This window comes from Maricaulis parjimensis (genome assembly GCF_016817355.1).
GTDB lineage: Bacteria > Pseudomonadota > Alphaproteobacteria > Caulobacterales > Maricaulaceae > Maricaulis > Maricaulis parjimensis.
This window is the reverse complement of the sequence record NZ_JADOTT010000010.1, coordinates 55185-97399: the sequence shown is the minus strand read 5'-3', so window position 1 is coordinate 97399 and position 42215 is coordinate 55185. Positions and strand designations below refer to the sequence as shown.

Here is a 42215-nt window from a genome sequence, read left to right as displayed (position 1 = left end):
GAGCCATCATCCAGCAGCATCTCGATCCGCTCGCGCGCCGTCAGCTTGCCCTTGGCATGCTGCGCTTCAATCCGCGCCTCACCACCACCCAGACGGGCCGCAGAACGCTTGGCTTCCAGCTGATCGATCACATGGAGCGACATGGTTCAAACCGCTCCCGGTACGGACAAGGCCGCGCTGCGGCGCAGGACGAAGAAGAAAGGCTTGTCGAGCCCGCGCATGTCCATGATGCCCAGAGCCGTGTCGTCATTGACGCGCTTGAACACGTCATTGATGGGTCTTGCGTCATAGATCATCGTCGCGCACAGGGCACCGCGATACTCGGTCATGCGCAGGCGTGCCGTGAAGGCCTCGGTTTCCAGCTTGTCACGCCAAGCGCCGAGATGGGCCGATGAGTTGCCCGATCGATTGAAGTCCAACCGGGCCGGATCAACAGCGAAAACCTCTCTGCCGTCTTCTGTCGTATAGAGCAGGGGGTGAACGCTGTTTCGGTCAACAAACTGCTTGCCATACCAGCCGGCGCTTTCCAGCAGGCCATCCATCGGGTGTCCGGTTGCAAAACCTTCGCCCTTCCAGCTGCCGATCATGAAAGCTTCGTCGGCTGGCGGCAGATTGTCGAACAGGGAGAGTGCGTCGGCACCGCTCACGGCCTCGCAACTCAAGGCGTCGTCGAACGTCATCATGGTTGTCTCCATCAAGGCGGGGTTATTGTTCCGACAAGCGGCCACCTTCGGCCTGCAGTCTGACCAGCAGTGGAGAGGGGGTGAAAGCCGGGCCGCGATCCGCTGCCATCGCATTCAGCGTGTCGATGATCCGGCCCAGCCCGACCTGATCGGCCCACAGCATGGGGCCGCCCTTGTAGATCGGCCAGTTGTATCCCTTGATCAGGGCAATATCGATATCGGAGGCGCGCAGGGCCATGCCCTCTTCCAAAATGCGTGCGCCTTCATTCACGACCGGGCTGAGCAGGCGCATCAGAAGGCCGTCATCATCCAGATCAGCTTGGGAAAGCCCGGCTTCTGCCGCGATTTCCGCGATTACGGCGGCCGCCTCGGGAGAGGGTGTTGGCGCGGATGCGGCCGGATAATCGTAATAGCCGCCTTTCTGCTTCTGACCGAGCCGGCCCATGCGGACCAGTTCGCTGCGGACCGTCTTTTCATTGGCATTGCGGCCGATCACGTCCAGGCCCACCAGATCGATCATCTGGAAGGGTCCCATTGGGAAGCCGTAGTTCAGGCAAACCCGGTCGATATCGGCCGGCGAAATGCCTTCCAGGATCAACCGGTCGGCCTCGGCCATGCGCGGGGCCATGGCCCGGTTGGCGATGAAGCCATCACAAACCCCGGATACGACCGGCGTCTTGCGCAGGCGTTTTGCCAGGCCCAGAGCCGTGACCAGGGCGGCATCGGATGTCTTGTCACCCCGCACGATCTCCAGCAGGGGCATGATGTTCGCCGGCGAAAAGAAATGCAGACCGATCACGTCCTGCGGTCGTTTTGTGGCGGCTGCGATCTTGTCCAGATCGAGGAAGGACGTATTCGAGGCGAGCAGGGCACCGGGTTTCACAATCGTGTCCAGGGTCGAGAAGATCGAGGTCTTCAGATCCATGTCCTCGAAGACGGCCTCAATCACCAGGTCGCAGTCGGCGAAGGCCTTGGCGTCTGTGGCGGGTGTGATCCGGGCAATCTGCGCCTCTGCCTTTTCCGGGCTCATCCGGCCCTTGGCGACAGCGCCTTCGCAGGTCTTGCGGATTATGCCCATCGTGCGATCGAGCGCCTCGGCATTGCTGTCAACGATCGTCACGGGATAGCCCGCTGCCGAGAGGGCCAGCGTGATCCCGCGCCCCATCGTTCCAGCCCCGAGAACGCCGGTGGTTGCGACCGGCATGGGCTGGACCGACTTGTCGAGGCCCGGAATTTTCGACGTGGCGCGTTCGGCGAAGAAGACGTGGCGCTGGGCTTCCGATTCCTTGCTCTCCAGCAATTCCACGAACAGTTCCGCCTCGCGCTCGACGCCTTGGGCGTAGGGGAGGGAAATGGCGGCTTCAACGGCCTTGATGATGTTCTCCGGCGCCTTGAAACCCTTGAAGCGGCGGGCATGCCTGGCCCGGAACGCGGAGAAAATCTCCGGGTCGGCCCGGTCGGCCTCCACCTTGTCCTGGCGGGTGCGGATATCGGGCAGGGGCGCGGCCTTGGCGATGACGGTCTCGGCAAAGCGCTGCGCTGAGGCCACAAGGTCGTCCGTGGCAATGACTTCATCAACTAGGCCCAGGGAGAGCGCTTCGTCCGCCCTGACCGGAGCGCCCAGGGCCATCATGTCGAGCGCCTTCCGGGCTCCCACAATGCGGGGCAGGCGTTGCGTGCCCGCCGCGCCGGGGAGCAGGCCGAGATGGACTTCCGGCAGGCCCATGGCCGCAGTGTCGGCAGCGACGCGGTAGTGACAGTGCAGGGCTAGTTCCATGCCCCCGCCCAAAGCCGTGCCGTGCAGGGCCGCGATCACGGGTTTGGCGGAAAATTCGATCTTTGCGAGCACGCCATGCAGGTCCGGTTTCCGGACCGGCTTGCCGAACTCGCTGATGTCGGCGCCGGCAAAGAAGGTGCGGCCATCGCAGCGGATGATGATCGCCTTGACCGTGTCATCGGCCAGGAGCGCGTCCATGCCGTCATCCAGCCCTTTGCGAACCGCATATCCCAGGGCGTTCACAGGCGGCGAGTCAATGATGATATGGCCCACACCGGCCTGCTTTTCGATCTGCAATACCTCGGTCATGCCGTTTCGCTCCCGCCTCACTGGATTGATAAATTAATTGATCAATTAAGAGCAGGTTTTTTCCGTAGCTGCAACAGGACTTGTGTGGCCGGACAGCCTGGAGGCTTTAGCGGCCGGATATCCTGACCCGTTTTGCCCCCTCTTGACGTCGTCGCCGGGATCGGGGATATGAAAATTAATTGACCAATTAAATGAGGTGGAGTGAGAAATGGCTGAAGCCTATATCGTCGATGCCGTGAGAACCGCGGGTGGCCGTCGCAAGGGGCGCCTGTCCGGTGTGCACCCGGTGGACCTGGGCGCCAAGGTGCTGGACGCGCTGGTGTCGCGGAGCGGGATTGATCCGACCGTGATCGAGGATGTGGTCATGGGCTGTGTCGGACAGGTCGGGGAGCAGGGCCTGCATGTCGGCCGCAACGCCGTTCTGGCCTCCAGCCTTCCCGAGTGCGTGCCGGCGGTCAGCATTGATCGCCAGTGCGGCTCATCCCAGCAATCCATCCATTTCGCGGCTCAGGCTGTTATGTCCGGCATGCAGGATGTTGTGATCGCGGCGGGTGTCGAATCCATGACGCGGGTTCCCATGGGATCTTCCGGTGGCTGGAAGAAGCAGCCCGAGCCTGGCAGTCCGACCAGCCCGGGCATTGCCGCCAACTATCCCGGCATCGTGTTCAGCCAGTTCACGGGCGCGGAAATGATGGCCAAGAAGCACGGCTTCTCGCGCGATGACCTCGATCAGTTCGCCCTGGAGAGCCACCAAAAGGCCATTGCTGCAACCCAGGCAGGCGCCTTCAAGGATGAGATTGTCGTTGTCGACATCATGGGGCCGGATGGAGCTCCGGAACCGCACACCCAGGATGAGGGCATCCGTTTCGATGCGACCCTGGAAGGGATTGGCAGCGTCCAGACCCTGGTAGAAGGCGGCTGTATCACGGCTGCCAATGCCAGCCAGATCTGTGATGGCGCCTCGGGTGTGATGATCGTTTCCGAAGCGGCGTTGAAACAGTACGGCCTGACCCCGTTGGCCCGCATCCATACGGCGACCGTCTCGGCAGGCGACCCGGTGATCATGCTGGAAGAGCCGTTGCCGGGTACGGAAAAGGCCCTCAAGCGCGCCGGCCTGTCGATCGATGATATCGATCTCTATGAAGTCAATGAGGCCTTTGCCTCCGTGCCGATGGCCTGGCTGAAGGCTACCGGTGCTGACCCGGCCAAGCTGAACGTCAATGGTGGTGCCATTGCTTTGGGTCACCCGCTCGGCGCCTCGGGCACCAAGCTGATGGCCACCCTTGTCCACGCGCTGAAAGCCCGTGGGAAGCGTTACGGCCTGCAGACCATGTGTGAAGGCGGCGGTGTCGCCAATGTCACCATTGTTGAAGCGCTGAACTAGGAGGCGGAGATGAAAGTCGATTCTTCGATTTCCGCGGTCATCACTGGCGGGGCTTCCGGACTTGGCCTGGCGACGGCTCGTGCCCTGGCCGAGGCGGGCGCGCGTGTCGCCCTGTTCGACATGAATGCCGACGCCGGGGAAGCTGCGGCAGCGGAACTGGATGGCGTGTTCTGCCAGGTTGATGTGACCAATGAAGCGGCCGTCGATGCCGCCTTCGCCCGGGCGCGTGATGCCATTGGTCAAGAACGCGTCCTGGTCAATTGCGCCGGTATCGGCAATGCGATCAAGACGGCCAGCCGTGGCAAAGAGCCGGGTGAGGTCAAGCATTTCCCGATCGATGCTTTCAACAAGGTCATCCAGGTCAATCTGGTGGGCACTTTCACCTGCATCGCAAAATCGGCCATGGGCATGCTGAGCCTGGATCCGCTGGAGGATGGCGAGCGCGGCGTGATCGTGAATACCGCCTCTGTCGCTGCTGAAGACGGGCAGATGGGGCAGGCGGCCTATGCGGCCTCCAAGGCGGGCATTGTCGGCATGACCTTGCCGATCGCGCGGGACCTGATGTCCGAAGGCATCCGGGTGAACACGATCCTGCCGGGCATCTTCAATACGCCATTACTGGCAAGTGCGCCCGAGCATGTCCTCCAGGGCCTGTCGGCTTCCGTACCCTTCCCGAAACGTCTGGGGCAGCCGCCGGAATATGCCCGTCTCGCCATGACCATGATCGAGACCGGCTATTTCAATGGCGAGGATGTGCGTCTGGATGGCGCCATCCGGATGGCCCCCCGCTGATTTGAAGTTTCACTCGTCCGGTCCGGTTCATGGCCCGGCCAGATCATGGTCGGACCGGGCGGGTGGAGGCTTTTGCAGAAAGAAGATTCATGTCCGATAGCCCAACTGTCGCCCTGTCCATTGAGTCCGGCGTTGCCACGCTGACGCTCAACCGTCCCGAAGCCATGAACGCCTTCAATGCGCAAATGGGGCGGGATCTGATTGCGGCCTTTGATGAAACGGACCGCAATGACGCCATTCGCGCGGTCGTCGTGACCGGGGCTGGCAAGGCGTTCAGCGCCGGCGCAGACCTTTCCGAGGGCACCGCCGCCTTCGAGGCGGGGACATCGGCCGGCCTGCCGCAGACGGCGGACGGCCAGATCGATTATTCCCACGACAGCATCCGGGATCCAGGCGGCTTGATGACGCTCCGGATTTTCGAATCTCTCAAACCGGTGATCGGGGCGATCAATGGCGTTTCGGTCGGGATCGGGGCGACGGTGATCCTTCCCATGGACATCCGACTGGCCAGTACCAAGTCGCGCTTCGGCTTCGTGTTTACGCGCCGGGGCATTGTACCCGAAGGCGCCTCGAGCTTTTTTCTGCCGCGCATTTGCGGGATTTCTAAAGCGCTGGAATGGTGCTGCTCCGGCCGGATTTTCGACGCTCAGGAAGCTCTGGCGGGCGGACTTGTCAGTGAAGTGCTTGAGCCGGAGGCCCTGCTGGGCCGTGCGCAGGAATTGGGAGCCGAGATTGCCGATAATGCTGCACCGGTTTCCGTGGCCCTGACCCGTCAGATGATGTGGCGCGGGCTGGGCTTTCAGCATCCGATGGAGGCCCATCGGGTCGACAGCCGGGGTGTCGTGGCCCGCGGGCGCAGTGCGGATGCAAAGGAGGGCGTCATGTCCTTCCTGGAAAAGCGTCCGGCGCAATTTCCTGACACGGTTTCGGCGGACATGCCGGATTTCTATCCGTGGTGGACGGATCCGGAATACAGCTAGGCGCGCTTGGCCTGTAACGTACAGGCATTCCCAATATAGCCCATGCGGGTTGCGTAATGGACGGTCTGGGACCGGCCCGATGCACCGATTTTCCGCGCAGCATTGGTCAGGTGAAAGCGCACAGTCGGGACCGAAACGTCGATCGCGCGGCTGATCTCGATGTCGGAACACCCTGCCGCGGCATGCTTGAGGCATTGGATCTCGCGGGGGGTCAGACGGATGGCAGGTTTTGAATCGCCTCGTCCGGTCTGGTCCGCATAGCTCGCCACGAAACGTTGAGCGAGACAGAACATGTCAGCGGCGTGTTGATCAAAACGGGCGCTGAGATCCGGGATGTCCCGGTCACTGGCCCAGACAACGGCGCCGATCGTTCCGCCCGGCAAGTGGATCGGCGCGACGATGGCGGCATGGACGCCGAAAGTGGGGAAATCCGCCCCGTTATTGATCTCTTCAAGGGCCTGGATTGACCGCCAGCTGGCCAGTCTTTCACCATTGAAATAGAAGGGTTCCGCGCAGGTGCGCGCGGCATGCACGAAGGGCGCGCGCAGGGCAAAGGCGGGGTCTTTCCAGTATTGGATCTCCGGATCGATCCAGTGGAAGACTGTCTCTGCAAGAGGGCGCCCGTCAGCCCCCGCCATAGGAGCCGGGCTGCCGATATCTGCGCTGACGGCGATACTGGGAAGACCAACCTGTGCACCCAGCGCGTTGATCTGTTCCGCAAGCCGGTCGATTTGCGCGGGTTCCGGCGGACGGGATACGGCCAGCCGCGAAAAATCAGCGCTGCGAAGCGGGTTTTGTGATGCCAAATTTCGGGTCTTCACGGTCTGGGTCCATTCATCAAATCGAGGCGGTTCCAGCCTCCCCCTTCATGACCTATCGATCATGATAGCTTGCCGGAAAAATCGTCATACAGGATGCTCGAACTCGCCCTTACTTAATCGCCTGATTAAAAATAATACGGCAGCGAAACCGGGGCAAGGGGAGAGTATTATGACGAAGAGAAATCACGGCGCGGCAGGCCTTCTGTCCAGCGCATCCATCATGGTTGTCGCTCTTGCGGCACCGGTCTGGGCCCAGGATGAAGCCGAAACCACGGCGCCGGGGCGCACCCAAGATGTCATCACGGTGACCGCCCAGCGTCGCGAGCAGACGCTGAACGAAGTGGCCATGGATGTTCAGGCTTTCTCCGGTGACCGGCTGGAAGCCCTGCGCGTGACGGATGTGGGCGAGCTCACCTCGGTGGTCTCGTCCTTCAACGTGTCCCAGAGCTATCAGGGCGTTCCCACCTATACGATGCGCGGTGTTGGTTTCAACACGATCAACCTGTCGGCAACATCGACGGTGGGTACCTATGTCGACCAGGTCGCCTATCCCTATCCGATGATGAATAACGGCCCGACCTTCGACATTCAGCGCGTGGAAGTGCTGAAAGGGCCACAGGGTACATTGTTTGGCCGCAACACAACGGCCGGCCTGATCAATCTGGTCACCAACCGCCCGCAGGGCGAAGTCGAGGCGCGCGGTACGGTCGAGCTGGGCAATTACCAGACGCTCAATACCGAGGGCATGGTCAATCTGCCGCTGAATGACAGCCTTCAGATGCGCCTGGCCTTCCGCCAGGAAAGCTCGGACGAAGGCTGGCAGCGTTCACGCACACGGGACGAAACCCAGGGTGAAGTCGAGCGTCTCGGCGCGCGCCTGTCGATTTCTGCCCAACCGAGTGACACGGTGTCTTTCGACTTTACGGCATCGGGCTGGACCAATCGTTCCGACACATTGGCCGGGCAGGCCGTCGGCTTTACGCCGGCCACGGTCGGTCACCCCTTCAATGCGCCCGGTCTGACGGACTTCATTGCCAACAACGCGCCGACCGAATCCCATCATGCCGACTGGGCACCCTATGCGACCCGCTCGGCTGACATCGGTACGGGGCTCGGTATTTCCGATCCGCTTGCCGAGGACTCCACCTTCATGGCCTATGCGTTGCGCGCTGAGTGGGAAATCAATGACAGCATGCGGCTGGTCTCACTGACCAGCTATAATGATCTGGACCGTTCATCCGTTTCCGACTGGAGCGGTGCACCCTACGAACTTCTGATCCAGAGCATTCACGGTACGATCGAATCCTTCGCGGAAGAGATCCGCCTGGAAGGTGAGGCGGAGCGTTTCAACTGGATGATCGGTGGTTATTACGGCCGCGACGAGATCCTCGATACCAGTCGGACCCTGCTGGGCCAGAACGCCAATGTCGGTCTGATCCGCTTTTACACGCTAACCCTGTTGGGCACGCCCTTTGATCTCGGATATTCGCCACTCGAAGCCAGCCAGGCCTTCCGGACCTATGGCAATCAGGGCGATTTCGAAGTGACCACGATGAGCGTGTTTGCCAGCGCTGACTGGAATCTGTCCGACGATCTCACGCTGACGACAGGTCTTCGCTATTCGGAAGATCAGCAGGACTATCGGGGTTGTTCCCACGACTTCAATGGCAACATGCTGCCCAATGTGAACACGACCAATCGGGCGCTCTACTTCCAGGCCTATGGCGTGTTTGCAGCACCGATCAGCGAGGGCGAGTGCAACACATTTGACCCCCAGACCGGTTCCTTCGGCTATGTCACGTCTGACCTGAAGGAAGACAATATCGCCTGGCGTCTGGCGTTGAACTGGCTCGCCTCTGATGATGTGTCCTTCTATGGCTCCATTTCGCGCGGTGCCAAGGCCGGCGGTGCGCCAGTGAATGAAGCCAATATCGCGGATCAGAATGCCCCGGCCAACCAGGAGCTTCTCCTGGCCTATGAAGTCGGTACGCGGGCCTCCCTGTTCGACGGTTTCGCCCAGCTGAATGCGGCGCTCTTCTACTACGATTACGAAGACAAGCAGCTCAGCGTGAATTTCGCCGACCCGATCTACACGGCCCTGTCCCGGCTTAACAATGTGCCGGAAGGCGAGGCCTATGGTCTGGATGCGGAGGTGACGTTCAACCTGACCGACAATTTGACCGCCATCGCCAACGCCACCTGGCTGCATACGCAAGTGATCGGCTATATGGGCGTCAATGCTGCGGGCCAGCCGCATGATTTTGACGGCCAGCCCTTCCTCTACAGCCCCGAATTCACGGGGGCTGTCACGCTGCTCTACGATCGCACGGTTAGTGACAATGTCGGTTTCCGTGCCGCCCTGAATGCCCGCCATCAGACCGAGGCGAATGGCAATCTGGAAGGCGCGGCCCTGTTCCAGGTGGACGGCTACACGCTCATGAATGCCTCTGCTTCGCTGTATGATCTGGACGATAGCTGGGAGGTCTCGATCTGGGGCCGTAACCTGGCGGATGAGTATTACTGGACGGCGGTAGCCAGCGGTGCCAACTCGGTTGTTCGTTTCCCGGGCGAAGCCCGGACCTGGGGTATTAGCTTGACCCGGCGGTACTAACTCCTCCCCGGCGGGCTGAACTTGACGCTTCCTGTCCAGGTGAGGGCAGGAAGCGTCCTTCTCTTTTTGACACGGAGACATCGTGATGAGCCCGGCAGATATCCCCAACGACATGACTGATGCCGAGCTGAAAATTCCGCCCATTCCGGAATTCGACTTCACCCAGCCGGCCGGAGAGCCGGCCTTGTGCGCTCCGGACTCCGTGACCTGGCAGGTCTTCAAGAACCCGGTCTCCTTGTTCGCCGGCGGGATCACGGCGGTCCTGCTGGAGTTTGCCGATCCGCGCATCCGTTCGGGCGTGTGGGATCATTCGATCTTCCCTCAGGCACCCGTCGTTCGCATGAAGCGGACCGGGCATGCCGCCATGATGACGGTCTATGGCCCCAAATCCCGGGCGGAGCGGCTGATCGCCGGTGTGACTCGGATGCATTCAAGGGTCGAGGGAAAGACACCGTCCGGCGAAGCCTACAAGGCGCTCGATCCGGAACTGCTCAATTGGGTCCAGGCCACGGCCTCCTTCGGCTTCCTGATGGCCTATCACCATTTCGTCCGGCCGCTGTCACAAGCCGAGCGGGACAGCATGTATGCGGAATCCGAGGTTCCGGCTGCCCTGTATGGCGCCACGGCCGCGCCGCGCTGCGAGCAGGATTTCTATGACATGATGGAACGCCTCAAGCCGGGCTTCGAACCGCATGAGATCAATACGCAATTCCTTGACATTGTTTCGAAGACCTCGGACCTGCCCGTCGTCCTCCGGCCCTTGCAGGGCATGCTGGTCAAGGCCGGTGTCGACATTCTGCCGGCCAGTGTCCGCGAGGTCCTAGAACTGGGTCCGGAGTATGATCTGTCAGGCTGGGAGCGCAGCGTCATCCGCGGCATCGGTCGTCTGTTCGACCGGATCCCGATTTCCTCGACGCCGGCGGTGCAGGCCAGCAAGCGTCTGGGCTTGCCGGCCAATTATCTCTACCGCCGCAAGGCCTGATCCGGGCCAGGCCTAGAGGATCTGCCCGTCATCAATGGTGATCGCCGAGCCGGTCATTTGCCGGCCGGCATCGCCTGCGAGCATCATCAGGGCCGCATCCAGCGCATCTTCATCCATCAGGCGACGGCGCGGGAATTTGCTGATCTGCTTCTTGCCACCCTCCGTGGCGAACCAGTCCGCATTGATCTCGGTCTCGATGTAACCCGGGCAAATCGCATTGACGGCAATGAGGTGGCGGGCCCATTCGCGGGCCAGACCCTTGGTCATCGACACGACGGCCGCCTTGGACGCGCAATAGGCAGTCAGGCCCGGCAATTGGGTGAAGGCGGCGATCGAGGCGATATTGATGATCCGGGCCTGACCGGCTTCTGCCGAGCCATTGGCCAGCATGCATCGGGCCGCCTCACGGGCACCGAAATAGACGCCGCGGACATTGACGGCGAAGGTCTGGTCGAAATACTCCGGGCTCATGTCCAACGCCATGCCATCGCCACCGACGCCGGCATTGTTGATCATGATGGAAAGGGGGCCGAGTTCGGCTTCAACCCGATCCAATGCAGGGCCGATCGCGGCCGTGTCCATCACGTCCAACGGCACGGCGACAGCCTTGCCACCGGCGGACTGGATGTCAGCGACAAGACTTTCAAGGCGGTCGGTACGCCTTGCCATCAGGGCAACGGCGCAGCCGGCTTCGCTCAGCTTCAGTGCAAATCTGCGCCCCAATCCGCTGGATGCGCCCGTTATCGCGGCAACACGACCTTCAAGTGAACTCGTCATTTCCATTGGCCTTCGATGATGTGGTACGTGTCTGGAGCGTAGTGAAACTTGACTTTTTCACCATCTCACTTAGTCAGTTAACTAATGGCGTGCCCGAAGATAGGGAGCGGCGGTCTTGCCGGTCAACCGGATTCGGGCATTTAGCAGGTGGATTGACACATTGACGGACACTTCAACACCAAACCGATCGGCCGAGACTTCGTCCCGCGACGCTCTGCTGATCGCGGCCGGCGAGCTCATGACTGAGCGCGAAGTCGTCGATGTGTCCTTCTCTGACATTGCCCAACGGTCGGGCCTCAACTCTGCCCTGATCAAATACTATTTCGGTAACAAGAACGGCATGTTGCTCGAACTGGTGCGGATGGCCGTCCGGGACTCCATGGCCGGGCTGGATACGCTGGTAAACTCGAAGGTCGGGCCGGAGGAGAAACTCCGCCAGCACATCGCCGGCATCATCAACTCCTACTTCTACTATCCCTTCATCAACCGGCTGCTCCACCATCTGGTGACCACGCATGATGAAGCGACGGCAGCCGCCATTTGCGACGAGATCGTCAAACCCCTGCTGGATGCCCAACGGGCCATCCTGGCCGAGGGGCAGGCGCAGGGCATTTTCCGAAATGTCGAGCCAACGCACTTCTATTTTCATATTGTCGGTGCGTGCGATGCCTTGTTCCAGAGCCGGGCGATATTGCGCCACGGCTTCGGGGTGGAGAGCGTCACCAAGGATCACAAGCGCGAGTTTACAGACCATCTGCATTCGGTGGTTCTGAACGGTATTCGCGTCTAGCTTGCCAGTCTCTTTCCGGCCCCGGGACGGCCTCGTACCTGGCTGTTTCTCCTTGCCTCCTCATCTTGATCAATTGATTAAATAAGGGGATACTCCGGGTCAGCTGACGGACGGGAAACTCATGGATTTCAATCTCACCGAAGTTCAATCAATGCTGCGCGACACGATGGCGCGCTATCTCCGTGAGACGTGCGATTTCGAAACGCGCCGGGCCCTGATCGCCGAGGAGCGTCTGTTTCGTCCGGAAGTCTGGACGGCCTTGGCTGAAGAGATCGGTGTGCTGGGCGCCGCCATTCCGGAAGCGCAGGGCGGTTTTGACGGCGGTGCCGTGGAAACCATGGTCGTGATGGAAGAAGTCGGCCGTTCGCTGATGCCCGAACCCTATCTGGACTGTGCCGTCATGGCGCCTGCCATTCTCAAATCCGTATCCCATGAGGCTGGGGCGGAATTGCTGGAAGGTATCGCTGCCGGCCAAGCCCGCCCCGTTCTGGCCTGGCAGGAGGCCGGCGTCAGGGCGAAGCCGGATGCGACCCAGCTGACCGCCCGGCAGTCCGCCCCGGGCTGGGTGTTGGAAGGCGAGAAAATTCTGGTTTCGGCCGGGGCTTTTGCCACACACTTCCTGGTCACGGCGAAGACGGATAACGAGAGCGGATTGCTTCTGTTCCTGGTGCCGGCGGGCATTGCCGGCCTGGAGCGCTCAGACTATCGCACCATTGATGACCGGCCAGCTTCGGATCTGGTTTTCGGAGGCGTGGAACTCCCGCAAAGCGCCTGCCTGGCCGGGCCGGGTGATGCGGCCGATGCCGTCGGTCTTGCGCTTGATGAAGCCGCCGCAGCCGTGAGCGCAGAGGCCGTCGGCATTATGCGCGCCCTGGTCGCTGGCACAGTCGACTATCTCAAACAGCGCAAGCAGTTCGGGATTCCGATTTCCAATTTCCAGGTTCTTCAGCACCGTCTGGTCGACATGAATATGGAAGTCGAGCAGGCCTCGGCCGCTGTCGTTCTGGCTGCCGTGAAAATGGATGCCGAGCCAACCGAGCGCCGCCGTGCAGTATCAGCTTGCAAGGCGACGGTGGATCGGGCGGCTCGGATTGTGGGCGAGGGAGCTGTCCAGCTTCATGGCGCCATGGGCATGACTGAAGAGCTGATTGTCGGCCATTATTTCAAGCGGCTGACGGCGATCACACAGAGTTTCGGCGATCGCGCCTATCACAGCCGTCGCTATATGGCCGCGCGCGCCGAGGCGGGGGCAGAAGTCGCCCGGCCCCGGCAATCCGCTGCGGGCTAGAGGCCCAGTTCCGCCTTCGCGAGAATATTCCGCTGGATCTCATTGGAACCGGCATAGATCGAACCCGCCCTGTCGTTGAAATAGAGCAGGGGTGCGATCGCGTCATTGGGTGAGCCGGTGACATGGCCATCGGCGGGCGGCGTGAAGAACTCCACCGGCGCGCCCGGCCGGCCCGCATGCGGCTGGTAGGGCATGGAGAGCGGTCCTGAGAGGTCCATCGCGAGGGCGGACACAGCCTGGCTGAGTTCGGTCCCCAGGATTTTCATCATCGAGGCGGAACTGCCCACGCTCTGGCCCGCCGTCAGCCGGGCCATGATCTTCCATTCCAGTACTTCCAGCACGTCGGTCCGGATACGCGCATCGGCCAGGCGGGCGGAGAAGTCCGGATCGTCGAGCAGCGGGACGCCATCATCATTGGTCTTGGCTGCCGCCTGTCGCTCGATAACGTCCAACCGGCCCTGCAGGTCCGGCGCATAGGCCGCCCCGCCGCGTTCGAACTCAAGCAAGTATTTGGCGACCGTCCAGCCCTTGTTCTCCTCACCGAGAATGTTTTCGGCCGGAGCGCGGACATCATCGAAGAAGACCTGGTTCTGCACGCGCTCACCCGAACTCATCACTATCGGCCGGACATCAATGCCGGCCAGATCCATCGGGATCAGCAGGAAGGTGATCCCCTGTTGTTTCTTGCCCGAATTGTCCGTCCGCACGAGACAAAAGATCCAGTTGGCTTCGGTGGCATGGGTCGTCCAGATTTTCGAGCCGTTGAGAATGTAGTCATCGCCATCGCGGACAGCACTCATCTGCAGGCTGGCCAGGTCGGAACCGGCGCCAGGCTCGGAATAACCCTGACACCAAAAATCCTCGCCCGTCAGGATGCGCGGCAGGAAATGGGCTTTCTGTTCCGGCGTGCCGAAGGCGATGATGGCATGGGCTACCATGGAGATGCCCATCGGTGACAGGGCCGGTGCGCCGGCGGCGCTCATCTCGCGTGAGAAAATGTATTTCTGCGCGACCGACCAGCCCGTCCCGCCATACTCCTTCGGCCAGGCCGGGGCAGCCCAGCCGCGCGCATGCAGGATTTTCTGCCATTCCATACTGGCTTCATGGTCGGTGTAGACACTGGTCCGCAGCTGGCCGGCGCGGCGGATGTCATCGGTCAGATGGTCTGCGATGAACTGGCGGACCTCGGCTTGGAAGGCTTTTTCCTCGGGGGACCAATCAAGATTGAGCGGCATGGTGTCCTCAGGCGGGTTCGGGGTTGAGCATTCCGGCCAAACGGCCGGACATGATGGCATGGGCGTCTGCCACGATCCGGTCGAGCAGGACCTGACAGGTCGGAATATCATGGATCAGCCCGATCACTGTGCCGGCTGTCCAGATCCCGTGCTCCGTATCCCCTGTCTCCAGACCTTCCCGGCCGCGCAGGCCCTTCACCAGCGGCGCGACGTCTTCAAAGGGCGCGCCTTCACGTTCCAGGCGCAGGACTTCCTGACTGATCGAGTTGCGCGCGACACGGGCCGTATTGCGATAGGAGCGGAAGATCAGATCGGTTTCGGTTTCCGCGCGATCGACCATGGCTTCCTTGAAATTACGGTGCAGGGGGGCTTCCTCGGTCACACAGAAACGCGTGCCCATATTGATGCCTTCTGCACCCAGGGCCAGCGCTGCAGCCAGGCCGCGCCCGTCGGCAAAGCCGCCCGAGGCAATGATCGGAATGCCGAGCTGGTCAGCGGCGGCCGGGATCAGGACCAGGCCGGGTATGTCGTCCTCGCCCGGATGGCCAGCGCATTCGAAGCCGTCGATCGAGATCATGTCGGCGCCCATGCGTTCAGCAGCCAGGGCATGACGGACTGATGTGCATTTGTGGATCACCTTCACGCCGGCCGCATTGAAGGCGTTGACGTGATCATGGATCCGTCCGCCAACTGTCTCCACGGCCTTCACGCCGCTTTCGATGATGACATCGCGGTATTCCGCATAGGGCGGCGGATTGATCGAAGGCAGGATGGTGAGGTTCACCCCAAAAGGCTTGTCCGTCATCGTCCGCGTGCGGGCGATTTCTGCGGCCAGGGCGTCCGGGTCCGGCTGGGTGAGAGCGGTCAGCATGCCCAGACCGCCTGCATTTGAGACAGCGGAAACAAGCTCGGCGCGTCCGACCCATTGCATGCCCCCTTGGACGATGGGCTTTGCGATGCCGAACATCTCGGTCAGGCGGGTTTTCAGCATGCCGGTCTCCTCGCTATGCCGTACTCAAACGAGTTTAATTGATCAATTGATTGATGCAAGCGCGGACCGCTGATCGCTTCTTGAAATGGGTTTGAAAACGCGCTGAAACGGGGTTGATTAATTGGCTGATTAGTTTCATCGTCAGCGCATAACAATGAAAGTGGGGAGTCATGACCGAAACTCGCACACGTGGCGTCTTTTCGCGCCTGGCAGGTTTGTTTGGTGGATCCGATGGCCCAAAAGCGCCGGAAGGCCCGTTGCGGACGTCGAAGTCCGATCCCGATGAGCGCCCCTGGATGGCGATCTATCGGGAATTGGGAATCACGGTCCCGGAATTCGATGATCGGACCATGGCTGAACATGTGGCCGAGCATGCCGCCATTCGCGGTCAGAGTCCGGCCCTGCAAACGCCGGGTCGCATCCTGACCTATGCCGAATACGACAAGCTGGCATCCAAACTGGCGAATGCCCTGACGCGTCTGGGTGTCGTGAAGGGCGATGTGGTCGGCCTGCACATGCCGAATATCCTGCAATATCCGATCGCCCTCGTGGCTCTCAGCCGATTGGGGGCGACCGGTACGGGTGTCTCGCCCCTTCTGACGCCGCCGGAACTGATCGGCCAGTTGCAGGACTGCAAAGCGCGCATCCTGATCTCCTTTGCGCCGCTGGCCGCCTTGTTCAAGGCGCTGCCGGGCGACCAGCTGGAATCCCTGCGAGCCATCATCACGGTGGGGCCGACCGACCTGATCACCGGCGAAGGCATGCCGTGCGAGCCGCATCCCACCATTCCGACCCATGAATTCCTCTCCCTCATCGAGAACGAAATTGATGTGTGTGACCAGGTGCCCACGGACTTCAATGACACCTTCATGATCCAGTATACGGGCGGCACGACCGGCAAGCCGAAAGGCGCCGAATTGACCGTCCGCAATCTCATGCACAATGTCGCGCAATATTGTGCGGCGGAGACGCTGCTGATTGGCGAGGAAGTCATCGCCAGCGGCTTCCCCTATTTCCACGCAGGCGGCCTGACCCAGCTGGTCTTTGCCGCCCGGACCGGGGGCTGCACCACGGTCCTTCCGGATCCGCGCGACACCAACCAGTTCTGTGCCCTGATGACAGAGCTGCCGCCGACACGCCTGGCTTCCGTGCCGGCGCTCTGGGACATGCTGCTCCAGACCGAGGCCTTCCAGGCGATCGACTTCTCCAATCTGCAGCAGGCGACCACGGGAGCGGCCCCGATGCCAGCGGCGACAGCCGAGGCCATCACGAAGGTGATCGGTCCGCAAAAGCTGACCGATGTGTTCGGCATGACTGAAACCAGTCCCTGCTACACCTTCCATCCCGCGCGCCGGCGCAAGCCGGGCTCGGTCGGCTTTGCTGTTCCGGGGGCCGATGTTCGCATCGTCGATCTGGAGGACGGCACGAAAACCCTGCCGCCGGGCGAAGAGGGCGAGATCATCTGCTCCGGTCCGCAGGTCATGAAGGGCTATCGCAACCTGCCCGAAGAGACCGCCCATGCGCTCCGGCAGATTGATGGCCAGACCTGGATGTTCTCCGGCGATGTCGGCTACATGGATGAAGAGGGCTATATCTTCCTGTGCGACCGCGCCAAGGACATGCTGATTGTCGGCGGCTACAAGGTCTTCTCCGTTGAGGTCGAGGACAAGCTCAAGGCGCTTCCCTTTATCGCGGCCAGCGCCCTGGTTGGCCAGCCGGACCCGAACCGGGCAGGCAATGATATCGTCAATCTCTTCGTCGAGCTGATGCCTGAGGCCAAGGACCGCAATGCTGACGAGGTCCGTCAGGAAATCCTGGATTTCTGCACGGCCAATCTGGCGCCCTACAAGGTGCCCAAAAAGGTCCACATCATCGACGCAATCCCGCTCACGCCGATCGGCAAGACGGACAAGAAAAAGCTTCGGGCCGAACTGGAGGGCTGATCAGCCCTCCAGGTTCGCTTGTTTCGCCATGGCGGCCTCGGCGCATTGCCAGCCCAGCGCCGCCAAGCGCGGGAAGGCCTTGGCCCGCGCGGCCGCATCCGACCCAGCGGCATTGCCACGCATCACCCGCCCGGCAATTCCGTGGAAGATAGCGGCCAGCCGGAAGAAGTTGAACGCCAGATAGAAGTCATAGCCGGGGATGTTGTCGCGGCCGGTCCGCCGACAATAAGCGGCGACATACTCCGCTTCGCCTGGAATGTTCAGCGCTTGCAGGTCGGCGCCCGCCAGTCCTGCCACAATGTCCGGCGGCATATGATACATCATCGAATGATAGGTGAAGTCGGCGAGGGGGTGGCCCAGCGTTGACAATTCCCAGTCGATCACCGCGATCACGCGCGGCTCGGTGGGATGAAAGATCATGTTGTCACAGCGGTAGTCACCATGAACGAGCGAAGCGCTCTCATCGTTCGGGATATGCTGCGGCAACCAATCGATCAGCCGGTTCATGTTGGCATCGACACCGGCTTCGGGGTCCTCGGCATATTGTCGTGACCAGCGCCCGATCTGGCGTACGAAGAAATTACCGGGCCGACCATAATCGGACAGACCCACTGCCTCCACATCGACAGAGTGCAGGGCCGCGATCGTCGCATTCATCGCATCAAAATAAAGCGGCCGGTCCGCGTCCGGTACGTCCGGGAAGCGGGCATCCCAGAACACGCGACCCTGCATCAGTTCCATGATGTAGAAGGCCGTGCCGATGATGCTGTCATCCTCGCACAGGGCCAGTATGCCGGGCACTGGTACATCCGTCGCGGCCAGCGTTGCCATGACCCGCGCCTCCCGTTCCACGGCATGAGCGCCCTTGAGCAGTTTGCCGAGCGGTTTTCGCCTCAGGACATAGGCGTTTCTGGACGTGTCCAGCCGGAAAGTCGGATTGGATTGACCCCCGCCAAATCGGGACAGGCTCAAGGGGCCATCATAGCCGGCCACATGGGCTTTCATCCAGGCGTCCAGTGCGTCGGTGTCGAAGTCAGACGCACTCATGCCTGCGCCTCCTTCCAGCGCTTTTTCAGCTTCTTGGCGAGGGACCATTTGTGCACTTCGGTCGGGCCATCATAGATCCGGAAGCAACGGGTCTCCCGGAAAAGCTGGGCCGGAATATTGCTGTCATTCACGCCCTGGCCACCCATCACCTGGATACAACGATCGGCAATCTCGAACAGGGCTTCGGACACGGCGACCTTGGTCATCGAGGATTCCTCATTGGCGCGTCCGCCTTCGTCCAGCACCGAGGCGCACCAGTCGATCATCAGCCGGCTCTGCTGCAGGGCAATCTCGTTCTCGGCCAGCTTGAAGCCCACGCCTTCATGATCGACCAGCAATTGCCCGAAGGCCTCACGGCGACAGGCATAATCCAGCGCCTGCTCCTGCGCTCGTACAGCCAGGCCCAACCAGCGCATGCAGTGCGATAGCCGCGCCGGTGCGAGCCGGATCTGCGCCAGGCGGAACCCGTCTCCGGGTTCGCCCAACACCTGATCCGACGGTACGAAGAGATCCTTGATTGCGATCCGGGCATGGCCGCCGGGCATGGTGCCGTCCATCGTGTCCAGTACATCAACGACCTGAATGGCGGGATCGGGCAGGTCCACGAGAAAGAGGCAGGCCCCTTGAGAAGATTGCGCCATGACCAGCCCGACCTGGGCGCCAACCGCCCCGGTGATGAAGGTCTTCTCGCCGTTGACACGCCACCCGCTTTCAACGGGCTCGGCGCGGCAGGACATCATGGAGGGATCGGACCCGGCTCCGTTCAACTCGGCCGGTTCTGTCATGAAGAAGGCTGAGCGCGCATGCCCGGTCTTCAGGGCCGCCAGAAAGCGGGCCTTCTGCTCGGGCGTGGCCGCTTTGCCCAGCAAGAGCATATTGCCCTCATCCGGCGCCGCCGTATTGCAGGCCGCCGGCCCCAGCGGAGAGAGGCCGGTCTTTTCCAGAATGATCGCTGTGGCGCGTTGGGAGAGATGGGCGCCGTTCTCGCGGATATGAGGGGTCATGACCCCGGCCTTGCGAGCCAGCACGCGCAGCTCTTCGACCAGGCTCTCCTCCGGTCCGTGCGTCCCGCGCCGCGGGTCGTTTTCGTAAGGGATCACCGTTTCGCGGACAAAAGCTTCCACCCGTCCGGCCAGCTCTTTGGCGTCTTCCAGATCATCGCTCATCGGCATGCTCCCCTATTGACTTAATTGATCGATTAAATAAACCAATACAGAGCCTGGCCGCAAGGGACAGGCTGAGCCAAAGGAGGCAGGGCCGGGGATTGCCGGGCACCTGTCCGGGAAACGGGAAGGACGAGACCATGCTGAACCTCAACGGCCGTACGGCGTTCGACGAGTCGCACGACATGTTCCGGGATACGGTTCGCCGTTTTTTCGAACAGGAATCCAAACCGCACCATGACCGCTGGGAGGAAGAGGGTCTCGTCGAGCCGGAATTCTGGCTGAAATGCGGGGAGGCGGGCCTGCTCTGTCCCACCGTGCCGGAGGAATATGGCGGTCTCGGACTGGATTTCGGCTTCAATGCCGTGATCGATGAGGAACACTCCTATTGTTCCTGCCCGGCCGGTCTCACCCTGCAGAACGACATCATTGCCGACTATTTCATCGCCTATGGCAGCGAAGAGCAGAAGCAGACATACCTGCCCAAAATGGTCTCCGGCGAGATCATCGGTGCCATCGCCATGACCGAGCCGGGAGCAGGGTCCGATCTCCAGGCCGTCAAGACGACGGCCCGCCGCGAGGGCGATGACTACATCATCAATGGCAACAAGACCTACATCACCAATGGCCAGACCTGCGGCGTGGTGATCGTGGTCGCCAAGACTGATGTCAGCCAAGGCGCCCGCGGCACGTCGCTCATTCTCGTCGACACTGACACGCCTGGCTTTGCCCGCGGCCGCAACCTCGACAAGATCGGCCTGCACGGCGCGGATACCAGCGAGCTCTTTTTCCAGGATGTGCATGTCCCTGCGACCCAGCTTTTGGGCGAGGAGGGTGCCGGCTTTTTCTACCTGATGAACCAGCTTCCGCAGGAACGCCTGTCGATCGCGATTTCCGCCCAGGGCGCCGCTCAGCGTGCCTTCGATCTGGCGGTGGAATACACCAAGGACCGCCCCGCTTTTGGCGGCAAGCTCTTCGACCTCCAGAACACGCGCTTCGTGCTCGCCGGGCTCAAGGCCAAGATCCAGGCCGGCTGGGCCCAGATCGACTGGGCCATTGCCCGCCACGCCAAGGGCGAGCTCTCCGCAGCCGAAGCCTCGGCCGCCAAACTCTTCCATACCGAGCTGCAATGGGAGGTCTGCGATGCCGCCCTTCAGCTGCATGGCGGCGCCGGCTACATGAATGAATACGAAATCGCCCGCCTCTGGCGCGATGCCCGCGTCACCCGCATTTTCGGTGGGGCGTCAGAGATCATGAAGGAAGTTGTGGCGCGGTCGATTTGAGGTCCTGCAGAACATTGGACACACACATTTCGCCCTCGCCCCTCGGGCCACCCGGCCCGCAAGCGCGACCGCGCGTCGGCGCCTTTGCGCCGCCCCATCGGAGCTGCGAGCGCAGCGAGCTAGCGTGAGATCAACTCTTCTCACCCACACCCTCGCTGCCATGCAGCCTTGAGCGCATTCCATGTGAGCATCGACCCCATCACCGTCGATTGGTGACAGGCTCGGGTCGAGCGGAGCGGGAATAAATCAAAAACTGGTGCCGGCTGAGGGACTCGAACCCCCGACCCCCTGATTACAAATCAGGTGCTCTACCAGCTGAGCTAAGCCGGCACGCGGGATGACGATGCATCAGGGCCGCTTGTACAGACAGGAGGCGGGGGAGGCGAGCGGGTTTTTCAGATCGCTCGCCTCCCGCCACAGATGAGCGCCGAAATCAGGCGCCGATGACTTCCGGCAGGGCGTGGCAGAAGCGCTGCACGTCCTCGATCTTGCCCATCGAGACACGGGTCCACTCGTTGTAATCCATGTATTGCCCGCGCACGGAAATCAGGCGTTCCGCCATCGCCGCCTGCACGGCATTGGCTTCCAGACCCGACTTGAAATAGACGAAATTCGTCTGTGAGGGCAGGTGTTCCAGGCCCAGCGTGTCGAGCGTGGCGAAGACCATGTCGCGGGCCTCGGTCACCTTGGCTTTGGAGAAATCGATGAAGGCCTGGTCCTCGTAACAGCCAATGCCGGCGGCATAGGAGGTGCAGGGCGACCAGGACATCACCACCGGGCGGATGGCGGCGGCGGTCTCGGCCGAGGCGATGGCATAGCCCAGACGGATGCCGGCCATGCCGTAGATCTTGGAGAAGGTGCGCGTGACGATCACGTCATGGCCTTCATTGATCAGCGGCACGCAGGAATTGGCCTCCGGATCATCCGACAATTCGATATAGGCCTCATCGACCAGCACCGTCGTAGTAGCCGCCATGCGGCGCACGGCGGCCTGGAAGGTCGCCGGATCGGAGACCAGGCCGGTGGGATTGTTCGGATTGCACAATTGTACCAGGCCGGTGTCCGGCGTGACGGCGGCCTCGATCCCGGCGAGGTCGATCTCCATCGCGTCCGTAAGCGGCACGCGCTGGATTTCGGCCATGCCCAGATTGGCGGCATAGAGGGCGGTCGTATCCCAGAACAGGCGCGGCGCCACGATCGGACCGCGCGGTCCGTAGAGCACGGCAATCGCGCTCAGGACTTCGCCGGACCCCGTGGTCAGCACGACCTGTTCCGGGCTCACCCCATTGCGCTCCGCGATCATCTCCATGAGCATGACGGCGGCTTCCTGATTGGCGTAATAGGCACCCTTGGTGGCGGCATATTCGATCATGTCGAGCGCCGATTGCGAGGGGCCGTACGGGTTCTCATTGCGCGAGAGCAGGGCGACGCCCTCGGCCGGACCCAGAAGATAGGGGTCGATGGCGCCAGGCGGGAAGGCGGCTTCTGTCGTGCCGGTGGCGGCCTGGCTGCAACTGCTCAGACCGGCAGCGGCGAGACCGGAAACGGTGAGGCCGGCAGCGCCCGTAAAGAGCGAGCGGCGGGAAAGATCGAGTGGCATGGTCAGTCCTCCTTGATGACCGAACCCGGCCGGGCACTCTCCTCAAATGCCCAGCGAGTTGTGAATGACGATGGCGGAAGTGGCGACGAGATAGACGCCGAAGACTTTTTCCAGCGCCTTGGCATTGAGCCGGTGCGCCGCCCGCACCCCCAGGGGGGCGGTGATGAAAGACATGGCCGTGACACAGACCACGGCGATCAGATTGATATAGCCGAAACTGCCAAAGGGCAGATCCGCATGGCCCAGGCCCAGCAGGATGAAACCGGCCGTGCCGGGCAGGGCGATGATGACGCCGAAACCGGCGGCTGTGGCGATGGCCTGGTGGATGGGGCGTCCGCAGATCGTCATCACCAGAACGGCAATCGTGCCGCCACCAATGCCCAGCAGGGCGGAGAAGGCACCGAGGAAGCTGGCAATGGCAGCCAGCATCCAGCCACGCGGCATTTCCCGCGGCTTCATCTTGTCGGTCCGCACCAGCGGATAGATGAAGTGAATGCCCATGATCAGCACGCCGATCGAGAAAATCCATTTCATGGACCGGCCATCGAGCACGCGGGCCAGCATCAGGCCGACGCCGACACCCACGACCAGCCAGGGCGCCCAGTCACGGATCACCTTGAAGTCCACGGCGCCACGCTTGTTGTGCGCATGGACCGAGCGCAATGAGGTCACGATAATCGTGGCCAGGGATGTGCCGATTGCCACATGGCTCATCACCAGCGGATCGACACCGAAAAAACTGAAAACCAGCAACAGGGCCGGTACGACAACAAAACCGCCGCCAATGCCGAACAATCCGGCGGCAAAGCCGGCCGCGAGGCCGGCAAGCATCAGCACGGCGACCAATTGGCTGAACTGAAGCAGATCGAGTTCACTTCCCGACATGTATCTCCATCCCGATCAGGGACTGTGTGTGACATGAGGTGCCGGGAGAAGTGCCCAAACTTCTCCCGGACCTGTTGAGTGTGGCCGTTCCGGGTCCGGCGGATGGGGCCCTGCCATCCGCCGTCCCGAACCGTGCCGCGTCGGCCTAGAAGTCGGCGCGGAGCTTGAGGTAGTAGTAGCCCCCTTGCCAATCTACGACGCTGTCGGAGCGGTAGATGCGTCCGCAGCAGGTTTCGCCCATCTCACCCGGATCCGGGTAATTGTCGAAAATGTTCCGGGCACCGGCGGAAAGCCGCAGATCATCCGTGAACTGGTAGGACACTTCCGCGTCGAACAGGACTTCCGGATCCCATTCCTGAATGGTCGCCAGGGAGGCGTCATTCGCGTTGGAATAGGGGCCGTAAACGCTCGCCCGGCCCAGAATGGTCCAGTCGCCCATCATGTGGACGGCCGAGAACACGCCGCGCCATTCCGGAGCGCCATTGACGAAGTCATACTGGCTTTCCGCGTTGAACAATGCGTCCACATTCCCGTCGAACTCGGTCGTGTTGTAGTTGAACGAGGCCGTGAAGTCGGTGGTCAAAGACGCCCAGTCCGCCGTGTAGGTGGCGACGACATCGACACCTTCGGTGATCGTGTCGAAGGCATTGGCGAAGTAGAAGACACCGCCGATGGATTCAGCGCCGACCACACCGGCCGCCGTGAGGGCGAGGTAGTTGGTGTAGGCCACGCCCGCCGTCGGGTCACTGGAGACCGGCTGGGTGGAGATGGCATTGACGCGGTCGGCCAGGTCGATCCGGTAGAAGTCGACGGTCAGGCTGACGCCATTGTCGAACTCGCTGGTGACACCGAATGTATAGTTGACCGAGGTTTCCGGGCCGAGCGGTTCCGCACCCAGGGCCTGGGCAACCGGGCCGGAGGCCGGGAAGAGGCCGGTGGCAACCGGGAAGCCGTTCGGCAGTCGGGTGGAGACATTCGTCGTACCCTGCTGGCCCGGTGTCGGAGCCCGGAAGCCGGTGCCGATTGAGGCCCGCAGACCGACCGTGTCGGTCAGGTCGAACTGGCCGGCAATCTTGCCGACGAGCTCGCTGTCAAAGTCCGAATAGTCTTCATAACGGGCCGCGGCCTGCAGGAAGAGGCGGTCGGTGACATCGGCGGAAATGTCGACATAGGCGCCGATGGAATCCCGCTCATACGTGCCGGAGAATTCCGGCGAATAGCCCGGGAAACCGTTCGAGCCGACGCCGACGACCGTGTAGACCGGATCGGAACTGTCGGCACAGTCCAGCGTGGAACCGCCGGCGATGGCCGTCAGGCCGGCTGCTGTCGGTGCGCCGCTGGAGCACAGGCCCCACGGGTCCGGCGTGGCATAGGGACCGGCTTCATAGGAGGCCGGCTCACCGCCGACGATCTCATAGCTCTCGTCCAGATAGGACAGGCCGAAAGCCAGCAGGGCCGGGCTCGCCATTCCGGCGTCGAACTCATAGGTGAAGTCGGCCTGGAGCTGGAATTCCTCGTTGATCAGGTCACCCGGGCGGAAGCTGGTCGGCGTGTTCGGGCCGAGCGACGGGTTGATCGTATTGGCCAGCGTGTACTGGATTTCATTATGGCCGAAACGGGCGCTGAAATCATAGGCGACCGGGCCCATATCGCCGGTCAGGCCGGAGAGCAGGGAGTAGTCATAGACTTCACCGAAGAAGCGCGGCGTGAAACCACCCGGAAAGATTTCCAGCGGGTTGTAGATCGAGCCGTCCGCTTCGCGCAGATCGGTGATCGTGCCGTTCTCCGGATAACGATAGAAGAAGGAGCCGTCGGCTTCACTCTGGGAGTAATTGCCGAACGCATAGAGCTCCATCGTCCCGGCCAGCTCATAACCGGCATTGAAGAAGAGGCGGTAGGCTTCCGAATTCGGCTGACCCCAGGGCTGGACGACGCCGTCCAGCGAGTTCACCGCGGCGCGGAACTCATCCGTCAGATAGGGGATGTACCAGCCGGTCGGATTGAAATCCGGATTGTTCTGGTCGAGGCAGAACCAGCTGTCGCAATATTGTTCGGACCGGCTCGTGGCGTCGGCGGTGGAGTATTCACCGGACACGCTCAGGAAGCCGCTATCGCCGAGTGCGAAGCCGACATTGCCGGAAATCGTCACGCCGAACCCGTCGCCTTGATAATACTGGCCGGTTTCAACGGTCAGCGTGCCGCCTTCATCATTGTCTTTCAGGATGAAGTTGAGAACGCCGGCAATGGCGTCCGAGCCGTACTGGGCAGCCGCGCCGTCGCGCAGGACTTCCACCGAAGCCAGGGCGGCTGACGGAATGGTCGCGATGTCCGGACCCTGCGTGCCCGATCCCCCGATCGAGACCAGCGCGGCACGGTGGCGGCGGTGGGAGTTGACCAGGACCAGCGTCTTGTCGGTCGGCAGACCGCGCATGGAGGCCGGGCGGATGAAGGTGCCGCCATCGGAGATCGGCTGGCGCGAGACATCATAGGAGGGCACCAGGGTGCGGATGATGTCATTCGTGTCGGTATAGGGAACCGCCTCCAGCTCGTCCGCGCCGATGACATCAACCGGAACCGGCGAATCCGACACGGTGCGGGCCTGGCCGCGCACCCCGGTGACGATGATCCGGTCTTCCGTATCATCCTGGGCCTGGGCCGCGCTGGCCCCGGCGAGACACATGGCCAGGGCGGCCGTGCATCCAAGGAGTTTATCCCGATAACTCAGTTTCATGCGTAATCCCCTTACTTGGACTGACAGGTTTGCTTCTCGCTCCGTTTCCTCCGTCGTGATCCGGCTGCGCGTGGACGCAGCATCGGACCGGGTGAGCAGGGGTTCGCTCGAATCCTTCGCTCTGCTTGGCGAGTACGGATCCGTTGGGTCAGCGGCTCATGTCGTGAAAGTGTCGAAACGGCCCGGGAGGGGATCAAATGAGTCCGCGAAAAAACCGGCGGAATCTTCGCGGTCGCAACATTTTGGTGCAGCGCAGCGCGGCTCTGCTGCATGATGAAGCAGACCCATTGCTCAAATTCCCGAACAAAGCAATTTTGATGCGTTTTCAAACGCTACTATGCGCGCATTTTGAGAGAATCTTTCTCAAAATGCGTTAGCGGCAACAAAAAAGAGCCCGCCAGGTGGCGGGCTCTTTGGTCTGCAATTTTCGGTTCGCAAAACGGAATGCCGGACGTCAGTCCTTCACGGCGATCTTGTCCATGAGGGTGAGAACCACGCTCATCACCACAAAGCCGGTCAGCGTGTGAGCCCCGTCCAGAACCAGGAGCAGGACAGGCTGCAGGGCGTAGATGGCACCATAGGCCTGGGCCAGCAGGACAAAACCTGCCCAGAAAAAGACGGCCCATTTGATGGCTGATACCAGACCCTCGGCATTCACGGTCTTCAGCGCCTTGCCCAGAAAACCTGCTAAGAGCAGGCACTGAAACAGTCCGGCGAGCATGGCCGGTGCCATGACGGCCTCCATCCGGGCTTCGTCGGCATCGGTGAAACCCCACAAGCCGAACCAGAGATCGGCAAAGAGCGCGCCGTACCACATGGCACCCACCATCCAGAAGGCGATCCCCGCCACCAGTACGGCGAGCGGGTTCAATCCCAGTATCCGCGGCATTTCCTGTTTCCTCCCCCATGCCGGGCCTGTATGTCTCGCCCGGTCAGGCAGACTCGCTCATGAGCCGCCTTTCAGACCGTCGAGTTTATCCCGTTTTTCGCGCGAGAGAAGAAAATCGATATGGCCCGCATACTGATCACCAGCGCTCTGCCCTATATCAATGGCGTCAAGCATTTGGGGAATCTGGCCGGTTCGATGCTGCCGGCGGATGTCTATGCCCGTTTCCAGCGCCTGATGGGGAATGATGTCCTCTTCATCTGCGCCACGGATGAACATGGCACGCCGGCCGAGCTGGCCGCGGCTGATGCCGGCATGGATGTGCGCGCCTATTGCGATGAGCAGCACGATATCCAGAAGCGTGCCGGTGACGGCTTCTCGCTCAGCTATGATTATTTCGGCCGCACCTCGAACGAGCCGAATATCCGCCTGACCCAGCATTTCGCCGAAGTGCTCGAAGAGAAGGGTCTGATCGAGGAACGCGTCGAGCACCAGGTCTTCTCCATCGATGATGGCCGTTTCCTGCCGGACCGCTATGTCGAGGGCACCTGTCCGCATTGCGGCTTCGAGCGCGCGCGTGGCGACCAGTGCGACAGCTGCGGCCGCCTGCTCGAACCGACCGATCTGAAAGAGCCTTATTCCAAGATTTCCGGCTCCAAGAACCTGGAAGTGCGCGAGACCAAGCATCTCCACCTGCTCCAGACCAAGATGGAAGGCCAGATCCGCGACTGGGTCGACGCCTCCGATGGCTGGCCCTCGCTCGCCAAGTCCATCGCCTATAAATGGCTCGATGAAGGCCTGCGTGACCGCTCCATCACCCGCGATCTGAAATGGGGCGTGCCGGTGACCAAGGACGGTGCCCCGCGCCCGGGCTTTGAAACCAAGGTCTTCTATGTCTGGTTCGATGCGCCGATCGGCTATATCGGGGCCAGCGAGGAATGGGCCCAGGCCAATGGGGGCGATTGGGAAAGCTGGTGGCGCACCGACAAGGGCGCTGACGACGTCACCTATGTCCAGTTCATGGGCAAGGATAATGTCGCCTTCCATACCGTCTCCTTCCCGGCGACCATTCTGGGCTCGCAGGAGCCGTGGAAGACCGTCGACAAGCTGAAAGCCTTCAACTGGCTAACCTGGTATGGCGGCAAATTCTCCACCTCCGAAAAGCGCGGCGTCTTCATGGACCAGGCGCTGGATCTTCTGCCGGGCGATTACTGGCGCTGGTATCTCACCGCCAATGCCCCGGAAGGCTCGGATAGTGCTTTCACCTGGGAGCATTTCCAGTCGCTGATCAATTCCGACCTGGCCAATGTGCTGGGCAATTTCGTCAACCGGATCACCAAATACACGGCCTCCAAGTTTGACGGCCAGGTGCCGGCCACCGGCGAATGGGGCGAGGCGGAAGACTGGATCGCCGCCGAGCTGGAGCAGCGCCTGCCGGCCATCATTGCCAATATGGAAGCCATGGAGTTCCGCAAGGCGGCCTCCGAGGTCCGCGCGGTCTGGGCGGCCGGCAATGAATATCTCACCAAGGCGGAGCCCTGGGTGAAGTACAAGTCCGATGTCGACGCCGCCGCCATCGGCGTACGCACGGGTCTCAACCTGGTCGTCCTCTTTGCCATCCTGGCCCAGCCCTTCATCCCCAATGCCGCGGCCACTGTGCTCGATGCGCTGGGGGTTTCCGAAGACAAGCGCTCCTGGCAATTCGGTGATGACATGAAAACCCTGCTGGATGCCTTGCCGCATGGCCATGCCATCGAGCCGCCGGCTGTTCTCTTCGCCAAGATCGAGGATGCCCAGCTGGCCGAATGGTCCGAGCGCTTCGGCGGTTCACAAGATTAGGGACGCGGCCATGAAAGCCTTCGCTCTTGCTCTCGCGCTCGGCCTCACCGCCAGCCTGCCCGCCGCCGCCCAGACCGATCCGGACTGGCGCCTGGCCGATCCGGAAGACCTGCTCCTCATCGAGGTGGAGGACGGCACCATTGTCGTGGAACTGGCCGACTGGATCGCGCCGGAGCATGCCGGACGCATGCGCCAGGCCGCCCGCGACGGTTTCTTCGACGGCCGCAGCTTTTATCGCGTGATCGACGGTTTCGTGGCCCAGGGCGGTCGCGGCGAGGAAGAGGACAGTATCGACCTGCCGCAATATCCCGTGCTTGAGGGCGAGTTCACGGTCCCGGCCGGCAGCGTCACCTTCACACCGATGATCGACCCGGATCTTTACGCACCGACCGTGGGTCATGTCCGCGGCATGCCGGCGGCGATGAATGATGAGGGCTCGGAAGTCTGGCCGATCCATTGTCCGGGCACAGTCGCCATGGCGCGCGGCAATGATCCCGATAGCGGCGATGTCGAATTCTACATCGTGATCGGCCATGGTCCCCGCCATCTGGATCGCATCATGTCGGTCTTCGGCCGGGTGATTGACGGGATGGAGCATGTCCAGGCCCTGCGCCGCGGCAATCCGGCGGTGAATTCCGGCGTCATCGCCGACCCGGACGCCCGCGACACCATCCTCTCCATGCGCGTTGCCGCCGATCTGCCCGAGGCCGATCAGCCGCATTATGAAATCCTGCGCACGGACAGTGAGACTTTCGCCGAGGCCAAGGCCGCCCGCCGCAATCGCACGCATGAATTCTTCTTCCAGACCCCGCCGCCGGTGATCGAGGCCTGTCACATGCCCGCCGCTGTGCGATTGTTGGAGGATGGCGAGTGAACGCGAAGCTGGAACCTCTCGCGATCGTCAGCCTCGCCATGGAGTGCGAGAGCCTGGAGGATCTGGCCCCGGTGCTGGAAAAGGCTGCCGCCTCCAATGATCCCTGGGTGATCAATGCCGGCATTCTGGCGATCGGTCACGCGGCCCGCCGTTTCAAGAGCTTTCCGCTCGACATGAAGCAGACGCTCTGGTCCCGCGTTCACGACTTCCCAGACCACGCCTCCAATCTGCGCGGCACCTGCCTGACCGCCGATGACGACATCGCGCATTTCAAGGCCAAGGGCGTCTGACGCCCATCTCCTGACAGCACGCCGTCAGTACGGCATGGCTAGCATACGGTGTTGAAGCGCCTTCCGGCTTGCCGCCGCGGCAGGACGCGGCACTCTGTCCGCGACACAGGAGAAGGGAAGTCCCATGACGGTTGAGACGAAAACCCGCTACGGCGTGACGCCGGGCGAGGGCCTGGCACAGATGAGCGGTCTGGAAACCATGCAGGCCATGATCGAGGGCCGTCTGCCTGCGCCGCCCATGTCTCAGACGCTCGGCTTTCTTCTGGTTGAGGTGGAAGAGGGGCGGGCTGTGTTCGAAGGCCATCCCACACCCAGCCTGCTCAATCCGGCCGGAACCGTGCATGGCGGCTGGGCGCTGACCCTTGTCGACAGCGCCACGGCTTGCGCCGCCCATTCCCTGCTACCGGCCGGCCAGGCCCAAACCACAATCGAGACCAAGGCCAATTTCACGCGACCCATCCTGCCCGATGGCCGTCCCATCCTGTGCGAGGCCCGTGTGGTCGGACGTGGCCGCCAGATCATCACGGCGGAAGCCCACATCACCAATGCCGACGGCAAGATCGTCGCGCACGGCACGTCGACACTGATGGTGATCGACATGCTTCGCCCCAAAGGCTGACGAGCATCCGCTAGCGCCAGTCCTTGCGGCTCAGCCAGACAATGGCGGCCGCAAACACCAGAACACCGCCGATCAACCCGGTGCGGATGACGAACTCCGCCCGCTCCGGGTCGGAGGCCAGGACATTCACCGGCATCAGCCAGGGGAAGTAGATCCCCTTGTCCGCGCTGGTCGCCGCCACCGCGACGAAGGTTCCGCCAATCCCGGCCGAGACCGGCACGGCAAAACTGCGGAACCGCATCGCCAGCGTCCACTGGATGGCAATCACCAGCAGGCCTGACATCAGGATGCGGGAATACAGATTCCAGGCCCGCTCAATGTCGAACTGGCCCTGGATCTCGACCGAGCCGGACAGGAGCATGCCGGTCATCGGCGCGGCCCAGCTGGCAAAGGCCACGGCCAGGCTGACCAGCGCCATCAGCAGGAGCGCCACGACCGCCTTGGCCAAAAAGATCTGCCAGCGGGGGACTGGCAGGCCCAGCGTATGCGTCCAGGTGCTCGGTCCGTGTTCCAGCTGTGCCATCAGCGCGGTCAGACCGATGGCTGACATGGGCATCAGGAAGAAGGCCCACACGGCCGCCCCGCTCATGGTCAGCATGAGCCATTCATCGGGACCTTCCCCGCTGGCAACGACCAGCACGCCGAGCAGATAGACCATGACGGGCGGCGTCGCCGCGACCAGCAGGACCAGGGAGCGGCGCAATTTCAGCGCTTCGGCGGTCAGGATCCGGATCATGCGGCGTCCTCCTGGGGCGATGCAGCCGAACGGGTGAGGGTGAGGAAGGTCGATTCCAGATCGGCTTCCTCCAGGTGCAAAGCGGAGACGGCACAGCCGGCCTCGACAAGCGCAGCATTGAGCGCCGCGATGTCCTGCGGTGTGCGGGGGCAATCGCCGGTCAGGGTGAAGCGCGCTCCGTCCCGCACCCAGGCGCCGGGCGCAAACCGGTCCAGCACGTTTTCAGCCTGCTCGGCCGGCTCCGCATCCACGATCAGCCGCGCCTGTTGCTGGTCCGCCAGCTCCTTCAGCGAGCCGTTGAACAGGACACGCCCGTTCTGCAACAGGCCGACATGGCTGGCGATATGCTCCACCTCGCTCAGCAGGTGGGAGGACATGAAGATCGTCGCGCCGGTGCGCTGGGGCAGATCGCGGATCAGTTCGCGCATGTCGCGGATCCCGGCCGGGTCCAGACCATTGGTCGGCTCATCCAGGATCAGGAGTTTGGGGCGCGTCAGCAGGGCCCGGGCCAATCCGATCCGCTGGCGCATGCCCAGCGAATACTGGCCGACACGGCGGTGGGCTTCATGCGCCATGTCGACAATCTCCAGCACCTCATCCATCCGCGCGCGCGGCGTGCCCAGCACCTGGCGGGTGACTTCGAGATTCTCCCGGCCGGTCAGATTGGGGAAGAGGGCGGGCGTCTCGATGATCGCGCCAACACTGGCCAGCGCTCTGCGCCGCTGGCGGAAGACATCCGCACCGCCGATCGAGATTTGGCCGGACTGGGGCCGGATCAGCCCCATGGCACACCGGATGGCCGAGGTCTTCCCGGCGCCATTGGGGCCCAGAAAGCCATAGATCGCGCCGGCCGGGACATTCAGGCTCACCTGGTCCAGCGCCGTCAGCCGGCCATAGCGCAGCGTGACATCATCGAATCTCAGAACAGTCTCTGTCATGCCGCCAACCTAGCTGCCCATGCTGAGCGGACAGCGGGGATTGTCGTGGCCATCGTCCCGCCGGCTTTGCGGTTGGGCAGCGAAGACGCATTGACCTTTCCCCATCGGACCGTTCGAATGCGTCCAACATCGAACAAGGGGATGAGTTCAATGACACGGCATCTGCTCGCTTTGACGACGGCTATGGGTTTGGCGCTGGGGAGTGCGGGTTTCGCCGCGGCCCAGGAGGATGCAGGCGATGATGCCCTGCGCGCAGCCATCACCGCCGATTATGAAGCCAATCTGGAAGGTCTCTACCGGCACTTCCACGCGCATCCGGAACTCTCCCACCAGGAACACGAAACGGCCGCCCGCCTAGCCTCCGAACTGCGGGCCCTGGGCTATGAGGTCACCGAAGGCATTGGCGGTACCGGCATTGTCGCCGTGCTGGAAAATGGTGAAGGTCCGACCCTCATGCTCCGCGCCGACATGGACGGCCTGCCGGTCCCGGAACAGACGGGCCTCTCCTATGCCTCCACGGACACGGATGTCGACCATCGCGGAGTTGAAAACCCGGTCATGCATGCCTGCGCCCACGACACCCACATGACCGCCCTGGTCGGGGCGGCCCGCCAGCTGATCGAGAACCAGGATGACTGGTCCGGCACGCTGGTCTTGATCGGCCAGCCGGCCGAGGAATTGGGTGAGGGCGCTGTCGCCATGCTGGAAGACGGTCTGTTCGAGCGCTTCCCGACGCCCGACTTCAACATTTCCTTCCACACCTTTTCCGCCATCCCCACCGGCATGATCACCTATGTGCCCGGCTATGCGATGGCCAATGTCGACAGTGTCGACATCTATGTTCAGGGCCGCGGTGGCCACGGTGCCTATCCGCACACCACCAAGGACCCGATCTATCTGGCTTCGATGATTGTCGTGAACCTGCAATCCCTGGTCTCGCGCGAGCTGTCTCCGCTCGAGCCGGGCGTTGTCACCGTCGGTGCCTTCAATGCCGGTGCCAAGCACAACATTATTTCCGACGAGGCCCACCTCCAGCTCACCGTGCGCTCCTATTCCGACGAGACGCGGGAATTGCTCCTGTCCGGCATTGAGCGCATCGCCCATGCCCAGGCGGCGGCCTACGGCCTGCTGGAATCGGAATATCCGCGCGTCGAGATCGAAGAGATCTACACGCCGGCCCTCTACAATTCGCCGGAACTGGCCGACCGCGCCGTTGCCGCCATGCGCGAGCGTTTCGGGGCCGCCAACGTCATCGAGACCGATCCGGTCATGGGCGGCGAGGATTATTCCCAATACCACCGTACCGAACACAATATCCCGACCTTCATGTTCTGGGTCGGCGGCACGACACGGGAACGTCTCCAATCCTATGTCGATGACGGCGTCACCCCGCCTTCCAACCACTCCCCCTTCTTCGCCCCGGACGACCCGGAAGGCACCATCGTCCAGGCCGCCGAAGCCATGACGGCCGTCGCCCTGGACATTCTGGGGACGGAATAGGTCTGGGGAGGTGACGGTGAGTGTGATTTGAAATCACACTCCATTTCCCCCGGACGAAGGTCCGGGGCCCACTCAATGCAATCCCAAGCGATGAGATTCCCGTTGGTCCCGGACAGCGCTGCGCGCTTCCGGGAGAAATGGGTTTTGCTTTTTTGAAACCCAAGCTCCGTCATCCCACGGTGCCCGCAGGGCATCCGAGGGACCTGAGCCAACCTGTCGGCAGGCTAGGCGAGGTCCCCCGGACAAGCCGGGGGATGACGGTGAATTTGGGGGAAGCGTGACAGGGGGATGCGCCCGGCAGCCTCTCTACTACTCGCCCAAAAAATACCTCGTAATCGCATCGCGGAACTCCGCATTCCCGAAAATGCCCAAATGGTCGCCCTTGCCGACAAACAGGCTGGCATTGGGCAGGGCCTCGGCAAGGGCTCCGGGATTGATGGCCAGATAGTCGTCATCACCGGCTACAACGAGACAGGACTGGGCGGAAATCTGTTCCAGCGGGATCTTGTCCTGGTGCACGACCCGCGCCTGCGCCGCCAGGGCCAGGCGGTCGGCACCGACACTGTCGGCAAACAGGCGGAAGCCGCGCGTGATCTCCGGTGCCTCCTCCGGCGTTTCCGCCGTCAGGGCGTCGACGATCAGCTGGTTCGGCGCGGCCCGCGTATCCACGCCGCCACGCGCCAGAATGCCTTCGCCCACACCGCCGATCAGCAATTTGCCGATTCGCGTTTCCTCGGAAGCCACCAGAAGCGAGATCACGGCGCCCATGGAATAGCCGCCCAGGTCGAACGCGGTCAGCCCTTCCGCATCGGCGACACCGCGCAAATCCTTCGCCATGCGCACTTCGCCGTAGAAGGCGCTGTCATGCGGCTTGTCGGAGGCACCATGCCCGCGCGCATGCATGATGATCACATAGCGCCCGCCATCCACCAGCGTCTGCGCAATACCGGACGATTTCCATTCCCCCTGAAGGTGGGAGGCAAAACCGTGCTGCAGGATCACCGCCGGATGGCCGGCCTCCCCATACACTTCATAGGCAATCTTCACCCCGTCATCCGCCGTCCAGTATTTCATGCGCGTCCCCTTCGTGTTGGGCCGAAGCTTAATGAGGTGGGGAGAGGGGGCAATGCGCTTTCTGGCGTTCACTCCATCACACCCCCGTCAATTGCCACTCCGCCCCCCATTCACTACCGTGCGCCGCGACCATGTGAGGGGGAAATCCATGTCCTTGATTCCGGCTGACAACCATCTGGCGGTGATGGCCGCCCTGTTTGCCATTGCAGCGCTCGCCTTCCTTCTGGAGAAGACGAAGATCGGCAAACTGGTCACCGGTACGGTGATGGCGATTTTCCTGGCCATTCTGGCCTCCAATATCCGCCTCATCCCCTCCAGCGCACCGGCCTATGATTTCGTCTGGACCTATTTCGTGCCGGTCCTGATCCCGCTCTTCCTGATGAAGGCGGATCTGCGCAAGATCTTTTTCGAGACCTCCCGCATGGCGGGCGCTTTCATGATCGCCTCGCTGGGCACAGTTCTGGGCGCCGTGATCGCCTTTGCCCTCATCGGCCTGCCCGACTATCCGGCCGGAACGGCTGCGGCGGATCTGGGCACGCGCGAAGCCGCGGCCGTGGGCGCTTTCACCGCCACCTATATCGGCGGTTCGGTCAATTATGGCGCCCTGATGAGTTCGACCGGTCTGGGCGAGGCTGATCCCAGCTTCGCGTCCGCCATGACCGCCGTCGACAATCTCTATTCCGGCTTCTTCCTCATGCTGCTCGCCCTGCTGCCGGGCTGGGCCTGGCTGTCGCGCCGTTTCAAGACGGTCGATCATTCCGGCGAGGGCGTGCAGATGGAGAAAGAAGACCCGATCACCCCGGCCTCGCTCACCCTCTCGCTCGCCTATGCGCTGGTCATCGTGGCCATTGGTAGCCTGATTGCCGACCAGCTTGATGCGATCTGGGATGATGCCGGCCGCAAGTGGAAATTCGCCATCATCTCGGTCCTGGCCCTGATCCCGGCGACCGCCTTTCCCAAGACGATGGGCCGCCTGTCCGGTGGCTATGAGATCGGGATCGGCATTTCCTTTGTCTTCTTCGCCATGATCGCCGCGGGCGCCGACGTCATGTCGCTCATCTCCCAGGCCCCGATCCTGCTGCCGCTGATCGGCATCCTCCTGGTCGTGCACGCCGTGGTCCTCTTCGGTGTTGGCTCCCTGGCACGGCTCTCCCTGCCGGAACTGATCACCGCCTCCAACGCCGCCATTCTCGGTGCCACCACGGCACCGGCCCTGGCCGCCGCGAAAGGCTGGAAGGATCTGGTCACGCCGGGCGTGCTGGTCGGTGTGCTCGGCTATGCCATCGGCACGCCGATCGCGACGCTCGTCTTCGAATTCTGGCCGGGCTGATCGGGTCCGGACAGTCCTGGGGCTGTCCTGATTCCGGTTTGAGTGGGTTTCGGGTCAGTTCTAAGGCCGCGCTGATACCGGTCTGATACCGGATGAGTGCGGTTTTGGACCTGTCGGACACCCGTCCTGTGCGGGTTCCGACAGTGTTTTGGGCGCTATTTCATTAAAATAAGCGGTCTTTGCGGGCGGTATTCAGGCTTGAAGCGTCCCGCTTATCCTCCGGATTTTTCCTGCCAAGATTACACCATCGTCATTGTGCAGACACAGCCTCGTCGGCCGGACTGCGTCATGACTGCATCCAATCGGTGCCTCCCGGGCATCACAGGGGGAAAGCGATCTTGGAGGGATCAAAATGAGTGTGAAACTGATCACGGGTGGCCTTGTAACCCTGGCCGGTATCGGCGCCCTGGCCATGACCGCCTCGGCCCAGCCGGTGGCGCAGAACAGCTTTGATGGTGACAGTGTCAGCATCGAGAATTTCATCGGCCGTGTGGAGGTCCGCACCGGCGGGTCGACGCTTCAGGTCCAGGTGCAAAATCCGGGGGATGCCGCGGAAGACCCGATGATGACGGCATCCGGCAATGGCGTGGCCATTGATGGCGGTCAGCGCGTGCGCAATCTTAATTGCCGCACCCGCCGCGACGAGGTCTTCATCGGCCGCTGGACCAGCTCCCGTTCGATCAATGAATATCCGCTTCTCATCATCACGGCTCCGGCCTCTGTGAATTTCTCCATCGATGACAGTGCCTTCGTCGGTGAAGCCGGGGATCTCGGTTCGATCGACCTGTCGATGAATTCCTGCGGCAAGTTCTCCGCCGGCGATATTGCGCGCGATGCCAGCATCCGCATCAACGGGTCCGGTGATGTCGATCTGCGCGGGATTGGCGGCGATGCCGTGCTCAATGTGAACGGCTCCGGCGATATTGATGCCGGCAATATTTCCGGGGATGCCGAGATCGATATCAACGGCTCCGGCGATATCGATGCTGGCAATGTCGGCGGTGCCACGGCCATTGATATCAATGGTTCCGGTGACATCGAACTGGGCCGTCTGGCTGCTCTGGAAATCGATATTTCCGGCTCTGGCGATGTCGAGGCGGACGCGGTGAATGGCGCCTTCTCCACCTCCATCTCCGGCTCCGGCGATGTTCTGGTCCGCGGCGGCCGCGCTGAACCGTTCGAAGCCCGCATCAACGGCTCCGGCGATATCGCCTTCCGCGGCACGGCCGTGAATGTCACCGTCCGCGAAAGCGGCGGCGGCGATGTGGAAATCGAGGAAATCGAAGGTGCGATCGACTGGCGTCGTAATGGCCGGTCCATCCTTCGAGTGGGCAGCACAGACTAGCGCACAGCCCCCGCGCTAGCGTGCCTCTCAAGCGGGCGCCCGGTGTTTCACCGGGCGCCATTTTGCTGCTTCATACAAGGCGATAGCTGCGGCGTTGGAGACATTGAGACTCTCCACATCACCGGTCATGGGGATGCGGACAAGCCAGTCGCAAGCCTCTGCCACCCGCGGTCGCAAACCCTTCTCTTCCGAACCCATCACCAGAACCACGCCCGGGCCCAATCCCTGTTTGTCGGGACCGGCCAGCGCGTCTGCCAGCTCGGTTTCGCCTTCGCCTGCCAGGCCCAGAACCGTCCGTCCAGCCTTGCGCATGTCCAGCAAAGTGTCGGCGATATTCGTCACGCGGACATGGGCCACACGCTCTGCTGCTCCCACGGCACTTTTGCAAACCGTCCCGAACAGGGGCGGGGCCTTGCGATCCTGCATCACCACGGCCCTGACGCCGAAAGCGGCGGCCGAACGCAGAAGGGCGCCGACATTATGCGGGTCCGTGATCTGATCGAGCACAAGGACAAGGCCATGGGTCGGATCTGTGACGGCGCTGACCGGTTCCGGTTCCAGCGCTTCTGCCTTGAGTGCGAATCCCTGGTGAACGGCCCCGGGCGGCAGATCATTGTCGATCGCATGCGGCTCGACCGTCTGGGCCTGGACACCCTCCGGCAGATCCCGGGCGGCATTGCGCGTCACCCGCAGCTCGATGATTTTCCGTTTCGGATTGGCCAGCGCAGCGAGCACGGCGTGGCGGCCCCAGATCCAGCCGGAATCGCCTGTTCCAGCAGGCCTGGAGCGGCGGCTGTAATCGGCCCGTTTCGGGCTGTTGCGCCTTGGGTTCTTCGTCACTATAGTCCGCGCTCCTGTTTCGGGGCTCTGCCCGCTTTTCGCGTGTCCTAACACGGCTGAAGGAAAGCTGAGAGACTTCGTTGCAGGAGCTTCTTCAGCCGGTTATGTCCGGAGCGAAGACACCCTTGGAGGGGTGGCCGAGTGGTTAAAGGCAGCAGACTGTAAATCTGCCCGCATAGCGTACGCTGGTTCGAATCCAGCCCCCTCCACCATTTCCCGACATCCGGCAGAATGGTCAGGCGCATCAGCCCTCTCGACGCCTTGGTTCGAATTGGCTAAACACCACGATCCGGCCAAGTGTCGGACGCTCTTTCAGGGCGGGTATAGCACAATGGTAGTGCAGCAGCCTTCCAAGCTGAGGATGCGGGTTCGATTCCCGCTACCCGCTCCATAACTCCCCTGAAATCATTCCGGTTTGTGCCATCACGCTATTTTCGTGGTTGGCCGGGGACGGAGTATCGGGACCGGCTTTTGCCGCCTATGCTCTGGCCATGACAGGTGTACTGGAATCAGCGCCGGACAGTCTTGTGCTTCTGGTCCTCTTTGCCGGGGCGTTCTTGGACGCCCTGCCGGGGCCCTGTCTCTTCGTCTTCGGGGAAGTCTTCTTTGTCCTGGCCGGCAATCTGGTTCAGGAAACGGGATCGCTCTGGCCGGTACTGGCCGTGTTCGCAGGGGCTTTCCTGGCCGATCAGGCCGGTTATTGGGGTGGCCGGAGAGCGGCGACACCCTTGAAAAAACTCGTGCTTGCCCGGTCCGGACGGCGCAAGGCCTATCGCCGGGCGCGGGCCGGGCTGACAGCCCGCCTGGTCCTGTTTGTTGCCATCAGCCGGCTGCTGGGACCGGTCGCCTGGATCACACCGGCCCTGGCCGGCAGCCTGAGCGCGTCCTGGTCCCGTTTCACGCTCGGCTCATTCCTGGGTGTGTTGATCGGGGTGGGGCAATTCGTCGTGTATGGCTGGATGCTGGCCGCCGGGATCGATCTGGCTGGCGGCGATCTCGGTGCCTTCGTCGAGCAGCATGCGCTCGCCCTGATCGTGTTTGCCAACCTGCTCGGCATGCTGGCCATTTTCGTCTGGCGCTGGATCAGCGTGCGACGCCATACGCCTCGATGAGCGAAACAAGCTCCGCCGTCGACGCCCGGGCTTTGAGCCGTTCGGCCGCCTGTCTCGCGGTGTCCTGGACGCTGTCCGACAGGATCGTTTGCAGGGCGGCATCGATGTTTTCGGCTGTGTGATCCTTTTTGCGCAAGATGATGCCGGCGCCTGTGTCTGCCAATTGCCGGGCATTCCAGAATTGATCGAGCACTTGGGGCAAGATGATCTGCGGCACGCCGGCCCGCGCGGCCGTGTCCAAAGTGCCGGCTCCCCCGTGATGGATCACCGCCGAACAATGCGGGAAAAGCCGGTCGTGCGGCGCGGGCCCGGAAACGAAATGCACACCCATCCCCCCCGCCGGCCGGCCGGCCAGGCTGGTGGACAAGATGGCGCGGTGACCGGATCTTTCTATCCGCTCAAGCCAGACTGGCAGGGCATGGGCGACCTCCCGGGTCGGCATGGAGCCCAGTGAAACATGGAGCGGGGCTGGTCCGGCTTTCAGGAAGGCTTCCAGAGCCGGGTCAAGGCCGTTGGAGGATTGCAGGGGGGGATAGTCGACCAGATGGTCCGAGGCCGTGAAATCGTCCGGGCGCTTGATGCCGAATATGGCGGGAAGGGCGGTAATCCGGGGCAGGGGGCGGCCGAGATGCCGGTCAAGCCGCCAGAAGGCCGGCCTGGGTTCGGGCACAAGCCGCTGTCTCTCCCGTCCCAAAACGCTGGCCAGACCGGCAAGAGCCCCTGCCACGGCGATATAGCTGGCCTTGTTGCCGGGCCCGGAAAGCCCCTGGCGGGCGATCATGGCACAGGGCAGGGCTGACGACGGCGTAATGACCGGCTGCAGCGCAATGAGAACCAGAGGATTGCGACAATGTTCTGCCGCAATCCGGGCCGGCATCGCGATCGGATTGGCCAAAACAAGCTCAGCCTGCCCCGCAGCATCAATCGACCGATCAAGGACATCAAGGGCATGCGGCTCGATCATCTCGTGCCAGTCCCGGAAAAAACTGAAGGGTCCGGACAGGGTTCCACGGGCCTCGGCTTCCTGCATCCAGTCAGCCACGGAAAAGCCGGGCGGTTCGGCGACGTCCACACCCCATGCCTGGATGGTTTCAGAATGATCCCGCGGTGCCAGCACGCTGACGCTGTGGCCGCGGGCCTGCAGGGCTTTGGCCACAGTCAAAAATGGCATGACATCGCCCAGCGTGCCCAAGGTCTGGATCGAGATCTTCACGCGGTTTCCCGCATTACACGGCGCAGTTTGCGACTGTCAGCCGGAGGCAGGTCGCAGGCTGTCGCCTCGACGCGTGTCCTCGTTCCCAGGGCGTAGAACAAGGACACCAGCGCCTCACGGGCTGCCGGCAGGGCCTCGGCCCGAGCTCGAGGCAGGCTCAACTCAACCTGTCCGTCCGCACGCTGAATGACGCGGAAGTCGTCGATCCGGGCGTCAGCATCGACAACGGCATTGCGGATGATATCCGGCGTGACCAGAACCGCACGTCTGTCCTGACCGATCAGTCGGAGGACATCATCCATCCGGCCCACAACCGCCTTCACCGCCGTGAAGGGGGAGCCACAGGAGCAGGCTTCCTCTTGCAGTTCGAGAAGGTCATTCATCCGGTAGCGCACCATTGTCTGCGTTCTTCGGGTGAAATCTGTAATGATCGGAGCGCGCAGATTGCCACCGCCCGGATCCGGATCCCATTCGAACTTGATGAAGTCTTCCAGCAGATGAAGCGTCCCGGCCGGGCAGGCGATGGCGAACAGTCCTTCCGTGGCCATGTAGATTTCCCGCACGACGGTTGAAAAGCGGCCCTCGACCAGGGCGCGGTCCTTGGGGTCGAGCACTTCTGCTCCGGAGAAGACATGCCGGGGCGCCAGGTCAGACCGGCGCTCGGCCAGCAAACGCAGGACTTTTGGCGGGGCAACGAGAACATCCGGCAGCCAGTCTTCCACCGCCTTCGCCTGCGCCTCAACGCCATCGTGAAGATCAAAAAACCGAAGCGCCAGACGTCTGCTTTCATTGGCAGCGTCGTAGAGGCGGCTATTGGCCGGCAGCATGACCGCGACCTTGAGCCTGTTTCTCCAGAACCCGGGCAGGCCGCGGCCCAGGATCGTACCTAGCCAGGCATAGCGTTCGGCATCGGACACAATGTAGAAACCGCGATTGCCACTGGTGCCGGTACTGGCGCCGATTGCATAGCCCTTCGGGGATATGCCTTCGGACCAGGCATGCCGTGCCTGGGCACAGGTCAGTCCCATTCGGTTGAACCCGTCGTAGCGCGCCACGAGCGCCGCCTTGTCGAGGAGGGGAAACGCATTGAGCGGTTGTCCGGCCATGTCCCGATACGCTGCGACCCGTGCAACCGGTCCGGACAGGAAACGCTCAAGCCGCTTCTCCTGCCAGGTTTCCACATCGGCACGCGTTTTCAGGCGCGCTGTCTGCCATCGTGCGCGCGCATAAGCCGCCATGATCCGGGTTTGAGCGAACACGGAACTCATTCCGGAAGAGCCTCCCGATCCAGACAGGGAGGTACGACGGGATCGTGACAATAAACGACGTCGCCTCCAGACTCGGCAAAGGCGCGGATACGCCGGGCAGTATCCTGGTTGGCGGCTTCGTTATCGAGAACCCAGCTCGCCGGAGCACCCGGCAACCGGTCTTCCATGACAGCCTGCTCCAGCCATTGGGCGTCGGCCGCATAAAGCAGAGGGCGGTCTCTTCGGGCAAAGCAATAGCCGGTGTGACCACGCATGTGCCCGGGCAGCGGAATCGCAAAG

36 protein-coding genes and 3 tRNA genes (1 of these 39 only partly in view) are annotated in these 42215 nt (G+C 62.3%); 19 read left to right on the top strand and 20 right to left on the bottom strand.

All coding sequences use genetic code 11. The features are described 5' to 3' along the window. Positions 1-146: 146 nt before the first annotated feature. Both I0K07_RS14665 and I0K07_RS14660 read right to left on the bottom strand, forming a co-directional pair. Entirely contained in the window at positions 147-683 is a 537-nt protein-coding gene (locus tag I0K07_RS14665; RefSeq protein ID WP_203294718.1) for a DUF4334 domain-containing protein, read from the bottom strand. 22 nt (positions 684-705) lie between these two features. Next, complete coding sequence (locus I0K07_RS14660; protein ID WP_203294716.1) at positions 706-2769, bottom strand: 3-hydroxyacyl-CoA dehydrogenase NAD-binding domain-containing protein; 2064 nt, start codon at positions 2767-2769, stop codon at positions 706-708. Between the two features lie 208 nt (positions 2770-2977). Here I0K07_RS14660 and I0K07_RS14655 point away from each other — a divergent pair, with 208 nt between their 5' ends. From I0K07_RS14655 to I0K07_RS14645, 3 genes are all read left to right on the top strand, one after another. Then, entirely contained in the window at positions 2978-4153 is a 1176-nt protein-coding gene (locus I0K07_RS14655) for an acetyl-CoA C-acetyltransferase (protein ID WP_203294714.1), read from the top strand. A 9-nt stretch (positions 4154-4162) separates the two neighbouring features. Further along, positions 4163-4945 carry an SDR family NAD(P)-dependent oxidoreductase gene (locus tag I0K07_RS14650; protein ID WP_203294712.1) on the top strand — a complete coding sequence of 261 codons (783 nt, stop codon included), beginning with the start codon at positions 4163-4165 and terminating at the stop codon, positions 4943-4945. An 89-nt stretch (positions 4946-5034) separates the two neighbouring features. Further along, positions 5035-5925, top strand: coding sequence for a crotonase/enoyl-CoA hydratase family protein (locus I0K07_RS14645; RefSeq protein WP_203294709.1), 891 nt, complete (start codon positions 5035-5037; stop codon positions 5923-5925). Here the strand turns inward: I0K07_RS14645 and I0K07_RS14640 are convergent. Then, complete coding sequence (locus I0K07_RS14640; protein ID WP_203294707.1) at positions 5922-6746, bottom strand: LuxR C-terminal-related transcriptional regulator; 825 nt, start codon at positions 6744-6746, stop codon at positions 5922-5924. The two genes, I0K07_RS14645 and I0K07_RS14640, sit on opposite strands and share 4 nt — an antisense overlap. Positions 6747-6915: 169 nt before the next feature. On the opposite strand from I0K07_RS14640, the gene I0K07_RS14635 reads away from it, so the two are divergent. Together I0K07_RS14635 and I0K07_RS14630 are read left to right on the top strand one after the other, a co-directional pair. Beyond that, complete coding sequence (locus I0K07_RS14635) at positions 6916-9357, top strand: TonB-dependent receptor (RefSeq protein ID WP_203294705.1); 2442 nt, start codon at positions 6916-6918, stop codon at positions 9355-9357. A gap of 85 nt (positions 9358-9442) precedes the next feature. Continuing rightward, positions 9443-10339, top strand: coding sequence for an oxygenase MpaB family protein (locus I0K07_RS14630; protein WP_203294702.1), 897 nt, complete (start codon positions 9443-9445; stop codon positions 10337-10339). A 12-nt stretch (positions 10340-10351) separates the two neighbouring features. On the opposite strand, the gene I0K07_RS14625 is transcribed toward I0K07_RS14630, so the two are convergent. Then, positions 10352-11116: an SDR family NAD(P)-dependent oxidoreductase gene (locus I0K07_RS14625; RefSeq protein WP_203294700.1), complete on the bottom strand. Its 765-nt coding sequence runs from the start codon at positions 11114-11116 to the stop codon at positions 10352-10354. A gap of 160 nt (positions 11117-11276) precedes the next feature. Between I0K07_RS14625 and I0K07_RS14620 the strand changes: the two genes are divergently transcribed. Continuing rightward, positions 11277-11906 carry a TetR family transcriptional regulator gene (locus I0K07_RS14620; protein WP_203294698.1) on the top strand — a complete coding sequence of 210 codons (630 nt, stop codon included), beginning with the start codon at positions 11277-11279 and terminating at the stop codon, positions 11904-11906. 121 nt (positions 11907-12027) lie between these two features. Beyond that, a complete protein-coding gene (locus tag I0K07_RS14615; protein WP_203294696.1) occupies positions 12028-13194 on the top strand; it encodes an acyl-CoA dehydrogenase family protein in 1167 nt (388 codons plus the stop codon). Here I0K07_RS14615 and I0K07_RS14610 read toward each other — a convergent pair. Together I0K07_RS14610 and I0K07_RS14605 are read right to left on the bottom strand one after the other, a co-directional pair. Further along, positions 13191-14429: an acyl-CoA dehydrogenase family protein gene (locus I0K07_RS14610; RefSeq protein ID WP_203294694.1), complete on the bottom strand. Its 1239-nt coding sequence runs from the start codon at positions 14427-14429 to the stop codon at positions 13191-13193. The two genes, I0K07_RS14615 and I0K07_RS14610, sit on opposite strands and share 4 nt — an antisense overlap. 7 nt (positions 14430-14436) lie before the next feature. Continuing rightward, complete coding sequence (locus I0K07_RS14605) at positions 14437-15420, bottom strand: NAD(P)H-dependent flavin oxidoreductase (RefSeq protein ID WP_203294692.1); 984 nt, start codon at positions 15418-15420, stop codon at positions 14437-14439. A 170-nt stretch (positions 15421-15590) separates the two neighbouring features. On the opposite strand from I0K07_RS14605, the gene I0K07_RS14600 reads away from it, so the two are divergent. Further along, positions 15591-17363 carry a class I adenylate-forming enzyme family protein gene (locus I0K07_RS14600; RefSeq protein ID WP_203294690.1) on the top strand — a complete coding sequence of 591 codons (1773 nt, stop codon included), beginning with the start codon at positions 15591-15593 and terminating at the stop codon, positions 17361-17363. On the opposite strand, the gene I0K07_RS14595 is transcribed toward I0K07_RS14600, so the two are convergent. Both I0K07_RS14595 and I0K07_RS14590 read right to left on the bottom strand, forming a co-directional pair. Further along, a complete protein-coding gene (locus tag I0K07_RS14595; RefSeq protein WP_203294688.1) occupies positions 17364-18410 on the bottom strand; it encodes a phosphotransferase in 1047 nt (348 codons plus the stop codon). Further along, the gene (locus I0K07_RS14590; protein ID WP_203294686.1) at positions 18407-19576 is read right to left on the bottom strand and encodes an acyl-CoA dehydrogenase family protein; all 1170 of its coding nucleotides are present in this window, start codon (positions 19574-19576) and stop codon (positions 18407-18409) included. The genes I0K07_RS14595 and I0K07_RS14590 overlap by 4 nt, the downstream gene beginning before the upstream one ends. Before the next feature lie 137 nt (positions 19577-19713). On the opposite strand from I0K07_RS14590, the gene I0K07_RS14585 reads away from it, so the two are divergent. Further along, positions 19714-20856, top strand: coding sequence for an acyl-CoA dehydrogenase family protein (locus tag I0K07_RS14585; RefSeq protein ID WP_203294684.1), 1143 nt, complete (start codon positions 19714-19716; stop codon positions 20854-20856). A 254-nt stretch (positions 20857-21110) separates the two neighbouring features. Here I0K07_RS14585 and I0K07_RS14580 read toward each other — a convergent pair. From I0K07_RS14580 to I0K07_RS14560, 5 genes are all read right to left on the bottom strand, one after another. Then, positions 21111-21186 (bottom strand) — tRNA-Thr (locus I0K07_RS14580). Positions 21187-21289: 103 nt separating this feature from the next. Further along, positions 21290-22456, bottom strand: coding sequence for a pyridoxal phosphate-dependent aminotransferase (locus tag I0K07_RS14575; protein ID WP_203294682.1), 1167 nt, complete (start codon positions 22454-22456; stop codon positions 21290-21292). 42 nt (positions 22457-22498) lie between these two features. Continuing rightward, on the bottom strand, positions 22499-23341 hold the full coding sequence (locus tag I0K07_RS14570; protein ID WP_203294680.1) for a sulfite exporter TauE/SafE family protein: 843 nt from the start codon (positions 23339-23341) through the stop codon (positions 22499-22501). A 145-nt stretch (positions 23342-23486) separates the two neighbouring features. Continuing rightward, positions 23487-26072: a TonB-dependent receptor plug domain-containing protein gene (locus tag I0K07_RS14565; protein WP_203294678.1), complete on the bottom strand. Its 2586-nt coding sequence runs from the start codon at positions 26070-26072 to the stop codon at positions 23487-23489. 454 nt (positions 26073-26526) lie between these two features. Continuing rightward, on the bottom strand, positions 26527-26961 hold the full coding sequence (locus I0K07_RS14560) for a DUF1761 domain-containing protein (RefSeq protein ID WP_203294676.1): 435 nt from the start codon (positions 26959-26961) through the stop codon (positions 26527-26529). Between the two features lie 120 nt (positions 26962-27081). Here I0K07_RS14560 and metG point away from each other — a divergent pair, with 120 nt between their 5' ends. From metG to I0K07_RS14540, 4 genes are all read left to right on the top strand, one after another. Then, positions 27082-28797 (top strand): methionine--tRNA ligase, encoded by a 1716-nt coding sequence (gene metG, locus I0K07_RS14555; RefSeq protein ID WP_203294674.1) that lies wholly within the window; start codon positions 27082-27084, stop codon positions 28795-28797. A gap of 10 nt (positions 28798-28807) precedes the next feature. Next, entirely contained in the window at positions 28808-29671 is an 864-nt protein-coding gene (locus tag I0K07_RS14550; protein WP_238934916.1) for a peptidylprolyl isomerase, read from the top strand. Continuing rightward, a complete protein-coding gene (locus I0K07_RS14545; RefSeq protein ID WP_203294670.1) occupies positions 29668-29961 on the top strand; it encodes a hypothetical protein in 294 nt (97 codons plus the stop codon). Before I0K07_RS14550 ends, I0K07_RS14545 begins: the two co-directional genes overlap by 4 nt. 124 nt (positions 29962-30085) lie before the next feature. Further along, the gene (locus I0K07_RS14540) at positions 30086-30580 is read left to right on the top strand and encodes a PaaI family thioesterase (RefSeq protein WP_203294668.1); all 495 of its coding nucleotides are present in this window, start codon (positions 30086-30088) and stop codon (positions 30578-30580) included. Positions 30581-30590: 10 nt separating this feature from the next. Here I0K07_RS14540 and I0K07_RS14535 read toward each other — a convergent pair whose 3' ends face one another. Continuing rightward, positions 30591-31316 (bottom strand): ABC transporter permease, encoded by a 726-nt coding sequence (locus I0K07_RS14535; protein ID WP_203294666.1) that lies wholly within the window; start codon positions 31314-31316, stop codon positions 30591-30593. Beyond that, entirely contained in the window at positions 31313-32254 is a 942-nt protein-coding gene (locus I0K07_RS14530) for an ABC transporter ATP-binding protein (protein ID WP_203294664.1), read from the bottom strand. The genes I0K07_RS14535 and I0K07_RS14530 overlap by 4 nt, the downstream gene beginning before the upstream one ends. A gap of 150 nt (positions 32255-32404) precedes the next feature. On the opposite strand from I0K07_RS14530, the gene I0K07_RS14525 reads away from it, so the two are divergent. Next, a complete protein-coding gene (locus I0K07_RS14525; RefSeq protein ID WP_203294662.1) occupies positions 32405-33754 on the top strand; it encodes a M20 metallopeptidase family protein in 1350 nt (449 codons plus the stop codon). A gap of 309 nt (positions 33755-34063) precedes the next feature. Here the strand turns inward: I0K07_RS14525 and I0K07_RS14520 are convergent, their stop codons facing one another. Next, positions 34064-34828, bottom strand: coding sequence for an alpha/beta fold hydrolase (locus I0K07_RS14520; RefSeq protein WP_203294659.1), 765 nt, complete (start codon positions 34826-34828; stop codon positions 34064-34066). Between the two features lie 148 nt (positions 34829-34976). Here I0K07_RS14520 and I0K07_RS14515 point away from each other — a divergent pair, with 148 nt between their 5' ends. Continuing rightward, complete coding sequence (locus tag I0K07_RS14515) at positions 34977-36158, top strand: DUF819 family protein (protein WP_203294657.1); 1182 nt, start codon at positions 34977-34979, stop codon at positions 36156-36158. 352 nt (positions 36159-36510) lie between these two features. Next, the gene (locus tag I0K07_RS14510) at positions 36511-37503 is read left to right on the top strand and encodes a GIN domain-containing protein (protein WP_203294656.1); all 993 of its coding nucleotides are present in this window, start codon (positions 36511-36513) and stop codon (positions 37501-37503) included. A 27-nt stretch (positions 37504-37530) separates the two neighbouring features. Here the strand turns inward: I0K07_RS14510 and rlmB are convergent, their stop codons facing one another. After that, a complete protein-coding gene (rlmB, locus tag I0K07_RS14505) occupies positions 37531-38343 on the bottom strand; it encodes a 23S rRNA (guanosine(2251)-2'-O)-methyltransferase RlmB (protein ID WP_338041075.1) in 813 nt (270 codons plus the stop codon). 127 nt (positions 38344-38470) lie between these two features. Between rlmB and I0K07_RS14500 the strand changes: the two genes are divergently transcribed. From I0K07_RS14500 to I0K07_RS14490, 3 genes are all read left to right on the top strand, one after another. Further along, positions 38471-38555 (top strand) — tRNA-Tyr (locus I0K07_RS14500). Positions 38556-38660: 105 nt separating this feature from the next. Beyond that, positions 38661-38734, top strand: a tRNA-Gly gene (locus I0K07_RS14495). Positions 38735-38834: 100 nt separating this feature from the next. Then, complete coding sequence (locus I0K07_RS14490) at positions 38835-39455, top strand: DedA family protein (protein WP_203294652.1); 621 nt, start codon at positions 38835-38837, stop codon at positions 39453-39455. Here the strand turns inward: I0K07_RS14490 and I0K07_RS16070 are convergent. The 3 genes in view from I0K07_RS16070 to I0K07_RS14475 are tightly spaced (each overlapping or abutting the next) and all read right to left on the bottom strand, a layout consistent with a single transcriptional unit that may run on beyond the window. After that, complete coding sequence (locus I0K07_RS16070) at positions 39427-40668, bottom strand: nucleotide disphospho-sugar-binding domain-containing protein (RefSeq protein ID WP_203294650.1); 1242 nt, start codon at positions 40666-40668, stop codon at positions 39427-39429. The genes I0K07_RS14490 and I0K07_RS16070 overlap by 29 nt on opposite strands. Next, positions 40665-41936, bottom strand: a complete 1272-nt coding sequence (locus I0K07_RS14480) for a F390 synthetase-related protein (protein WP_203294648.1) — start codon at positions 41934-41936, stop codon at positions 40665-40667. The genes I0K07_RS16070 and I0K07_RS14480 overlap by 4 nt, the downstream gene beginning before the upstream one ends. After that, positions 41933-42215, bottom strand: the final stretch of a protein-coding gene (locus I0K07_RS14475; protein WP_203294646.1) for an MBL fold metallo-hydrolase. 521 nt of this gene lie beyond the right edge of the window; only the last 283 of its 804 coding nucleotides appear in the window; the start codon falls outside the window, past its right edge — the gene reads right to left on this strand; the stop codon is at positions 41933-41935. Before I0K07_RS14475 ends, I0K07_RS14480 begins: the two co-directional genes overlap by 4 nt.

Bases quoted from the DNA above. Each gene is read 5' to 3' on its own strand.
- I0K07_RS14525 (WP_203294662.1), top strand. From the start codon at position 32,405: ATGACACGGCATCTGCTCGCTTTGACGACGGCTATGGGTTTGGCGCTG.
- metG (WP_203294674.1), top strand. From the start codon at position 27,082: ATGGCCCGCATACTGATCACCAGCGCTCTGCCCTATATCAATGGCGTC.
- I0K07_RS14665 (WP_203294718.1), bottom strand. From the start codon at position 683: ATGATGACGTTCGACGACGCCTTGAGTTGCGAGGCCGTGAGCGGTGCC.
- I0K07_RS14535 (WP_203294666.1), bottom strand. From the start codon at position 31,316: ATGATCCGGATCCTGACCGCCGAAGCGCTGAAATTGCGCCGCTCCCTG.
- I0K07_RS14515 (WP_203294657.1), top strand. From the start codon at position 34,977: ATGTCCTTGATTCCGGCTGACAACCATCTGGCGGTGATGGCCGCCCTG.
- I0K07_RS14510 (WP_203294656.1), top strand. From the start codon at position 36,511: ATGAGTGTGAAACTGATCACGGGTGGCCTTGTAACCCTGGCCGGTATC.
- I0K07_RS14530 (WP_203294664.1), bottom strand. From the start codon at position 32,254: ATGACAGAGACTGTTCTGAGATTCGATGATGTCACGCTGCGCTATGGC.
- I0K07_RS14480 (WP_203294648.1), bottom strand. From the start codon at position 41,936: ATGAGTTCCGTGTTCGCTCAAACCCGGATCATGGCGGCTTATGCGCGC.
- I0K07_RS14585 (WP_203294684.1), top strand. From the start codon at position 19,714: ATGCTGAACCTCAACGGCCGTACGGCGTTCGACGAGTCGCACGACATG.
- I0K07_RS14590 (WP_203294686.1), bottom strand. From the start codon at position 19,576: ATGAGCGATGATCTGGAAGACGCCAAAGAGCTGGCCGGACGGGTGGAA.
- I0K07_RS14655 (WP_203294714.1), top strand. From the start codon at position 2,978: ATGGCTGAAGCCTATATCGTCGATGCCGTGAGAACCGCGGGTGGCCGT.
- I0K07_RS14600 (WP_203294690.1), top strand. From the start codon at position 15,591: ATGACCGAAACTCGCACACGTGGCGTCTTTTCGCGCCTGGCAGGTTTG.
- I0K07_RS14635 (WP_203294705.1), top strand. From the start codon at position 6,916: ATGACGAAGAGAAATCACGGCGCGGCAGGCCTTCTGTCCAGCGCATCC.
- I0K07_RS14560 (WP_203294676.1), bottom strand. From the start codon at position 26,961: ATGCCGCGGATACTGGGATTGAACCCGCTCGCCGTACTGGTGGCGGGG.
- I0K07_RS14550 (WP_238934916.1), top strand. From the start codon at position 28,808: ATGAAAGCCTTCGCTCTTGCTCTCGCGCTCGGCCTCACCGCCAGCCTG.
- I0K07_RS14490 (WP_203294652.1), top strand. From the start codon at position 38,835: ATGACAGGTGTACTGGAATCAGCGCCGGACAGTCTTGTGCTTCTGGTC.
- I0K07_RS14610 (WP_203294694.1), bottom strand. From the start codon at position 14,429: ATGCCGCTCAATCTTGATTGGTCCCCCGAGGAAAAAGCCTTCCAAGCC.
- I0K07_RS14645 (WP_203294709.1), top strand. From the start codon at position 5,035: ATGTCCGATAGCCCAACTGTCGCCCTGTCCATTGAGTCCGGCGTTGCC.
- I0K07_RS14520 (WP_203294659.1), bottom strand. From the start codon at position 34,828: ATGAAATACTGGACGGCGGATGACGGGGTGAAGATTGCCTATGAAGTG.
- I0K07_RS14570 (WP_203294680.1), bottom strand. From the start codon at position 23,341: ATGTCGGGAAGTGAACTCGATCTGCTTCAGTTCAGCCAATTGGTCGCC.
- I0K07_RS14630 (WP_203294702.1), top strand. From the start codon at position 9,443: ATGAGCCCGGCAGATATCCCCAACGACATGACTGATGCCGAGCTGAAA.
- I0K07_RS14660 (WP_203294716.1), bottom strand. From the start codon at position 2,769: ATGACCGAGGTATTGCAGATCGAAAAGCAGGCCGGTGTGGGCCATATC.
- I0K07_RS14565 (WP_203294678.1), bottom strand. From the start codon at position 26,072: ATGAAACTGAGTTATCGGGATAAACTCCTTGGATGCACGGCCGCCCTG.
- I0K07_RS14595 (WP_203294688.1), bottom strand. From the start codon at position 18,410: ATGAGTGCGTCTGACTTCGACACCGACGCACTGGACGCCTGGATGAAA.
- I0K07_RS14650 (WP_203294712.1), top strand. From the start codon at position 4,163: ATGAAAGTCGATTCTTCGATTTCCGCGGTCATCACTGGCGGGGCTTCC.
- I0K07_RS14540 (WP_203294668.1), top strand. From the start codon at position 30,086: ATGACGGTTGAGACGAAAACCCGCTACGGCGTGACGCCGGGCGAGGGC.
- I0K07_RS14605 (WP_203294692.1), bottom strand. From the start codon at position 15,420: ATGCTGAAAACCCGCCTGACCGAGATGTTCGGCATCGCAAAGCCCATC.
- I0K07_RS14575 (WP_203294682.1), bottom strand. From the start codon at position 22,456: ATGCCACTCGATCTTTCCCGCCGCTCGCTCTTTACGGGCGCTGCCGGC.
- I0K07_RS14615 (WP_203294696.1), top strand. From the start codon at position 12,028: ATGGATTTCAATCTCACCGAAGTTCAATCAATGCTGCGCGACACGATG.
- I0K07_RS14625 (WP_203294700.1), bottom strand. From the start codon at position 11,116: ATGACGAGTTCACTTGAAGGTCGTGTTGCCGCGATAACGGGCGCATCC.